At 54.4% G+C, this 57,671-nt stretch carries 50 protein-coding genes and 1 tRNA gene (2 of these 51 cut by a window edge); 33 read left to right on the top strand and 18 right to left on the bottom strand.

Annotation, left to right across the window (positions count from 1 at the left end; translation table 11 throughout):
* The 8 genes from YERSI8AC_RS11170 to YERSI8AC_RS11135 all read right to left on the bottom strand — a co-directional run.
* A protein-coding gene (locus tag YERSI8AC_RS11170; protein ID WP_022523599.1) for a histone-like nucleoid-structuring protein, MvaT/MvaU family crosses the window boundary here: on the bottom strand, positions 1–352 show its 5' portion. Its footprint begins 23 nt before the window's first position; only the first 352 of its 375 coding nucleotides appear in the window; the start codon lies at positions 350–352; its stop codon lies off the left edge, out of view.
* 326 nt (positions 353–678) lie between these two features.
* Positions 679–2,358: a 30S ribosomal protein S1 gene (gene rpsA, locus YERSI8AC_RS11165; RefSeq protein WP_008957327.1), complete on the bottom strand. Its 1,680-nt coding sequence runs from the start codon at positions 2,356–2,358 to the stop codon at positions 679–681.
* 183 nt (positions 2,359–2,541) lie between these two features.
* The gene (gene cmk, locus YERSI8AC_RS11160) at positions 2,542–3,240 is read right to left on the bottom strand and encodes a (d)CMP kinase (protein ID WP_022523601.1); all 699 of its coding nucleotides are present in this window, start codon (positions 3,238–3,240) and stop codon (positions 2,542–2,544) included.
* The gene (locus tag YERSI8AC_RS11155) at positions 3,233–5,512 is read right to left on the bottom strand and encodes a bifunctional prephenate dehydrogenase/3-phosphoshikimate 1-carboxyvinyltransferase (protein ID WP_159177925.1); all 2,280 of its coding nucleotides are present in this window, start codon (positions 5,510–5,512) and stop codon (positions 3,233–3,235) included. The genes cmk and YERSI8AC_RS11155 overlap by 8 nt, the downstream gene beginning before the upstream one ends.
* Positions 5,513–5,517: 5 nt before the next feature.
* On the bottom strand, positions 5,518–6,609 hold the full coding sequence (gene pheA, locus YERSI8AC_RS11150) for a prephenate dehydratase (protein ID WP_022523603.1): 1,092 nt from the start codon (positions 6,607–6,609) through the stop codon (positions 5,518–5,520).
* Between the two features lie 6 nt (positions 6,610–6,615).
* Positions 6,616–7,719: a 3-phosphoserine/phosphohydroxythreonine transaminase gene (gene serC / locus YERSI8AC_RS11145; protein WP_022523604.1), complete on the bottom strand. Its 1,104-nt coding sequence runs from the start codon at positions 7,717–7,719 to the stop codon at positions 6,616–6,618.
* The gene (gene gyrA, locus YERSI8AC_RS11140; protein ID WP_027959296.1) at positions 7,703–10,447 is read right to left on the bottom strand and encodes a DNA gyrase subunit A; all 2,745 of its coding nucleotides are present in this window, start codon (positions 10,445–10,447) and stop codon (positions 7,703–7,705) included. Before gyrA ends, serC begins: the two co-directional genes overlap by 17 nt.
* Before the next feature lie 152 nt (positions 10,448–10,599).
* Positions 10,600–11,049: an acyl-CoA thioesterase gene (locus tag YERSI8AC_RS11135; RefSeq protein ID WP_022523637.1), complete on the bottom strand. Its 450-nt coding sequence runs from the start codon at positions 11,047–11,049 to the stop codon at positions 10,600–10,602.
* A gap of 141 nt (positions 11,050–11,190) precedes the next feature.
* Between YERSI8AC_RS11135 and YERSI8AC_RS11130 the strand changes: the two genes are divergently transcribed.
* From YERSI8AC_RS11130 to nth, 11 genes are all read left to right on the top strand, one after another.
* Positions 11,191–12,120, top strand: a complete 930-nt coding sequence (locus YERSI8AC_RS11130; protein WP_022523638.1) for a recombination-associated protein RdgC — start codon at positions 11,191–11,193, stop codon at positions 12,118–12,120.
* A 93-nt stretch (positions 12,121–12,213) separates the two neighbouring features.
* A complete protein-coding gene (locus YERSI8AC_RS11125) occupies positions 12,214–13,395 on the top strand; it encodes a 1-acyl-sn-glycerol-3-phosphate acyltransferase (RefSeq protein ID WP_009286584.1) in 1,182 nt (393 codons plus the stop codon).
* 127 nt (positions 13,396–13,522) lie between these two features.
* Positions 13,523–13,804, top strand: coding sequence for a hypothetical protein (locus tag YERSI8AC_RS11120; RefSeq protein ID WP_022523639.1), 282 nt, complete (start codon positions 13,523–13,525; stop codon positions 13,802–13,804).
* A gap of 104 nt (positions 13,805–13,908) precedes the next feature.
* Positions 13,909–15,945 (top strand): methionine--tRNA ligase, encoded by a 2,037-nt coding sequence (gene metG / locus YERSI8AC_RS11115; protein WP_022523640.1) that lies wholly within the window; start codon positions 13,909–13,911, stop codon positions 15,943–15,945.
* Between the two features lie 176 nt (positions 15,946–16,121).
* Complete coding sequence (gene rsxA / locus YERSI8AC_RS11110) at positions 16,122–16,703, top strand: electron transport complex subunit RsxA (RefSeq protein WP_022523641.1); 582 nt, start codon at positions 16,122–16,124, stop codon at positions 16,701–16,703.
* A gap of 12 nt (positions 16,704–16,715) precedes the next feature.
* On the top strand, positions 16,716–17,303 hold the full coding sequence (gene rsxB, locus YERSI8AC_RS11105; protein ID WP_022523642.1) for an electron transport complex subunit RsxB: 588 nt from the start codon (positions 16,716–16,718) through the stop codon (positions 17,301–17,303).
* Positions 17,303–18,958 (top strand): electron transport complex subunit RsxC, encoded by a 1,656-nt coding sequence (gene rsxC / locus YERSI8AC_RS11100; protein WP_053857062.1) that lies wholly within the window; start codon positions 17,303–17,305, stop codon positions 18,956–18,958. Before rsxB ends, rsxC begins: the two co-directional genes overlap by 1 nt.
* The gene (locus YERSI8AC_RS11095) at positions 18,955–20,004 is read left to right on the top strand and encodes an RnfABCDGE type electron transport complex subunit D (RefSeq protein ID WP_009286581.1); all 1,050 of its coding nucleotides are present in this window, start codon (positions 18,955–18,957) and stop codon (positions 20,002–20,004) included. Before rsxC ends, YERSI8AC_RS11095 begins: the two co-directional genes overlap by 4 nt.
* A complete protein-coding gene (rsxG, locus tag YERSI8AC_RS11090) occupies positions 20,001–20,660 on the top strand; it encodes an electron transport complex subunit RsxG (RefSeq protein ID WP_009286580.1) in 660 nt (219 codons plus the stop codon). The genes YERSI8AC_RS11095 and rsxG overlap by 4 nt, the downstream gene beginning before the upstream one ends.
* Complete coding sequence (locus YERSI8AC_RS11085; RefSeq protein WP_009286579.1) at positions 20,657–21,358, top strand: electron transport complex subunit E; 702 nt, start codon at positions 20,657–20,659, stop codon at positions 21,356–21,358. The genes rsxG and YERSI8AC_RS11085 overlap by 4 nt, the downstream gene beginning before the upstream one ends.
* A gap of 73 nt (positions 21,359–21,431) precedes the next feature.
* Positions 21,432–22,070, top strand: a complete 639-nt coding sequence (gene nth, locus YERSI8AC_RS11080) for an endonuclease III (protein WP_009286578.1) — start codon at positions 21,432–21,434, stop codon at positions 22,068–22,070.
* 175 nt (positions 22,071–22,245) lie between these two features.
* On the opposite strand, the gene YERSI8AC_RS11075 is transcribed toward nth, so the two are convergent.
* Positions 22,246–23,379, bottom strand: a complete 1,134-nt coding sequence (locus YERSI8AC_RS11075) for a tRNA-queuosine alpha-mannosyltransferase domain-containing protein (protein WP_159176753.1) — start codon at positions 23,377–23,379, stop codon at positions 22,246–22,248.
* Positions 23,380–23,763: 384 nt separating this feature from the next.
* Here YERSI8AC_RS11075 and YERSI8AC_RS11070 point away from each other — a divergent pair, with 384 nt between their 5' ends.
* The 5 genes from YERSI8AC_RS11070 to YERSI8AC_RS11050 all read left to right on the top strand — a co-directional run bounded on the left by YERSI8AC_RS11070 (position 23,764) and on the right by YERSI8AC_RS11050 (position 30,475).
* Positions 23,764–24,138, top strand: a complete 375-nt coding sequence (locus YERSI8AC_RS11070; protein WP_022523646.1) for a response regulator transcription factor — start codon at positions 23,764–23,766, stop codon at positions 24,136–24,138.
* On the top strand, positions 24,135–26,195 hold the full coding sequence (locus YERSI8AC_RS11065; protein ID WP_159176752.1) for a 3'-5' exonuclease: 2,061 nt from the start codon (positions 24,135–24,137) through the stop codon (positions 26,193–26,195). The genes YERSI8AC_RS11070 and YERSI8AC_RS11065 overlap by 4 nt, the downstream gene beginning before the upstream one ends.
* Positions 26,195–26,404, top strand: a complete 210-nt coding sequence (locus YERSI8AC_RS11060) for a hypothetical protein (RefSeq protein ID WP_138800321.1) — start codon at positions 26,195–26,197, stop codon at positions 26,402–26,404. The genes YERSI8AC_RS11065 and YERSI8AC_RS11060 overlap by 1 nt, the downstream gene beginning before the upstream one ends.
* 2 nt (positions 26,405–26,406) lie before the next feature.
* Positions 26,407–29,151, top strand: a complete 2,745-nt coding sequence (locus YERSI8AC_RS11055) for a sensor histidine kinase (RefSeq protein ID WP_041158437.1) — start codon at positions 26,407–26,409, stop codon at positions 29,149–29,151.
* Positions 29,152–29,248: 97 nt separating this feature from the next.
* Positions 29,249–30,475: an EAL and HDOD domain-containing protein gene (locus YERSI8AC_RS11050; protein WP_236557291.1), complete on the top strand. Its 1,227-nt coding sequence runs from the start codon at positions 29,249–29,251 to the stop codon at positions 30,473–30,475.
* A gap of 6 nt (positions 30,476–30,481) precedes the next feature.
* Here the strand turns inward: YERSI8AC_RS11050 and YERSI8AC_RS11045 are convergent, their stop codons facing one another.
* The 3 genes from YERSI8AC_RS11045 to YERSI8AC_RS11035 all read right to left on the bottom strand — a co-directional run bounded on the left by YERSI8AC_RS11045 (position 30,482) and on the right by YERSI8AC_RS11035 (position 33,289).
* Positions 30,482–31,624 carry a DUF294 nucleotidyltransferase-like domain-containing protein gene (locus YERSI8AC_RS11045; RefSeq protein ID WP_159176750.1) on the bottom strand — a complete coding sequence of 381 codons (1,143 nt, stop codon included), beginning with the start codon at positions 31,622–31,624 and terminating at the stop codon, positions 30,482–30,484.
* Between the two features lie 39 nt (positions 31,625–31,663).
* Positions 31,664–31,993: an HlyU family transcriptional regulator gene (locus YERSI8AC_RS11040; RefSeq protein WP_159176749.1), complete on the bottom strand. Its 330-nt coding sequence runs from the start codon at positions 31,991–31,993 to the stop codon at positions 31,664–31,666.
* Positions 31,994–32,068: 75 nt separating this feature from the next.
* Entirely contained in the window at positions 32,069–33,289 is a 1,221-nt protein-coding gene (locus tag YERSI8AC_RS11035; protein ID WP_027959286.1) for an argininosuccinate synthase, read from the bottom strand.
* Between the two features lie 271 nt (positions 33,290–33,560).
* Between YERSI8AC_RS11035 and rnt the strand changes: the two genes are divergently transcribed.
* The gene (gene rnt / locus YERSI8AC_RS11030; protein ID WP_009286574.1) at positions 33,561–34,229 is read left to right on the top strand and encodes a ribonuclease T; all 669 of its coding nucleotides are present in this window, start codon (positions 33,561–33,563) and stop codon (positions 34,227–34,229) included.
* A 200-nt stretch (positions 34,230–34,429) separates the two neighbouring features.
* Positions 34,430–35,689: a 6-phosphofructokinase gene (locus tag YERSI8AC_RS11025; protein WP_009286573.1), complete on the top strand. Its 1,260-nt coding sequence runs from the start codon at positions 34,430–34,432 to the stop codon at positions 35,687–35,689.
* 186 nt (positions 35,690–35,875) lie between these two features.
* Here the strand turns inward: YERSI8AC_RS11025 and YERSI8AC_RS11020 are convergent, their stop codons facing one another.
* Positions 35,876–37,591: a bifunctional protein-serine/threonine kinase/phosphatase gene (locus YERSI8AC_RS11020; RefSeq protein WP_159176748.1), complete on the bottom strand. Its 1,716-nt coding sequence runs from the start codon at positions 37,589–37,591 to the stop codon at positions 35,876–35,878.
* 269 nt (positions 37,592–37,860) lie between these two features.
* Between YERSI8AC_RS11020 and ppa the strand changes: the two genes are divergently transcribed.
* From ppa to purH, 8 genes are all read left to right on the top strand, one after another.
* A complete protein-coding gene (ppa, locus tag YERSI8AC_RS11015; protein WP_022523655.1) occupies positions 37,861–38,391 on the top strand; it encodes an inorganic diphosphatase in 531 nt (176 codons plus the stop codon).
* Positions 38,392–38,580: 189 nt separating this feature from the next.
* Positions 38,581–40,455, top strand: a complete 1,875-nt coding sequence (dsbD, locus tag YERSI8AC_RS11010; protein ID WP_159176747.1) for a protein-disulfide reductase DsbD — start codon at positions 38,581–38,583, stop codon at positions 40,453–40,455.
* Positions 40,456–40,789: 334 nt separating this feature from the next.
* Positions 40,790–41,266 carry an acetyl-CoA carboxylase biotin carboxyl carrier protein gene (gene accB / locus YERSI8AC_RS11005; protein ID WP_159176746.1) on the top strand — a complete coding sequence of 159 codons (477 nt, stop codon included), beginning with the start codon at positions 40,790–40,792 and terminating at the stop codon, positions 41,264–41,266.
* A 31-nt stretch (positions 41,267–41,297) separates the two neighbouring features.
* Positions 41,298–42,638 (top strand): acetyl-CoA carboxylase biotin carboxylase subunit, encoded by a 1,341-nt coding sequence (gene accC / locus YERSI8AC_RS11000; protein WP_027959283.1) that lies wholly within the window; start codon positions 41,298–41,300, stop codon positions 42,636–42,638.
* A 128-nt stretch (positions 42,639–42,766) separates the two neighbouring features.
* The gene (gene prmA / locus YERSI8AC_RS10995; protein ID WP_141441170.1) at positions 42,767–43,681 is read left to right on the top strand and encodes a 50S ribosomal protein L11 methyltransferase; all 915 of its coding nucleotides are present in this window, start codon (positions 42,767–42,769) and stop codon (positions 43,679–43,681) included.
* A 113-nt stretch (positions 43,682–43,794) separates the two neighbouring features.
* The gene (gene dusB / locus YERSI8AC_RS10990; protein ID WP_159176745.1) at positions 43,795–44,832 is read left to right on the top strand and encodes a tRNA dihydrouridine synthase DusB; all 1,038 of its coding nucleotides are present in this window, start codon (positions 43,795–43,797) and stop codon (positions 44,830–44,832) included.
* Positions 44,829–45,197 carry a DNA-binding transcriptional regulator Fis gene (gene fis, locus YERSI8AC_RS10985; RefSeq protein ID WP_022523661.1) on the top strand — a complete coding sequence of 123 codons (369 nt, stop codon included), beginning with the start codon at positions 44,829–44,831 and terminating at the stop codon, positions 45,195–45,197. The genes dusB and fis overlap by 4 nt, the downstream gene beginning before the upstream one ends.
* Before the next feature lie 49 nt (positions 45,198–45,246).
* Positions 45,247–46,863: a bifunctional phosphoribosylaminoimidazolecarboxamide formyltransferase/IMP cyclohydrolase gene (purH, locus tag YERSI8AC_RS10980; protein ID WP_201304212.1), complete on the top strand. Its 1,617-nt coding sequence runs from the start codon at positions 45,247–45,249 to the stop codon at positions 46,861–46,863.
* Between the two features lie 152 nt (positions 46,864–47,015).
* Here the strand turns inward: purH and YERSI8AC_RS10975 are convergent, their stop codons facing one another.
* A complete protein-coding gene (locus YERSI8AC_RS10975; protein WP_022523663.1) occupies positions 47,016–48,473 on the bottom strand; it encodes an NAD-dependent succinate-semialdehyde dehydrogenase in 1,458 nt (485 codons plus the stop codon).
* 120 nt (positions 48,474–48,593) lie between these two features.
* The gene (gene folE / locus YERSI8AC_RS10970) at positions 48,594–49,145 is read right to left on the bottom strand and encodes a GTP cyclohydrolase I FolE (protein WP_022523664.1); all 552 of its coding nucleotides are present in this window, start codon (positions 49,143–49,145) and stop codon (positions 48,594–48,596) included.
* A 392-nt stretch (positions 49,146–49,537) separates the two neighbouring features.
* On the opposite strand from folE, the gene YERSI8AC_RS10965 reads away from it, so the two are divergent.
* The gene (locus YERSI8AC_RS10965; protein ID WP_009286567.1) at positions 49,538–50,098 is read left to right on the top strand and encodes a hypothetical protein; all 561 of its coding nucleotides are present in this window, start codon (positions 49,538–49,540) and stop codon (positions 50,096–50,098) included.
* Between the two features lie 48 nt (positions 50,099–50,146).
* Here YERSI8AC_RS10965 and YERSI8AC_RS10960 read toward each other — a convergent pair whose 3' ends face one another.
* Entirely contained in the window at positions 50,147–51,121 is a 975-nt protein-coding gene (locus YERSI8AC_RS10960) for a serine/threonine protein kinase (protein ID WP_041158432.1), read from the bottom strand.
* A 54-nt stretch (positions 51,122–51,175) separates the two neighbouring features.
* Positions 51,176–51,880, bottom strand: coding sequence for a ComF family protein (locus YERSI8AC_RS10955; protein WP_236557290.1), 705 nt, complete (start codon positions 51,878–51,880; stop codon positions 51,176–51,178).
* Positions 51,881–51,963: 83 nt separating this feature from the next.
* Here YERSI8AC_RS10955 and YERSI8AC_RS10950 point away from each other — a divergent pair.
* From YERSI8AC_RS10950 to YERSI8AC_RS10940, 3 genes are all read left to right on the top strand, one after another.
* Positions 51,964–52,048: transfer RNA gene (locus tag YERSI8AC_RS10950), tRNA-Leu, on the top strand.
* 336 nt (positions 52,049–52,384) lie between these two features.
* Positions 52,385–53,041, top strand: coding sequence for a hypothetical protein (locus YERSI8AC_RS10945; protein ID WP_159176744.1), 657 nt, complete (start codon positions 52,385–52,387; stop codon positions 53,039–53,041).
* 49 nt (positions 53,042–53,090) lie between these two features.
* The gene (locus tag YERSI8AC_RS10940; protein ID WP_027959276.1) at positions 53,091–54,077 is read left to right on the top strand and encodes a hypothetical protein; all 987 of its coding nucleotides are present in this window, start codon (positions 53,091–53,093) and stop codon (positions 54,075–54,077) included.
* Positions 54,078–54,188: 111 nt separating this feature from the next.
* On the opposite strand, the gene YERSI8AC_RS10935 is transcribed toward YERSI8AC_RS10940, so the two are convergent.
* Positions 54,189–54,950 carry an SDR family oxidoreductase gene (locus YERSI8AC_RS10935; RefSeq protein WP_027959275.1) on the bottom strand — a complete coding sequence of 254 codons (762 nt, stop codon included), beginning with the start codon at positions 54,948–54,950 and terminating at the stop codon, positions 54,189–54,191.
* Positions 54,951–55,131: 181 nt separating this feature from the next.
* Here YERSI8AC_RS10935 and YERSI8AC_RS10930 point away from each other — a divergent pair, with 181 nt between their 5' ends.
* The 3 genes from YERSI8AC_RS10930 to groL all read left to right on the top strand — a co-directional run.
* On the top strand, positions 55,132–55,617 hold the full coding sequence (locus YERSI8AC_RS10930; protein WP_027959274.1) for an FxsA family protein: 486 nt from the start codon (positions 55,132–55,134) through the stop codon (positions 55,615–55,617).
* Between the two features lie 235 nt (positions 55,618–55,852).
* The gene (locus tag YERSI8AC_RS10925; RefSeq protein ID WP_027959273.1) at positions 55,853–56,146 is read left to right on the top strand and encodes a co-chaperone GroES; all 294 of its coding nucleotides are present in this window, start codon (positions 55,853–55,855) and stop codon (positions 56,144–56,146) included.
* A gap of 85 nt (positions 56,147–56,231) precedes the next feature.
* Positions 56,232–57,671 carry the 5' portion of a chaperonin GroEL gene (groL, locus tag YERSI8AC_RS10920; protein WP_133730648.1) on the top strand. Its footprint extends 204 nt past the window's final position, so 1,440 of the gene's 1,644 nt are visible here — the first part of the coding sequence; it begins with the start codon at positions 56,232–56,234; its stop codon lies beyond the right edge, outside the window.

Raw genomic sequence — 57,671 nt, 5'->3', positions numbered from 1 at the left:
AAGACTCGACGGTTTCATCGCCATACTGATCTTTCCAGCTACGCAGGCCCTTATGGTTGCCGCCACGAGTCTCAATGACTTCCCCCGTTTTGGGGTTTTTGTAAATTTTAAGACGACGCTTACGACGTGCATTGCCACTGGCTGTGGTTTTAGCCGTACGCTGGTCAGCAGCCGGATCCAATAAGGCAATGACATCGCCTGGGCGCTTGCCAAACTCAGTCATTAGCGCTTCAAGTTTGGCCTTAAATTCCAACTCACTTTTTAGACGCTGGTCGCCTTCTAAGCGCTGCAAATCTTCCTGAAGCTGCTTTAGCTGCTGCTCTTTTTGGATATATTCGTTAAGTAATGACATCGAGGTTCCTTTAATAGCTTATCCAACTGAATGGGGCTCAGCTGAATGGGATCTAACTGAGGTGCAGATTGACAACCTTGACACCCACTAGTTCAGAATGCAGGGACATTATTCCTGTAAAAAGAGTAACTGACAACAGTCTAGTTGATTTTCACTCAATTACTAATCGTTTTTTTAAAACTCAATTGCTGCTTAAAGAGTTTAACCCTAATAGAACATGGCGACTATACACACCTACCGTAGAGCTATTACAAGCACTCAACCACTACAAACAAAAGCGCCGCCCATAAGGGCGGCGCTTTTACAAACCAATAACTAATCGATAATTAGTCTTGGCCCATCTGCTGCTTGATCAAATCACCGATGGTGGTCGGGCCACCTGCAGTTTCCGGCTCTTGCTCACGCATCTTCTTCAGGTTCTGACGCGTATCGTCTTGGTCTTTCGCTTTTACCGACAGATTGATCTGACGACTCTTACGATCAACACTTACGATACGGGCTTCTACGCTGTCGCCTTCATTCAGCACATTGCGCGCGTCTTCTACGCGGTCAGCACTGATTTCAGAGGCTTTCAGCACAGCAATAACGTCAGTCGCCAATTCAACTTGAGCTTCTTTAGCATCAACTTCAATGACGCGACCCGTTACGATGCTGCCCTTATCGTTGACTGACAGGTACTCAGCAACGGGGTCAGAATCCATCTGCTTGATGCCCAGCGAGATGCGCTCACGCTCAGGATCAATAGACAGGATAACGGCTTCAGCTTCATCGCCTTTCTTAAAGCTGCGTACAGCTTCTTCGCCAGTATCAGTCCAAGAAATATCAGACAAGTGAACCAGACCGTCAATACCGCCTTCTAGGCCGATAAAGATACCGAAGTCAGTAATTGACTTGATGGTACCGGAAACACGGTCACCCTTGTTGTAGTCAGTGTTGAAGGTTTCCCACGGGTTAGCAGTGCACTGCTTGATACCCAGAGAAATACGACGACGCTCTTCGTCGATATCCAACACCATAACGTCAACATCATCGCCCACTTGAACGACTTTAGACGGATGGATGTTTTTGTTAGTCCAGTCCATTTCAGAAACGTGAACCAGACCTTCAACACCCTCTTCCAGCTCGGCAAAGCAGCCGTAGTCAGTCAGGTTAGTGACGACCGCGTGTACTTTCATGCCTTCCGGATAACGCTCTTTAATGTTGACCCACGGATCTTCGCCCAACTGCTTCAGACCCAGTGAAACGCGATTACGCTCACGGTCAAACTTCAGAACTTTGACGTTGATCTCATCGCCAACGGCAACGATTTCGGACGGATGCTTAATACGCTTCCACGCCATGTCTGTAATGTGCAGCAGGCCGTCAACACCACCCAGGTCTACGAAAGCGCCGTAGTCTGTCAGGTTCTTAACGATACCCTTGATCTGCTGACCTTCTTGCAGAGTTGCCAGCAGCGCTTCGCGCTCGGCACTGTTCTCTGCTTCCAGAACCGCACGACGTGATACCACAACGTTGTTGCGCTTCGGATCGAGCTTGATGACTTTAAAGTCCAGCTCTTTGTTTTCCAGGTGCGCAGTGTCGCGAACTGGACGAACGTCAACCAACGAGCCCGGCAAGAAGGCACGGATAGAGTCAACTTCAACAGTGAAGCCGCCTTTAACCTTACCGTTAATAACGCCCTTAATGATTTCGTCTTTCTCGAAGGCTGCTTCAAGAATCTTCCAAGCTTCTGCACGCTTGGCTTTTTCACGAGACAGACGCGTTTCACCGAAACCATCTTCTACGGCTTCAAGTGCAACGTGCACGTCGTCACCGATAGCGATGTTCAGATTACCGTGCTCATCGCGGAATTGTGACGCAGGGATCTGACCTTCAGATTTCAGACCAGCGTTGACAGTAACCCAGTCACCGTCAATGTCGACAACCTGAGCCGCGACAATAGCGCCTGGCTCCATGTTGATGTCGTTAAGAGACTGTTCAAACAGCTCAGCAAAGCTTTCGCTCATGGTGTTCCTACGTAATTACGTTGTTGAGGCATAAATGCCTTCTCCGCACCACCAGCAAGTGCGGGCCTAATGTCACTCAGCCTTTGGGGGTGTTAACGCTGGTTAGACCTGACCGGGCTCACCGATGTGAGTTTAGTGCCCTGCCACGTCGTGACACCTATCCAAAAGCGCCGCAAGGGAGAATCAGACGCCGCTTACCAGCCCTTTTTGGGCGAGCAGTTCGGTCAGTCGATCAACCACTTCCGGTATGCTCAGGCGCGTGGTATCAAGCGTAATGGCATCATCTGCCGGCTTGAGAGGAGCCACACTGCGCTGCGTGTCGCGTGCATCGCGTGCCTGAATCTCCTTTAAAAGACTCGAAAGACTAGCATCCACCCCGGCTTCCTGCAACTGCAGATAGCGTCGACGCGCCCGTTCATCGGCGCTGGCGGTTAAAAAAATCTTCAGCGCCGCGTCAGGAAACACCACGGTACCCATGTCACGACCATCCGCCACCAAGCCCGGCGCTTGGCAAAAATCGCGCTGGCGCTGTAGCAGGGCTTGGCGCACCGCGGGCAGTGCCGCCACTTGAGAAGCTCGCTCGCCGGCCTGTTCGGTGCGAATGACCTGGCCAACATCTTCACCCTCAAGCAGTGTACGTGGCTGTCCCTCTTCAACAGGAAACGCCACATCTAACTGCTCTGCCAAGCGTGCCAGGCCCAACTCGTCGTCAACGGCTACGTTGTGCTTAACTGCTGCTTGAGCCGTCAGTCGATAAAGTGCGCCACTATCGAGAAGATGCCAGCCTAGGCGCTCTGCCACCAAGCCACTGATCGTACCTTTACCTGCGCCGCCAGGCCCATCAATGGTGACAACGGGAGCAGCAGCAACACGATCATTCATGCGCGCCCTCCACGCTAACGCCCATGCCAATACGCGTGGCTAATTCGACAAAGTCAGGGAATGAGGTCGCCACATTGGCGCAGTCTTCAATCACAATTTCTGCACTTGCACGTAGTGATGAAATCGCAAACGCCATGGCAATACGGTGATCGCCCAGACTATCAACACGCCCACCGCCGTAGCTCGCTTTTTGCGCATCGCCATTGCCGACAATATCGATGCCGTCGTCTACAACGGTGTGCTGCACACCTAACACAGCCAAGCCATCGGCCATGGCCTGAATGCGATCAGACTCTTTGACCCGTAGCTCTTCAGCACCTCTAAGACGGGTCACACCCTCGGCATTAGCGGCGGCAATAAACAGCGCGGGGAATTCATCAATGGCTAACGGCACTTGCTCTTCGGGAATATCAATGCCTTTCAGCGGCGCATAGCGAATACGAATATCGGCCACCGGCTCCCCCCCCACTTCGCGCTCATTCTCTAACGCCAAATTCGCCCCCATCAGGGTAAGAATATTGATTACGCCAATCCGGGTGGGATTAATGCCGACGTGTTCAAGGGTGATATCTGAGCCTGGGGTAATGGCAGCTGCCACTAAGAAGAAGGTTGCAGATGAAATATCCGAAGGCACATCAATGGGGCCTGCGGTGAGCTTACCGCCCCCTTTGAGCCAGCAGGTATCGCCTTCACGGGAAACCGCATAGCCAAAACCATTGAGCATACGCTCGGTGTGATCGCGGGTCGGTGCAGGTTCGCGTACCCGAGTTTCGCCTTCGGCGTACAGCCCCGCCAGCAACAGGCAAGATTTTACCTGGGCACTGGCCATGGGCATATCGTAATCGATGCCTTTAAGCTTGGCGCCACCATGAATCTTCAACGGCGGACGCCCGCCCTCAGCGGTATCAATGGTTGCGCCCATCAAGCGCAGCGGGTCAGCCACGCGCCCCATAGGCCGTTTGGTTAGTGACTCATCGCCGGTCAGCTCGCTATCAAACGCTTGGCCTGCCAGCAGTCCTGAAAAAAGCCGCATGGCGGTGCCCGAGTTACCTACATAGAGCGGGCCTGCGGGGGCTTTTAAGCCATGCATACCCACACCGTGAATCGTCACGCGGCCCTGGTGCGGCCCTTCGATCGCCACACCCATTTCCCGAAACGCCTGCAGGGTCGCCAGGCTATCCTCACCTTCCAGAAAGCCTTTTACTTCAGTGACACCCTCAGCCAACGCGCCCAACATAATAGAGCGGTGCGACATGGATTTATCGCCAGGTACGCGCAAACGCCCCTGGGCTTGACCGCCCGGCTGCACACGGTAGGTGACCTTACCTTGTGGTTGCATATGATATTCCGCCTGATAACTGGTTTTGTTCAATAAAGAGTCGAAATAGTGCCGGGCGTGGCTAGCCCGATCAAAGGTGGCAATCAGCGCATCGCTGTCACCGGCTTCTACCGCATGACGCAATCGAGAAAGCCCCGCTTCAAAATCATCCAGCGATGCTAAAACCGCCTGCTTGTTGGCAATAAAAATATCTCGCCACATCACCGGGTCGCTTCCCGCGATACGGGTAAAGTCGCGAAAGCCGCCCGCTGCGTAACGAAAAATATCTAGCCGCTCATCCTGACGGGCCAGCGTATCCACCAGCGAAAATGCCAGCAAGTGCGGCAAATGGCTGGTACGCGCCAACACTTGGTCATGGCGCTCTACGTCCATTTCCAGCACATCGGCACCACAGGCTTCCCATAAGCAGCGCACGCGCTGCAAAGCCTCACGGTCGACGTTCAGTTCAGGTGTCAAAATAACCTTGTGGTCTACATACAAACGCGGATTCGCCGCTGCCACACCGCTTTTTTCTGAACCGGCAATAGGGTGCCCCAGCACCATATTAGTGGGTACCTGGCCAAATACACGCTGAGCGCAGGCGCGGATAGTCGCCTTGGTACTACCAACATCGGTAATCACAACGTCAGCCGACGCGTTAGGTAGCGCTTCGGCCAAGCTTGCCATCACGCTCTCCATGGCGAGCACCGGCACTGCCAGCACTACCATGGTGGCGTCATTGACTTGCTCATCAAGGTGGGTACTGCCTGAGTCGATCAGCCCCATCTCAATACCGCGTGCAATCTCAGCTTCGTCAGGGTCACAGGCAACAATTTGACCCTGAAACCCTACCGCGCGCAGCGCTGCCGCTAGCGAACCACCAATCAATCCCAGACCAACAATCAATAGACGCGACTCATGACAGCCTGATGTTTTTACACCGTCTTCGACCATTAACGTCACAGCACGCCTATGGGGTAAGAGCCCAGCACGCGTAGTTCTGCCGCTCGTAGCTGCACCTCTTCAAGCACTGCCGCGACCTCAGGCTCATCACGATGGCCTTTAAAGTCGATAAAAAAGACGTAGTTCCACACACCGGTACGCGAAGGACGCGTTTCAAGGCGCGTTAAATCAATTTGGTGGCGATGAAAAGGCTCCAGCAGCGCATGCAGCGTCCCCGGCTGGTTGCGCATGGCAACCACAATAGAGGTTTTATCCTCTCCTGCCATGGGCACATCCTGGTTGCCAATAATCAAAAACCGCGTGGAGTTATCCGGGCTGTCTTCAATTTTTTCGGCAATGTGCTCAAGCCCATAAAGCTTGGCCGCCATATCACCTGCAATCGCCGCACTATGCCACTCGGTTTTGACTAACTTGGCCGCTTCCGCATTAGAGGAAACCGGCACGCGCTCCGCATGGGGATAGTGAGCATCCAGCCATTTACGGCACTGGGCAAACGACTGCGGGTGCGAGTAAATACGCGAGACCTTATCGCGGCGCGTCGTTTCACTGACCAGCAAATGGTGGTGAATACGCAGTACTACTTCGCCACAAATTTTAATCGAGGAATCCATAAAGGTGTCCAGGGTGTGATTAACCACCCCTTCGGTGGAGTTTTCCACCGGCACGACGCCGTAGTGTGCGGCCCCCGCCTCTACTTCACGAAATACCTCGTCGATGGCTGCCATGGGCAGGCTAACAGCGCTTTCACCAAAGTGCTTGAGCGCCGCCTGTTGCGTAAAGGTACCTTCAGGGCCTAAGTAAGCAACTTTTACCGGCTGCTCAAGTGCCAAACACGCCGACATGATTTCGCGAAACAGCCGCGCCATCTCTTCTGAATCGAGTGGCCCCTTATTCAACGCCATAATGCGCCGAAGCACCTGCGCCTCTCGCTCAGGGCGATAAAACACCGCATCTTTATCTTCAGCTAGCTTGACATGGGCCACCTGCTGGGCACAGCTGGCGCGTTCACTGATCAGGTTCAGAATATCGCTATCGAGCTGATCGATACGCTGGCGCAACTCATCCAGATTGATCGACGTGTCGGACATGGTGATTTAGCCCCTTGTTTTTTCAAAATCGGCCATAAATGCAATTAGGGCATCTACCGCAGACTCAGGCACCGCGTTGTAAAGGCTGGCACGCATACCGCCCACGCTGCGATGACCTTTCAAATTAAGCAGTCCCGCCGCATCGGCCTGCTGTAAAAACGCTTTATCCAGTGCCGAATCGGCCAGTACAAAGGGCACGTTCATGCGCGAACGGTTGGCTTTAGCAATTGGATTGCTATAAAGCTCGCTGGCATCAATCGCTGCGTAAAGTTTATCTGCCTTACGCTGATTGATAGCGTCCATCGCCGCCAATCCGCCAATATCGTCCTTCAGCCACTGAAACACCAGCCCGGCTAAATACCAAGCGTAAGTGGGGGGCGTATTGACCATCGAACCAGCGTCCGCCAGCATTTGATAATCAAATAGCGAAGGTATATTGGCCCTAGCTTTACCTAGCAGGTCGTCACGCACCACCACCAGCGTTAACCCGGCGGGGCCAATATTTTTCTGTGCCCCAGCGTAGATAACGCCAAATTCGCTAACGTCGATGGGTCCAGACAGAATGTTCGACGACATATCGCAGACCAGCGGCACGTGAGCACCATCGGCACGCTGAATATGCGGCGTATAATCAAATTCCAAGCCACCAATTGTCTCGTTAGAGGTGTAGTGCAAATAGGCAGCATCTGCGCTCACCCGCAGTTCGTCTTGTGCGGGTACCGCCGTATGACCGTTGGACTCACTGCTGGCAACCACATGGCAATCAAAACCAAGGTGCTTGGCCTCATTGAGCGCCTTCTTGCCCCAGATGCCGGTCTGAATAAAATTGCCTCTACCGCCTTGACCCAACAGGTTCATCGGCAGCATGGCAAACTGCAAGCTGGCCCCGCCCTGTAGAAACAGCACGCGGTAGTTATCCGGCACGCCCAACAGATGACGAAAGTCGGCTTCGGCACGCTCGGCAATGGCAATAAATTCATCGCTGCGGTGGCTCATTTCCATTACTGAAAGGCCGCGCCCCTGGTAGTCCAGCAACTCTTCCCGGGCGCGCTCCAGCACGGCCACTGGCAGGGCCGCTGGCCCTGCGCAGAAATTATAGTGACGTGTCATCAGTCCCCGTTTCCTGTGCATCATCGGATGTTTTATTCGCCTGTGCGTCTTCAAGGCTGCTTTCTTCAGGGTCACCCGCTCCTTCAAGAGCGCTTAGCTCGTCGCTCTCTTCCGGTTCATCAACGCGCACCGTCTTGACCAGCTTCTCCTCTTTGCCAAGACGAATCAGCATCACGCCCTGGGTATTCCGTGATGTGGTCGAGACCTCTTCCACACGGGTACGCACTAGCGTGCCGCGGTCGGTGATCAGCATCATTTCATCGCTGTCATAGACCTGCATCGCCGCCACGAGCGAACCGTTACGCTCGCTGGTTTGCATGGCGATGACACCCTGGCCACCACGACCACGCAGCGGGAATTCTTCCAGGCGCGTGCGCTTGCCGTAACCATTCTCACTGGCGGTCATAATGTAGATCTGACCAACGGCGGTCTCGGCTACAGTGCTCTCTTGGGCACCGTCTTGCGTTTCCCCTTCGGCATCCGCCTCGGCGTCGATCTGCTGGCTTTTAGGAATAATCAGGCTAATGACTTCCGCGTCGCCGGCTAGGCGCATACCACGCACCCCGCGGGCAGTACGCCCCATGGCGCGGGCTTTGCCCTCTTCAAAGCGAATCGCCTTGCCGTTAGACGACAGCAGCATGGCATGGTCATTACCCGTGGTAATCGCCGCACCAACTAAGCGGTCACCCTCTTCCAGGTCAATGGCAATCAGGCCAACGCTGCGTGGGCGCGAGAACTGCTCAAGGCTAGTCCGCTTAACGGTGCCTTTGGCTGTAGCAAAGAAGATGTAGTTATCAGGGTTGTAGTCGCGCACCGGCAAGATGGCGTTGACCGCTTCACCTTCTTCAAGCGGCAGCATATTCACCAGCGGTTTACCCCGCGATCCACGGCTGGCGTTGGGCATTTCGTACACCTTCAGCCAGTACACTTTGCCGCGATTTGAGAACAGCAGCACGGTGTCATGAGTAGAGGCCACCAGCAGATGTTCAATCACGTCTTCGTCTTTCATGGCCGTTGCGGACTTACCGCGGCCACCACGGCGCTGAGCCTGATAATCCGACAGCGGCTGCGTCTTGGCATAGCCTGAACGCGACACGGTTACCACCATGTCCTCTTCGGCGATTAAGTCCTCCATCGACAAATCGAGGTGACTAGCCTGAATTTCAGTACGACGGTCATCGCCAAACTGATCACGCACCGCCCGCAGCTCTTCGCGAATCACTTCCATCAAGCGGTCAGCAGAGGCCAGGATCTCGGTTAGCTCGGCAATTTTCTCAAGAATGCTGAGGTATTCATCAAGCAGCTTCTCAGTCTCAAGTCCCGTCAAGCGATGCAGGCGTAGCTCAAGAATCGCCTGCGCCTGGGCAGGAGAAAGCCGATAAGAGGTGGCCGCGGTATTTAAACCAAAACCCTCTTCCAGCTCTTCTGGCTTGCAAGAAGTAGCCCCGGCCCGCTCTAACATGGCGGTCACCTGACCGGGCTGCCAAGTCTTGGCGAGCAGCTTTTCACGCGCTTCAGCCGCGTTGGGTGAGGCTTTGATCAGCTCAATCACTTCATCGATATTCGAGATAGCGACGGCCAAGCCTTCCAACAGATGCCCACGCTCACGGGCTTTTTTCAGCTCATACAGTGTGCGCCGGGTAACCACTTCGCGCCGGTGACGAATAAAGGCTTCCAGCATCTCTTTAAGATTGAGCGTGCGTGGCTGGCCATTTTCCAGCGCCACCATGTTAATCCCGAACACGTTTTGCAGCTGCGTTTGAGCAAACAGGTTATTGACCACTACTTCGCCGGACTCACCACGCTTGATTTCAATCACCACGCGCAGACCATCTTTATCCGACTCATCGCGCAGTTCGGCGATGCCTTCAATCTTCTTCTCTTTCACCAGCTCGGCGATCTTCTCGATCAACCGCGCCTTATTCACCTGATAAGGCAGTTCGGTGATGATGATGTGATCGCGACCGGTTTTGTCGTGGTGCTCAATGGTGTGGCAAGCGCGCACATAAATACGTCCACGGCCTGTACGATACGCCGACAAAATGCCCGCGCGGCCATTGATAATGGCACCGGTGGGGAAGTCAGGCCCGGGGATATACTCCATCAAGTCATCTACCGACAGCGTGTAGTCGTCGATGAGGGCCAAACAGCCGTCAATCACTTCACGCATATTGTGCGGTGGAATATTGGTCGCCATACCTACCGCGATACCCGACGAGCCGTTAATGAGCAGGTTGGGTACCTTGGTGGGTAATACGGCGGGGATACGCTCGGTACCGTCGTAGTTATCCACCCAATCGACGGTATCTTTCTCAAGGTCAGCAAGCAGTTCGTGGGCAAGGCGCGACATACGCACCTCGGTATAACGCATGGCGGCCGCGTTATCCCCATCAATAGAACCGAAGTTGCCCTGACCGTCGACCAGGACATGGCGCATCGAGAAGTGCTGCGCCATACGTACGATAGTGTCGTATACCGCGCTATCACCGTGCGGATGGTATTTACCGATGACATCGCCGACGACACGCGCCGACTTCTTGTACGGTTTATTCCAATCATTACCCAGTTCATGCATGGCAAACAGCACACGCCGGTGAACCGGTTTAAGGCCATCCCGCACATCTGGAAGCGCGCGGCCGATAATGACGCTCATCGCATAGTCGAGATACGACTGTTTAAGCTCGTCTTCAATATTGACGGGCAAGATTTCTCTGGCGATGTCACCCATGAAAGTCAGATCCTTTGCACTGCATTGGCACTGCGAGAGTTGAAAGCGCTGGTAAACACCGCTCTGAAATTACCATAGAGCGGCGCGCAAATACTGCGACATCATACCACCGCAAAAGCAGCAAGGGCAGCCAGGGAGCTCACCAAAGCCGTTTAGACGCTAAATGCCTCTTTCCCCAAGGTTAATGCAGCCAACGCTTCACGCACCTCGCCCTCGATTGCAGCGGCCTTATTGGCGCGCATATCGAGTAGCACGAAGGTTAAATCCGCACGGGCGATGACGGTGCCATCCTTACGCCCACCGTTTTTACGAACAATACGATGGTGGCAAAGCCCGCTGCGCTCACCAACGTCGATGATCCCGGTCATCACTTCCAAATCATCCCCTTGGCGGGCAGCGGCCAGATAATCAATGTTCAAATTGACGACGACGAATGCCCGCCCGGCCTGATGGAGCTCTTTGATCATCTCTGGGTGTTGATCAAAGAAGTCCCAGCGCCCTTCTTCCATAAACTCAAGATAGCGAGCGTTATTGACATGCCCATAGCCATCCAGATGATAGCCTCTAACGCGTAAATGAACTCGCGACAGCGATGCACTCATATCGACTCCTCTATAGTGATTGGCAACGATTCAATCAAACACAAGTTTGAAACACGTGCAACAGAGACGATTGGTGACAGCCGCTGGTAGGAATGCCCCGCTTTCGCCATAATGTGCCACCTTTTAAACAGGATTGGCTCCATGTGGTTTAAGCACTTGCATTTATACCGCCTGCACGACGCGCCCGAATTATCCAGCGATGAGCTCGCTAGCGCTTTACAAGAGCATGCCGCCAAACCACTCGGCAACGCCGACGCACGCCGCCTGGGCTGGACTGCACCTGCTGGACGTTTGGGCGCAGGGCAGCTTGTTCACGAAATTCAATCACATCGGCTGCTTTCAGCGCTGCGTCAAGAGCGCCTACTGCCCGCCTCTGTTGTAAAAGAGGAAGTCGATGAGCAGGTGGCGGATATTGAGGCCAGCGAAGGCCGCAAAGTGACCCGCAAAGAGAAGACCGCGTTAAAAGAGCAGGTAACCGAGAATTTATTGCCCCGCGCTTTTGTGCGTAGTCAGAAAATTGATCTTTGGTGGGACATTCGCGGCCAGATGATAGGCATCAATGCCAGTTCACGCACCCGCGCCGAAGATATTCTGGATTTGCTTCGCGAAACCCTGGGCAGCCTAAAAGTCACCCCACTGAGTTCACAGACGCTGCCTATTCGCGCCATGACCACTTGGCTAGGTGACGCGGCCAGTCGCCCGGCCGATCTTCAGCTTGGTGACCAGGTTGAACTCAAAGCTAAAGGTGATGACGGTGTACTGCGCGCTCGTCAGGTCGATTTAGACAGCGATGAAATTCAGCAACTGCTTGAGACCGGCCGCCAAGCCAGTAAACTCGCGATTAGCCTGGAAGGACGGCTAAGTTGTGTGTTACACGATGATTTGGCGCTGAAATCGTTGCGCTTTGGCGATGCCTTGATTGAAGAAGCCGATCACGCTGACGACGGAGACGACGCGCTTGCCCGTCTGGAAACAGACTTTATTCTAATGGCGCAGGCGCTATCTACCGATATTCCACGCTTGATAGAGTGGCTTGGCGGCGAGACACAGCGGGAACCCGCGACGCAGTAAGGGCTCTATAGTCATTCAAGACTGTTATCCGAAGTCGTCTTTTCGCCTCGATGTTATTAATCGATATTTACTATTTATCATCCAACGGTTCGCATGACTCATCACAACAACGCTACCAACGCCTCTACCGAGACAGACCCGTGGGCCGATATTCGGCCCTTTATGGATCATGAAGTGGCCGATGTGCTGGCCAGACTCTCACGGGACAACGAGCTGCTGGATGCACTGACCCGCTTTCGGCTGCCGCGCATGGCGCGCTGGGCACCATCCCTGGCGCGTGTTTTTGCCAGCCGTGCCGTACGTCGTGAAGTCAAAGACGTAACGACGGTTTATGAGTTTCAAATGCGTATTGCCCATTACATGGAGCGCATGATTCGCACCACCACGGATGCCTTTGAAGTTACCGGCCTCGACAAACTCGACGCCAACGGCGCTTACCTGTTCATAGGTAACCACCGCGATATCTCGCTGGATCCCGCGTTCGTCAACTATGCGCTGTATCAAGCAAACCGCGACACCGTGCGTATCGCGATCGGTGACAATCTGCTTAAAAAGCCCTATGTCACAGATCTAATGCGGCTTAATAAAAGCTTTATCGTGCCACGCAGCGCCCGAGGTAAGCGGGCTATGCTGGCAGCATACCAGCAACTTTCCGCTTATATTCGCCATACCATTACCGAAGACCAGCACTCAATCTGGATGGCACAGCGGGAAGGGCGGGCCAAGAACGGCATCGATCACACTGAGCCCGCCATTATCAAAATGTTGATCATGGCCAGGCGAGCCGCAGAACGAGACATGGTATTTGGCGAGGCAATTGCTGAGTTAAAGCTGGTGCCGGTATCGATTAGCTATGAATACGACCCCTGCGATGTCCAAAAAGCCCAGGAGCTGCACGATATCGACACACTGGGTAGCTACGCTAAAAGTGAGTTTGAAGATATTCGCTCCATTGTAGCCGGCATTACCGGCTCCAAAGGGCGTGTACGGCTGCACTTTGGCACACCGGTAGGTTCTGATATGGCCACGCCCGACGAAGTCGCTGCTGAGATTGACCGCCAGGTGATTGGTGGCTATCGACTGTTCCCCAGCCATTATTTGGCTTTAGAGGCGCTGGGCGAAGCACCGGAGCTGGTGGCACGCAAAGCCATCACTCGACAAGACCGTGAACGCTTTAATGCCCGGCTTGCCGAAGTGCCGGAGCCTCTGCGCCCCTACTGGCTTGCCCAGTACGCGAACCCTGTTAAACACAAGGCAGGGCGACTAACGCTCTAAATCAGCGTTTTAAGCTGCCATTTTAATAACGGGCAATTCATGCCCGTTGGCGGAAAAAATGCTATGGTCGACGCATTGATTGGTTTCGCATGGCGCTGTCGTCAATTGCGATCCTAAGGAGACCCCCATGTCCGGTTCAGAAATTCAGAAAACACGTATCATCAACGAGCTACGTGGCTTTATTCGTAAGCTGCTGCAAGATCCAAAGATCCTTGAGCAATCACTGGCGATTGCCAGAGAACAGCTGACCGAAGGCAATAGCCCTGCGGTGATGGCGCGGATTGCCAACGAAATTTCCGATACCACCAGCGTGCATATACCGGAAGACCCGGCTGAACACTCTGAGGCTGATAAGCTCTTTTTAGAACTGCTGCGTGAAGTCGTTCAAGAAGAGCAAGCGCTTTATTAATCGTTGCTAGGACGTAACGGTATCGGCGAAGCGTTTAGCGACTTCGCCGTCTTTTTTACTATCGCCTGACCGGCACCCTTATTCACTCGGAATTAACCTTCACCATGTCTACTACCGCCACGCGCAACATTTTGGTGACTAGCGCGCTCCCTTACGCCAACGGAGCCATTCACCTCGGTCACTTACTTGAGTATATCCAGACTGATATCTGGGTACGTTTCCAGAAAAGCCGTGGCCAGCAGTGCTACTACGTATGTGCCGATGACGCCCATGGCACCGCCATTATGCTGCGTGCCGAGCAGGAAGGTATTACCTCTGAAGCCCTGATTGAGCGGGTTTCCAACGATCACCAAACAGACTTTGCCCGTTTTGGCGTTGGGTTCGACAATTACCACTCGACCCACTCCGCTGAAAACCGCCACTTCAGCGAAATGATTTATAAGCGCTTACGGGATAAAGGCCATATTGCCACCCGTGATATCGAGCAGATGTTTGACCCCCAGAAAGGCCTGTTTCTGGCTGACCGTTTTATTAAAGGCACCTGCCCTAAATGTGGCGCTGAAGACCAGTATGGCGATAACTGCGAAAAGTGCGGCGCTACCTATACTCCCGCCGACTTGATCAACCCCGTTTCAGCCATTTCAGGCGCAACGCCCGAAGTACGTACATCGACCCACTACTTCTTTAAACTGCCTGACTTTGCCGACTTCCTGCAGGGCTGGATTGACGACGGCCATGTGCAGCCGCAAATCCGCAATAAGCTGATGGAGTGGTTTGAGTCTGGCTTTAACGAGTGGGATATTTCCCGGGATGCGCCCTACTTCGGCTTCGAAATTCCCGATGCCCCGGGCAAATACTTTTATGTCTGGCTGGATGCGCCAATTGGCTATTTGGCCAGCTTCAAGAACTTGTGTGACCGCGAAGGTATCGACTTCGACAGCTACTGGAACAAAGGCTCTGATGCCGAGGTATATCACTTTATCGGCAAAGATATCGTCTACTTCCACGCGCTCTTCTGGCCCGCCATGCTACATGGCGCGGATCTGCGCACCCCCACCGCCGTCAACTGCCACGGTTTCCTGACGGTAGACGGCGCCAAGATGTCGAAATCCCGCGGCACCTTTATTAAAGCCGCCACCTACGCCGACCATCTCAACCCGGAATACCTGCGCTACTACTTTGCCGCCAAGCTTACTTCCAAAGTTGATGACCTGGATCTGAATTTGGACGATTTTGCCGCGCGGGTAAATTCAGATTTAGTCGGCAAGGTGGTCAACATTGCCAGCCGCTGCGCCGGTTTTGTTAAAAAGCTCGGCAGTGGCAGCCTCTCAAGCCACTGCGCTGAGCCACAGATGGTCGCCCGCTTTATTGCCGCCGGTGATGATATTGCCGAAGACTTTGAAGCCCGGGAATTTAGCCGGGCAATGCGCAAAATTATGGAACTGGCGGATGAAGCCAACACCTATATTGCTGATAAAGAACCCTGGGCGCTGGCCAAGCAGGATGGCCGTGACACAGAGGTGCTTGAGATATGCTCGGTAGGCATTAATCTGTTCCGCCAGTTGATGGTTTATTTGGCTCCTGTGGTACCCGCCATGGCTGAAGAGGCCCGTGTTTTTCTTAACGTTGAGTCGCTGGACTGGCACACTCGTCAAAGCGTACTCACTGATCACCCAATCAATAAATTCAAACCGCTGATGACACGCGTTGAACGCGATAAAATCGATGCCATGATTGAAGCGTCGAAGGAAGATCTCGTGGAAGAGCAAAAATTGAAAGAAGCGCCCAAAGGCCCGCTGGCGGAAGAGCCTATCGCCGAGGAAATCGACTTTGCCGCCTTTGCTAAAGTCGACCTGCGCATTGCGCGTATTGCCAAAGCCGAATACGTAGAAGGCGCCGACAAACTGCTGCAATTGACCCTCGACCTGGGTGGCGAAACCCGCAACGTCTTCTCCGGCATTCGCTCCGCCTACGCCCCGGAAGCCCTGGAAGGCCGCTTAACGGTCATGGTCGCCAACCTGGCTCCGCGCAAAATGCGCTTCGGCGTATCGGAAGGCATGGTGCTGGCCTCTGCTAACGAAGATGGCATCTACCTGCTCTCTCCCGATGCAGGTGCCGAGCCGGGTCAGCGGGTAACCTAACCCGTCGCATAAGCGGTAAGCAGGTTAAAGGGCAGAGACTCAAAAGCGCTCTGCCCTTTGCATTTTTATTATAGCGGCAATTTTATTCAAACTTCCTCCTGCATAGGTTTTTCACACATCAAACTTCCTTGCCTCCCACTAGCCAGCGCCGCCTTTTCTTCGCACAATACGCTGTCATGAGTGAGTTATTTATCATTTTGATCAGCACTGCCCTGGTCAACAACTTCGTACTGGTTCAGTTCTTGGGCCTATGCCCGTTTATGGGCGTCTCCAATAAACTGGAGTCGGCCATGGGCATGTCCCTGGCCACTACCTTTGTGCTGACTCTGGCATCGGCCGCTAGCTTCGTGGTTTATCACGGCCTGCTTGTGCCGCTGGATGTAACCTACCTGCGTACCATTAGTTTTATCGTGGTGATCGCCGCCGTGGTGCAGTTTACCGAAATCATGGTGCGCCAACTGAGTCCGCTGCTGCACCAGGTGCTGGGCATTTTCCTGCCGCTGATCACCACCAACTGCGCGGTATTGGGTGTAGCCCTGCTGTCGTTAAACCGTGAATTAAGCTTTTTCCACACCATCCTTTATGGATTGGGCGCAGCACTGGGCTTCTCGCTTATTTTGGTGCTGTTTGCCGCGATGCGCGAACGTTTAGCGGGGGCGGATATTCCCAAACCCTTCCAAGGCGCCGCGATTGCTATGGTCACCGCCAGCCTTATGTCGTTAGCATTTTTAGGGTTTTCAGGGTTGGTGCAGGGATGAAGGCAGCGCGCAATGAATAGCATCATTGGAATCCTCAGCGCCGTCGCGGTATTAACCGGCTTGGGTATCGGTTTTGGCGCCCTGCTGGGCTTGGTGAGCGAGCGCTTTAAGCGCGAAGATAACCCGCTAGTTGAGCAAATTGATGCGCTACTGCCGCAAACCCAGTGCGGCCAGTGCGGCTACCCAGGCTGCCGCCCTTACGCTGAAGCCATTAACCAGGGTGATGCGCTGAATAAATGCCCTCCGGGTGGCGAAGCGACGATTCACGCCCTTGCCGATCTTCTCGGGCGCGACCCCGAGCCCCTGGATGGCGAAGCGCAAAGCGAAGCCAAGGTGGCATTTATTCGCGAAGCGGAGTGCATTGGCTGCACCAAGTGCATCCAGGCCTGCCCGGTCGATGCGATTATCGGCGCGGCTAAATTAATGCATACCGTGATTGAAGACGAGTGCACCGGCTGCGATCTCTGCCTTGACCCCTGCCCCGTGGACTGTATCGATATGCTGCCACGCTCAGCCCCGCTCACCCAGTGGCAGCCGGTAGTGGCGCACTCATCAAACATGATTGCCAGCGACCGCCAACCCGCTTCAGGGGTGTCTTGATGTCGAACGCCTTTGACTTCCCGGGAGGGATTTACCCCCCCGAACGCAAACAGCGTTCAAACCAATCCGCGCTGATTGAAGCGCCACTGCCCCGCCGGGTCACTCTCCCCCTTCAGCAGCACAGCGGTCAGCCAGCGAAGCCCTGTGTGGCGCAAGGAAATGCGGTAAAAGTGGGCAGCGTGATTGCCAAACGTGAAGGTATGGTCTCTAGTGCCCTGCACGCCAGTATTAGCGGTACGGTGAGCGAGGTTAGCACTACCCAAATCAGCATTGAGGGTGACGGGCAAGATGAGTGGCTTAGACTGCCACCATTGGTGTGGCAAAATGTCGAACCCCACGCGCTGCTTGAGCGTTTAAACGAGAGCGGCATCGTCGGCTTAGGTGGCGCCGGGTTTCCCACCCATATTAAAGCGCGGGTGGTCGAACAACATACGATTCACACCCTGGTGATTAACGCCGCCGAGTGCGAGCCCTATATCACCGCCGATGATCTTACCCTGCGCCACTACGCTAACGAGGTGCTTGAAGGCGCACAGATAATCGCCAAACTGTGTGGCGCGCAGCATATCGTTATTGGCATCGAGGATAACAAACCCGAGGCCATTGACGCGCTGAAGCAAGCCCTAACCAATAGTCAGCCAGTCCCCGTCGAGCTGGCCGTGATCGCCACCCGCTACCCCAGCGGCGGCGAACGACAACTGATTAAAAAACTGCTAGACCTCAACGTACCCAGTGGCGGGCTGCCTGCTGATGTTGGCGTGCTGTGCCACAACCCAGGCACGCTACTGGCGATACTACACGCAGTGCGCGATGGTCAGCCGCTGGTTTCCAGGGTGGTCACGCTGACTGGAGAGGCCATCACCCAGCCCGGCAATCGCTGGGTGCGTCTGGGCACATCGGTTAGAGAGCTGCTGGAGCAGGCAGGGTTAAATACCCCAGAGTTACACCAAGTGATTCAAGGTGGCCCCATGATGGGCGCGCCACTGCTAACGCTCGATACGCCGGTCACTAAGCTTACCAACTGCTTAATCGCGGCCACGCTTGAAGAGTTACCGCCGCCCCCAGCAGAATCGCCCTGCATTCGCTGCGGTGAGTGTGAAAGCGTTTGCCCGGTAGCACTGCTGCCCCAACAGCTGCACTGGTACGCCCGCGCTCAGGATGATGCCAAGCTTGAGCGCTACCACCTATTTGATTGCATTGAGTGCGGTGCCTGCAGCTACGTCTGCCCCAGCCATATTCCGCTCGTGGTGGATTACCGGGAAGCTAAAAGCCGGTTACGCCTGCAGCGAATTGAGACAGCAAAAGCGGAGCACGCCAAGCACCGTTTTGAGTTTCGCCAAGCGCGGCTTGCTCGGGAGGAGGCTGAGAAACAGGCACGCAAGCAAGCCCGCCAGGCGCAGCAGCGGCGCCCTTCTAACACTGCCGCAACCAACAGCGAAAAGGTCGACTTACGCGGTCTGCGCATCGCCCATGCCGCCGCCAAAGCATCGGTCAAAAAGGCTGAAAAAACCCTGGCGCGCGTCGCTCAGGAAGATCCTAAACAATCCCTGGATGACTTAGAAATGCAGCTTGCCACCGCCCAGGAGAACTTGAAAGCAGCCGAGTTGCAGCTTGCCCAGGCGCGCGAACAGCAGTCTAGCGAGGAGTCGCCATGAGCATGATGCACGCCTCAGGCGTTAAAGATGCCATGACGGCAACCGCGGTGCCACCAACGGCAAGCTTAATGCGCTGGGTAATTGCAGCAACCCTGCCAGGCATCGCCACCATGAGCTACTTCTTTGGCCTTGGAGTTATCAGCAATGTACTGTTAGCCGCCGCTTTTGGTATTGCGCTTGAAGCCGCCGTGCTACGGCTACGCAAGCGCCCCATTCGTGTGACGCTGAATGACTCAAGTGCCCTGCTTACCGGCGTTTTGCTGGGCACGTCACTGCCACCCGCTAGCCCCTGGTGGCTTGTCGGCGTGGGTATGATCGCGGCAATTGTAGTCGCCAAGCAGCTATACGGCGGCTTGGGGCATAACCCGTTTAACCCCGCCATGGTGGGCTATGCGCTGCTATTGGTGTCGTTTCCTACCTACATGACGCTATGGGCACCGCCCCAGGAAATGCTACCTAATGATTTATGGGCGCAAATCACCGGAACTCTACCGACCGCCCAACTAGATAGTTTGAGCGGCGCAACACCGCTAGATGCTTTTAAGCACAAAGGGGACGCCGTGCTTGCCAGCGAGTTTTGGGCGGCTAACCCACTGCCGAATGGAACCCTAACTGCCTGGCGATGGGTAGCACTTGCTTGGCTAGTAGGTGGTGTGGTGTTGTTAGCGAAGCGGATTATTAGTTGGCATATTCCGATCGCGATGCTTGGCAGCCTAGTACTACTGGACACGCTGTTTTATCTCAGCGACCCCAGCCACTTTGCTTCACCGCTGTTTCACCTGCTCACCGGGGCAACGCTATTCGGGGCGTTCTTTATTGCCACCGACCCGGTCTCCGCTGCCACCAGCCAACGCGGCAAACTTATTTATGGCGCGGGGATCGGTGCGCTGGTTATCATTATTCGCACCTTTGGCGGCTACCCCGATGCTGTGGCGTTTGCGGTCTTACTGATGAACCTGTGCGTACCATTACTGGATATATATAGCGTGCCGCGGCCCACTGGCCAGCAAAAAGCTTCACCGGGTAAGCCAGGAGAACAGCCATGACGCTGCTCCAGGCCATGCGGCGTGGCGCCTTCGCGCTGGGCACCTTTGCACTGATTACCGCCGGCAGTGTCGCGCTTACCCGCGCGCTAACCGCCGAACGTATAGAGACACATCAGTTGGCTTACCAACACCGCCAGTTGCAGGAAGTACTGCCCCAAGCGCTGGCGAATACCCCCGTCACCCAGGTACTGGAGAGCACCTTTACCCTTCCCAACCCACAAGCGCTAGGGCTGGCGAGTGATAGCCAAGGCTGGTGGGTAAGTGGCAGCGAGAACAATAACCCGAGCCGAAACGGAAGCAGCGCAGTGATCTTGCCGGTGGTAACCCGCCAGGGATATAACGGCAAAATCCACCTACTGATTGGCATTGATGAGCACCAGCGTATCAGCGGCGTGCGCGTTACCCAGCACCAGGAAACGCCTGGGCTAGGCGATGACATTGAGCGCAGCCGCAGCGACTGGATCACCCGGTTTAATGGTTTAAGGTTAGATAGCTTGCCACCAGAAGGCTGGGCGGTAGCTAAAGATGGCGGTCACTTTGATGCGTTCACCGGTGCAACGATTACGCCCCGAGCCGTGGTCAACGCTGTCCATAAAGCGCTTCAGTACGCCGCCGATACACCGCTACCGATGTCATTTGAGGAGCCCACCTTATGAGCCAGTGGCGCGAACTAGCCCAAAGCGGCCTTTGGTCGAATAACCCCGCGCTGGTGCAACTGCTGGGACTTTGCCCGCTGCTAGCCGTGAGTGGAAATGTCGTCAATGCGCTGGGGCTGGCGCTGGCTACGCTACTGGTAATGGTAGGCGCCAGCACGGCGATTTCGCTGATTCGTCACCAGGTGCCCAGCGCGGTGCGCTTGCCCGCTTTCGTAATGGTAATTGCAGCTTTTGTTACCTGCGCTGAACTGCTCATGGCCGCCTACGCCTACCCGCTCTATCAGGTATTGGGGATTTTTATTCCGCTGATCGTGACCAACTGCGCCATTCTTGGCCGAGCCGATGCATTTGCTTCCCGCCAGCCGGTGCTTCCAGCGGCCATTGATGGCTTTATGATGGGGTTGGGTTTTGCTGCGGTACTGGTGTTACTTGGCGCTCTGCGCGAGTTGCTGGGCCAAGGCACGCTGTTTAGCGATATGGCGCTACTGTTTGGGCCGCAAGCGGCCAGTTGGCAGCTGACGATTGCCGACGACTACCAGTTCCTGTTTTTCGTGCTGCCGCCCGGCGCGTTCTTTGTGGCGGGCCTGTTAATCGCGCTGAAAAACGTTATCGATCAACGCAATGCTGCCCGTGCCAAGCCAGTCGCGGCAGCACCCCGAACTGAGCGCCGCGTACGGGTTACCGGCACGATTAAATAGTTGGCAAGATGCCGAAAGTACACATGTAAGCAACTGCTTGTATTTATAACGCGTATTTATTAAGAGACCCGCCATGAATGCCCAAAAGCGTCATGAAATCTTTGCTCGCCTTCAGGCAGAGAACCCGCACCCCACCACCGAGCTTAATTGGAACACGCCCTTTGAGCTGCTGGCTGCCGTACTGCTTTCTGCTCAAGCCACCGATGTAGGCGTCAACAAAGCCACGGCGCGGCTCTACCCGGTCGCTAACACACCCCAAGCGATCATTGATTTAGGTATCGATGAGCTTAAAGCGCATATCAAAACCATCGGCCTGTACAACACCAAAGCCGAAAACCTGATGAAAACCTGCCATATCCTCGTTAATCAGCACGGTGGCGAAGTGCCCGACACCCGCCAAGCGTTGGAAGCCTTACCCGGCGTAGGCCGTAAAACTGCCAATGTGATTCTCAACACGGCATTTGGTCAGCCCACCATGGCGGTGGATACGCATATTTTCCGGGTATCCAATCGCACCGGCATCGCTAAAGGCAAAGATGTCGTTGAGGTGGAGCAAAAACTGCTGCGCCATGTGCCAAAAGGGTTTCTGCACGATGCTCACCACTGGCTAATTCTGCACGGCCGCTACACCTGTATCGCGCGCAAACCCCGCTGTGGTAGCTGCATTATCGAGGATCTGTGCGACTATAAAGACAAAACCGAACTTGCTTAACGGCTAGCAGCCTGTCGGGCTTGACCGATCGTCGCGAGAAGCACGGATTTTGAGCCAAATTTATCGATCGATTGAGGCGAATAGCGCGCTATTTAACGAAATCGATCGAATAAAGTTGGCCAAAATACCGGGATTCGCAGTAGATCAGTGTTAAGTCCGACAGGCTGCTAGGCCATCAAGTCGAACTCATCAGCAACTGGCGGTAAGCCTCACGCCAAGCGGGCCACTCCCAAGCGGTAGTATCAAGTAGTTCAGGGCGAGTCGCTGGATCGTTAAGCCAAGCACTGAGCCGGTCGTAAAGCCCTTCCCGGGTACCGTCATAGCGATAGGCAGGCGGATAAAGCGCCGGGAAGCAGAGCCGATCAGGCACCAGCGGCAACGCCCCGCGCTGGGCCGCCTCCATGATCGCCAACCCCTGAAATTCATGCCAAGTGGTCGAAACCACAATATCCGCGCTATCCAACAACTCACGGTAGGCCTCCTCCGGCTGTGGCTCCCAAGCCACAATATGCTTGGCTAAGCGCTGCTCGGCCTCGGCAAAAATAGCGGGGACTTGGCGGAAACGCTGACCAAGCACCGCCAGTTCAAACGCTACACCGGCTTCGCTTAACGCAAACAACACGGTGAAGAAGTCGTCGGGATTTTTGTCATACTCCCAGCGGTGATTCCAGATAATTCGCTGTGGCACCATTTTTTGAAAAGCCGTTTGCTGGCAAGGTGCTAAGTTTTTAGATGCTAAGTTTTCAAGCTCTACGTTTTCAGGTGCTAAGTTTTCAGGGGCTGTGCTATCAGGAATGGGCACCGGCAATACCATAGCCCGCTCGCGTATCGCTTCTAATGGCTTAGCTGCCGGAAGGTTTTCCGGCATTTTTTTCAAAAAAGCTCGCGCGCCATCAATAAAGGAGTCACGGTTATAGGCGCTGTTAAACACCACGCTATCCGCCGCCAGCGCCGTATAGAGATTGACCATTTTGGCCTCTACTTGTGGCATTTGATCGCTCGACTCAGGATAGGCGAACTGGTTTTCATGAAAGTAGACAACCTTTTTTGCTCGACCCAGATGCGGGAACAGCCCTACCAGCGTTGCCAGATCAACCATCGAAGTGGCTAGCACTACATCAAACGACTGGCTGAGAGTATCGTGCTCTTTGAGCATCCAGCTCAGCGGATTGCCACGAATACGCCAAGCAAAATGTCGTGGCGGCAGGCTCAACTGCGTCCACGACACCTCCTCAAGCTGCGCCATTAAACTTTGTGCCCAGTAGCGATGGCTCACCGCCTCGTAGGCAGATAACAGGAGAACGCGCATTTACAGCCCTAACAGCCAGATCAGTGGAACGCCATAACATGTTAAGCAATGGCACAGAGGTGTGCAGTGTAACAAAGCGCGCTTACTAGGCTTTGTACGAAAACTGCCTGCGCTCGACAATACTGCGTTAAAAATCGCCTCGTGCGCGAGTCCGATCGAAATGCTCATTTACACCCCGTAAACTCCGCTTTCTCGTTGATTTTTGCCTTGTCTAGTCTTCGCTCGCCGACTTTTCGTGCAAACCCTAGCTCTTTTGCAATAGCACCCTGAACTTGCATGCATTCGGCCAAGGTCGTCTTGGCTGACCTGTTAGATCTATCTAGACTGCATCCATGCAGCTTTAAAACAAATAAACGTTAAAACAAATAAAAGCAGGAGAGCTCCATGGCTAAAGTGCTCGTCGTCGATGACGAACCCAACATTGTTTTATCGCTAGAATTCCTGATGGAGCAAGCAGGGTTTGAGGTCGTCACTGCCGAAGATGGTGAACAGGCCCTGGCAAGAGTGAATGATAGCCAGCCTGATCTACTGCTACTTGATATTAGCTTGCCGGGGATTAGCGGTTTTGACGTTTTAGAGCGACTGCGGAGCGAAGCGGCTACCGCCCAGCTCCCCATTATTATGTTGACCGCTCACGGGCGTGACGTTGAGCGGGAAAAAGGCATGGCGCTGGGCGCCGATGATTACATCACCAAGCCCTTCTCTACTCAGTCGCTGGTCGAAAAAGTCAAAGCGCTACTGATTGAGGAGCAGCCATGACCCGAGGCGGGCTGCCCAAGCGTCAGCGCCTGATTGGCCTCTGGTTGCTACTTAGCGGCATCAGCCTGCTGGGTGGAGCCATTTTCGCCGCTTGGCTGGATGCCAAGCTTGCTCCCACAGGCGTAACGCGCATCGCTCTCTGGCTAGGCAGTTTCTCCGGTGGCGCGACGATTTTTTTAGTCGGTTTGCTGCTTGAGCGCATGCTGTTTACCCCGCTGCGCCATTTACAGGTGCAGCTGGCACGCCTGGTCGCCAACCCGGACGCCCGAGACGAGCACCCACCCGAAGGTTGGTTAAAAGGATTGGGGCCCGACCTACGTCGAGTACGCGAAAGCTGGCGATCAGATCGCAGTCGCCTTGCCACTGCCCACGCTGACGGCGCCCGCAGCGCTGCACGTATTCGTCAGGAGCTGGAAACGCTGCTGCAAGTGCTCGAAACACCGCTGCTACTGTGTGATCACCACCGCCGGCTCATGCTGTTCAATCAGGCAGCCGAGGACTTCTTTGAGGGTAATACCGGGTTAGGGCTGGGTAAACGCCTGGAGGCGCTGCTGCCAGTAGTAAGCTTACAGCAAATGCTCGGTCAACTGCCTAATGACGGCTCCCCGCGGGAGTTACTCGCTCCCTGTGATGACCGCTGGCTCAAAGTCATTTTACGCCGCGTACCGGGTAGCGATGGCGAAACACTGCTGACTTTTAGTGACGCCACCGCCTCTTGGTCGAGCGAAATGGGCGTTAGAGCGGAACTGGCGGCCATGCTGACCCCGCTTCGCCAGCATACCGCCAGCCTGACCAGCGCTGCTGATGCGCTGATACAGCTGCGCGATCAAAATGACGCCAGTACATCCTCTTTACGCCAGCGTTTTGAGCGGGTAATCCACGAGGAAGGCGTTACGCTTGGCGACAACGTGGCTAAAATCGGCCAGCTACTCGACGACATGCAACACCAGGGCGAGCGCTTGACGCCCATGTGGTCAAACGATTTCTGGCAAGCGTTGGATGAGCGTCTTGATCCGGAGCACCGCCTAATCACCCCGGTGGGCATGCCAGCCTGGTTTAAAGGCGACGCTCCGGCACTCATTGCGCTGTTCGACTCTTTAGTCAAACACCTCAATACCCATCTGCCTGACAGTGGCTTTGAGGGTGAGATGTGCCTGGGCAATAAGCGCGTCTATCTCGACCTTATTTGGCGTGGCAAAGCAATCCCTGAACACGAACTGGCGGAGTGGCGCCAGCAGCCGCTAAACTCCCTGCCATTGACGCCAAGCGTCGCGGATGTGCTGCGTCAACACGCCAGCGACATCTGGAGCCTTGCCGACGATGACGGCGTTCATTCACGCCTGCGACTCCCCCTGCCCGCCATGGAGCGCGTCGGCGCCCCACGCGAAACCGCCCCGCCGCGCCCTGAATTCCATGACTTTGGCATTGCCGACCTGCCTCCACCAGATGAAGCGCTGGCCAGCCGAACACTGCGCAGCCTGGAAATAGTCGCCTTTGATACGGAAACCACCGGGCTTGAGCTACGCCGAGGCGACACCGTCATCAGTCTTGGCGCCTGCCGCGTGGTCAACGCCCGTTTATTGGCAAGCGAGGTCTTCGATCAAAAAGTTGATCCGCAGCGGCCGATCCCGCCGGCTAGCACCGCGATTCACGGCCTTACCGATGCCGATGTGATCGGTGCGCCACCGCTGGATATTGTGCTTACCCGCTTTCGTGATTATGTCGGCGAAGCTGTCTTGCTGGCCCATAATGCCGCCTTTGATCTACTTGCCATTAGCCACAAAGGGGTCGCCTTTGATATCCCTGTGATCGACACCCTGCTGATTTCACGGGCACTTGACGAAGCACTCGACGGGCATGATTTGGATAGCCTTGCCCAGCGCTACGATCTGGCTTTTCCACCAGGGACACGCCACACTGCATTAGGCGATGCCCGCGTCACCGCCGAGCTATGGCTAGCCCTACTGCCACGCTTAGAAGCCCGCGGCGTCGATACGCTTGAGCAGTTGTTAGCGCTGCAAGCCAACGCCTTCGACCGACAGGATGCCAGCGCCTGATGAAACCTTTCGGTATGAAATCACGCCAAACAGAGCGCCTAATGGCTCTGGTGGCGATTGCCCTACTACTGTTCTGCCCGCCGCTGATTATCGTGGTGGATCGCCTTCCCGCGTTTAGCGTGGGCTGGCTACCGCTCTATCTATTTATCGCCTGGGCTGGGGTGATCGGCTTAACCGCCTGGCTGATGGAACAGCGTGCAGGCCGCTAACCATGCGTAGTGAGGCGATTATCCTCGGCACCGCTTTTGGCTACTTGGCGCTGCTGTTTGTGGTCGCCGCCTGGGGCGACCGGCGGGCAGAGCAGGGTCGTTCCATCATTGGCTCGCCAACGGTCTATGCCCTTTCTATTGCTGTTTACTGCACGGCCTGGACGTTCTACGGCAGCGTAGGGCGCGCCACTGAGTATGGCCCCAGTTTTATGCTCATCTATCTGGGGCCGACGCTGGCGATGCTGTTGGCCCCTTTTGTTATACGCAAGATGGTGCGCATTGCAGCGCGGCAACGGATCACCTCAATTGCCGACTTTATCAGTGCCCGCTACGGCAAAAGCACCAGTTTAGGCGCACTGGTTGCCCTAATGGCGCTGATTAGCATCACCCCCTATATTGCCCTGCAGTTAAAAGCCATCACTGTTAGCCATGCGGTACTGATCAATTATCCCCGCGCGGCCGACACTACGTTGGTGGATGAACACTTCTGGATGGATAAGTCCCTCTGGGTCGCCCTGGTGTTAGCGGTGTTTATTATTCTGTTTGGCACACGCCACCTGGATGCCAGCGAGCGCCATGAAGGCATGGTGGCAGCGATCGCCGTGGAATCTATCGTTAAGCTGGTAGCCTTTATGGCCGTTGGCGTGTTCGTGGTGTTTGTGATGTTTGAAGGCCCCGCCGCGCTGTTTGCCCAGGTAGCGGCCACGCCGGCCCTTGTCGATAGCATGCGGTTGAATAGTGTTCCTGGTGGGGTCACCGGCTGGGTGGGCATGCTGGTGCTGGCCTTTTTGGCCTTCTTAACTCTGCCTCGCCAATTCCAGGTATTGGTGGTGGAGAATGTCGATGAGCAGCACTTAGCCAGAGCAAGCTGGCTATTCCCCCTCTACATGCTGCTGATTAATCTGTTCGTTATTCCCATTGCGCTGGCTGGCCTGCTGTTAGGCGTAAGCGCAGGTGATCCAGACAGCTTCGTACTCACGCTGCCGCTCTCAGCTGGTTTAGAAGGGCTGCCGCTACTGGTCTTTATTGGTGGTTTGTCTGCGGCGACAGGCATGGTGATTGTGGAGACAATCGCGCTTTCCACTATGGTTAGCAATCAGTTGGTGATGCCACTGCTGCTGCGCTCACGGCGCCTGCACCTGAGTACCAAAGGGGAGCTTGCCGGCTGGCTGTTGGGTATTCGGCGCATCGCTATCGTGCTGATTCTACTGCTTGGCTATCTCTACCACGCGTTGATTGGTGACTCCTATAGTTTAGTGACGATTGGGCTGGTCTCCTTTGCCGGAGCGGCCCAGTTCGCCCCGGCGCTGTTAATTGGCCTGTATTGGCGCGGCGCTACTCGCCAAGGCGCCACTGTTGGCTTAATCGCCGGCTTCTTAATCTGGTGTTATACGCTGCTGCTTCCCGGGTTTGCCCAGTCCGGCTGGCTAGATGCTTCGCTGCTCACTGAAGGCCCCTGGGGAATTGCCTGGCTGATGCCCTATGGTTTATTCGGTCTGGAGAACTGGGATATTTACACCCATTCGTTGCTCTGGAGCATGTTGGCCAACGTGGGGTTATTGGTGGGTGTATCGCTATTTACCCGCCCCACGCCCCTTGAGCAAACCCAGGCGGCACTGTTCACCGAAGCGATGCACCCCAATTTGCAAACCACCTCACTATCTACATCACTATGGCGCGGGCAAACTACCCAGGGTGCACTCAAAGAACTACTCGTTCGCTATCTTGGCACCCCGACCACCCGCCGTGTATTTAGCCATAGCGGAGCCAAAAGCGCTTATGCAGCGGACGAGCCCGCCACCGCGGAGCTGATTACTCGCGCCGAACAGGCACTGGCGGGGGCGTTGGGTAGCTCCTCAGCGCGAGTATTGATCAACTCGGTGGTACGCGGCGAAGCACTGGATATTGAGTCGATTCTGAGCATTCTGGACACGACCTCACAAACTCTGGAGTACAACCGCCGCTTGGAGCAGAAGTCTCAGGAGCTGGTGCAAATTGGCGAAGAACTGCGTAGTGCCAATGAGCGCCTGCGTGAGCTGGATCGCTTGAAAGATGAGTTTGTCGCCATGGTCAGCCACGAGCTACGCACGCCGCTCACCTCGATTCGCGCCTTTGCCGAAATATTGCGCGATAGCAGCCAACTGCCTGATGAAAAACGTCAGCATTTTCTTGGCGTGATCGTCCACGAGAGCCAGCGCCTGTCACGTTTAATTGAAGAAATTCTGGATCTTGCCCGTCTGGAGAGCGGCCGTTTAACGCTTAACCCCGTTCCTCTTGATCTTGCCGCCTTGACTCGGCATAGCATTGATGCTATTGCGCATCTGCATGAGGAGCGCGGCATAGTGCTAGACGTTAGCTTAGAAGCTGATCCTGCGATGGTGGTTGGCGATCATGACCGTTTAGAACAGGTGATTATTAACCTGCTTGATAACGCGGGTAAGTTTGCCGATCGGGAGCAGCCAAAAGTGCGCCTCACGCTTTATCGTCATCGGCGTCATTTCCGTCTGAGTGTAGAGGATAACGGTGCGGGTATTAGCGAAGATGAGCGTGAGCGGGTATTTGAAAAATTCCATCAAATTCAGCAAGGCGATGATATTCCCCGTGGTCGGCCAAGGGGCAGTGGCTTAGGGCTACCGATTAGCCGGGGCATTATCGCCCACCTGGGGGGACGGCTTTGGGTCGAAGATGCTAAAACCTTAGGCGGTGCCTGCTTAACGCTAGAACTCCCCGCTGCGCCTCCAACATAAAGCGTTGATTCCTTATTGGTGACAACGGCTAGCCTTGCTCACTAAAACTAAGTTATTCTTTACTCCAGAGTTCTACTTTCGCCTAAAGAAGCATGTCGTGGATGAGCCGATGAAAAATGAGTGTCACCTTCCTCAAAAAGCGAACACAAATGAGTACACTATTGCGATCCAGCCAATAGTGGATGCTCAGCTACGTCATGTCGCCGATGAACTTCTTTATCGGGCTAATGAAACGAATCAGACTGCTAACGTTTTTGATAATGTCCAAGCCACCGCCAGAGCATGTGCTATTGCTGTCTATGAAATTGGCCTGGATAAACTTTGCGGCACACGCCAGCTGTTTATTAATGCTTCTGCAGACTGGCTCATCAATCCAGACCTGACTGGGCTACCTAGTCAACAAATAGTCATTGAGGTTCTCGAGGATACTTCGCCTACTAAAGAAGTTATTGATGCCTTGCACTACATTAAAAGCCAAGGGTATAAATTAGCGTTAGATGATTTTATCCTAGATGAACATAACCATGCATTTCTGCCCTTCTGCGACATCGTCAAATTTGACATATCCAACGGCTTACCTAAAAACCTAATAAAAAAGCTACACAAAGAAGGGATTACGCTTCTGGCTGAACGAGTTGAGACACAGGAAGAGTTCAAGCAGTGTAAAGCGCTAGGTTTTACTCTTTTCCAGGGCTATTTTTATGAGCGCCCCAAAACCCAACTAACTCAAACAGCTCGTCTCTCAACGTCACGCGCCAATCAAATGCAGCTACTCTCCGCACTGTATAGTGACAATGTGCGTCTCTCTGAAATCAGTACGTTAGTGGCTAGGGATCCTTACTTACTGAGCGCAATATTCAAGCGCGCAAACTCCGCGGAGAAGGGCTCACGTCGTCCCACGACGAAACTGATTGATTGTTTACATATTATAGGGCTGAGGGAGCTACGTACCCTGGTTACCATTGTTATGCTCGCTAACAACAGCCCTGTGAGCAAACTTAACCTTATCAAAGGGTTAACCCGGGCATTTGCATGTGAAATGATGGCCGACCAACGTAGACTCGATGAACAGGAAAGCTTTATCGCGGGTTTATTCTCGCTAATGCCTACCATCCTGGGGATTAGTGCCGAACTCATGAAGAATGAAATCAGGCTTGGGCGCTTTATTGAAGATGCTATCAATCAGCGTATAGGCTCATTAGGTAAGTTACTTAATGATGTGGAGGCCGCAGAGAGTCAATTTTCTCCTCTAGATTTTCCATCCGACGTCATGCTCCAAGCGGCTTCTAAAGCGCGCTCGCTTGTTTATACCGACGCTAGCTGATTTATTTTATACGCTGCTTTGAGCGCTAGCACTCAAACGTTTAATCTGCTGTAGATCAAACTTCAGCAGTAATCGCTCGTCTTCGCGCAGGCGCCGCAGGTCAACCCAGCCATCTGCAGCCTGACCGCGAGCTTTGTTATACCGCTGCTGATCCAATAGGCGCTGCTGCAGTCGCTCAAAAGCGGCTACAAGCAACGCCGATTCAGCCGACGTTAGCGCATCCGTTGCATGGCTTAGCGCGATCAATCGCTCGCGTGTGGGTATATCGCGCAGTCCGTACCGCAAGCAGAGTAAGCGTGCAGCGCTAATCAACGGCAACAAGCCTTGATGCTTAAGATTAAGGGCTTGTTCGTGAGGGGCATCCAGGCCCGGGCTTGAGGCAAGCCGCCCAAAGCGATCCAGCGCCACCGGCAACTCATCCAGTAGCGCCGCCATTTCATCCATAAACAGTGGCGCTTTGGGAAGTGTCGAAGCGATGCTCTCACCCAACTGCTTAGCAAGCGCCGGATTACCAGCGATCGGGGCAAAATCGAGTAAGATATTAGTCTGTTGTACGCGCTTTACCCGGCGGTCAGCGCTCCAAATGTCTAGCTGCGCGTGCCACTCACTCAGCCGTTTGCGCCACATCGGCCATCGCGCCATGACATGGCCATTGCAGAGCGGAATACCGGCCTCATCCAGGCGCTGGGTAAACCGCTCACCCAGCGCTTGAAAGTAGCCGTCGATCTCTACGTGGCGATGGTCAGGATAATCGTCAATAATCAGCGCATTATCCTGGTCGGGGCCTAGCAGGCTCTCAAAACGCGCCGCGGAACCTAGTAGCAGTATGCAGTAGTCAACTGGCGGAGCGCCCCACCCCTGCGCCTGCATTTCGTCAAGGGATTGCGCTATCGCTTGGCGATACAGAGAAGCATTGTGGTCACTGATGATTTGGCTAATACGCCAAGCGGGCAGGTCGTAATGCACCAACGTTTCGACCAGCGGCAGTTGCCACGCATAGACGTCAGCTAATGAGGTTTGCGGCGAGGGGAATGTCGAAGAGAGTTTCGAGAAGAGATGGTCTAACGGCGCATTAAGCGCCGAGGTATTAAGCGTTCCATCCTCATGGAACAGAGAGCGCCAGGGTGAGGCCTGGTGTACTAAGCGCATACGCCTCTCCTTACACTAACTATTATGACGGCGTTGTTGCTACTCGCTCTCACCTGCCCTGCGCGGGTCTGGCTCGAACATCGCTTCACCTACTTCATCAATATAGCGTTGCGCTTTGGTGATCATCATGGCATCACAGGCCTCTCGCCCTGGGAGCATATCGGAACGCTCAAAGCGGTGCTCAAGAGTTTCACCACTGGCGTCGGCCTTGCGAATCCAGCCACTGACGCGGTACTGACCGCTCTGATTGTCTGGCTGAGAGACAATCTCGTAACCTTTGTATTCCACCGGCTCAGCAGCTTTGGTGGTAGCACCTGGCTCAGCCTGACGATCACTACCGAAGAGACCGGAAAATAATTTCTTAAGCATAATGGCTCCTTTGCTTGCAGGGCGGCAAGGAGATAGCCACCCTGCAAGATATAAGCTGCTTTTATCAGCGCTTAATTAGCTCTGCTTACGACCCTTGCCTGCGGCAATGCGCAAACGCAGCGCGTTTAGCTTAATAAAGCCTTCGGCATCTTTCTGATTGTAAGCGCCAGCATCATCTTCAAAGGTAGCGATTGATTCATCAAACAGCGACTCATCGGACTTGCGGCCCACTACGGTAGCGCTGCCTTTGTAGAGCTTCATACGCACGACACCCGCTACATTTTTTTGGGTCTCGTCAATGGCCGCCTGCAGCATGCGACGCTCAGGGCTCCACCAGTAACCGTTGTAGATCACTTCAGCGTATTTCGGCATCAGCTGATCTTTCAGGTGAGCTTCTTCACGGTCTAGGGTTAGTGACTCAATGGCACGGTGAGCACGCAACATAATGGTGCCCCCTGGCGTTTCATAGCAGCCACGAGATTTCATGCCCACGTAGCGGTTTTCAACAATATCCAAACGACCGATACCGTTGTCGCCACCCAGCTTGTTGAGTTTTTCGAGCACTTCATGGGCTTTCAACGGTTCGCCGTCGATCGCCACGATATCGCCCTTCTCAAACGTCAGCTCAACATAGGTGGGCTGGTCGGGCGCGGCTTCAGGAGAGACACTCCAGCGCCACATATCGTCTTCAGCTTCGGCCCAGGGATCTTCCAAAATGCCGCCCTCATAGGAGATGTGCAGCAGGTTGGCATCCATTGAGTAGGGCGATTTTTTCTTTTTATTAGAAAAATCGACCGGAATTTTATGCTCTTCGCAATACGCCATTAGCTTTTCGCGGGAAGTTAAATCCCACTCCCGCCAAGGGGCGATCACTTTTACGCCAGGCTTCAGGGCATAGCCGCCAAGTTCGAAACGCACCTGGTCGTTGCCTTTACCCGTAGCACCATGGGAAATAGCGTCGGCACCCGTTTCATTGGCAATTTCGATCAACCGCTTGGCAATCAGCGGACGAGCGATAGAGGTACCCAGCAGGTACTCGCCTTCATAGATAGTATTGGCGCGGAACATCGGGTAGACGTAGTCACGCACGAACTCTTCACGCAAGTCTTCGATGTAAATCTCTTTCACGCCAAGCGCTTGCGCTTTAGTTCGCGCCGGTTCGACTTCTTCGCCCTGACCGATGTCGGCAGTAAAGGTCACTACCTCGCAGTTGTAGGTTTCTTGCAACCACTTAACGATAACGGATGTGTCCAGGCCGCCTGAATATGCCAGCACAACCTTTTTGACATCGGACATTCTTTGCTCCTCGTTGACCATAAGATATTCATTAGTAAAAACTACCCTTGCCACTAGCGCCTGGCGAATGTGATAGCTCGTATTTGATAGCTCGTTGGAGTAAACCGTTGAGACTGACGTTGAGTATAGCGTTCTCAATGCCCAGCGAATACCGTCAACGACGCCTGGGGGCTAAAGCTGCTAGAATCTCTCCATTCAAAGCGGTGGTTTGCCGCTGATGTTGACTGATGACTCGCTTTACTATTACTCGCTTTAAACCAAGGAGAGCTGCATGAGCGAGGCTATTGCCCGCGAATTAATGGCCCAACGTTTTCGCAGTTACCTGCCTGTGGTCGTTGATTTAGAAACCGGGGGATTTAATGCCCAAGGCGACGCTGTACTCGAGATAGCCGCCGTCACGCTGACCATGGATCCGGAGGGCAACCTGCTTCCTGATGCCACCTATGCCTACCACATTCAGCCCTTTGAGGGCGCGAATGTAGAGCAGTCTGCGCTCGATTTTACCGGTATCAACCTGGACGACCCTCTGCGTCGCCAGGTGGCGCTGAGCGAGTCTGAAGCGCTGGGCGAAATTTTCCGCCCGATTCGTAAATCGATCAAAGCCCACGACTGCACGCGCGCTATTTTAGTCGGCCATAATGCGGCGTTCGACCAGGGCTTCTTGAATGCGGCGGTCAATCGCTGCGGCATTAAGCGCAATCCTTTTCACCCGTTCTCAAGCTTTGATACCGCCACCCTTGCAGGCCTAGTCTATGGTCAAACGGTGCTTGCCCGGGCCTGTCGTGCCGCAGGCATCGAGTTTGACAACAAAGCCGCTCACTCCGCTCGTTATGACACCGAGCGCACTGCCGAACTGTTTTGCGCAATGGTTAATCGCTATAAAGACCTGGGTGGCTGGCAGCTTGCCCAGCGCGAGCAAGAGATGGACGGTGCGGATTAACACCTCGCCGTCAACAGCGTAGCCGCTGATACAGAGAGCCGCTAATGCAGAGAGCCATTGATGCAGAGAACCAGGCTTTACGCTAAACTTCGCCCCATTACAGCAATCTGGTTTAGCACCGACAATGCCGGGTAGCGGGTATTTGGCGGTGATAAATATATCGATTAAAACTATCCGTTTTTAGGAGATGAGACGTTTCCATGGCCCAGCATAATGCCTTTTACGCCCAATCAGGTGGCGTCACCGCCGTGATCAACGCCAGCGCCTGCGGCGTTATCGAAGCCTGCCGTCAAGCCCCCGATCAAATTGGCAAGGTTTACGCCGGTCATAACGGCATTATCGGTGCCTTAACGGAAGACCTTATCGACGTTACCCAGGAGAGCGATGAGGCAATTGCAGCGCTGCGCCATACGCCGGGCGGCGCTTTTGGCTCCTGCCGCTATAAGCTCAAAGATATTGACACCCACCGTGCCCAGTACGAGCGCTTGATCGAAGTCTTCAAAGCCCACGATATTCGCTATTTTTTCTATAACGGCGGCGGCGATAGCGCCGACACCTGCTTAAAGGTCTCTCAACTTTCCGAGAAGCTGGGCTATCCGCTGACCGCTATCCACGTGCCTAAAACCGTCGATAACGACCTGCCGATTACCGATAACAGCCCGGGCTTTGGCAGCGTGGCCAAGTATATTGCCACCTCAACGCTGGAAGCATCGCTGGATATCGCCTCCATGTGCGCTACCTCCACCAAGGTATTTGTGCTCGAAGTGATGGGCCGCCACGCGGGCTGGATTGCCGCTGCAGGTGGTTTAGCCGGCGAAGCCGAAGGCGAGCCGCCGCATATGATTATCTTCCCGGAAATCCCCTTTAACCGTAAAGCGGCCATGGCACGGGTTGAAGAAAGCGTTAAACAGTATGGCTACTGCGTTATTGTGGTTTCTGAAGGCGCTCGCTACGAAGATGGCACTTTCCTGGCCGATGCAGGTAACACCGATGCGTTCGGCCACCGCCAGCTTGGCGGCGTGGCACCAACACTTGCCGGTATGATCAAGCAGGATTTGGGCTACAAGTATCACTGGGCAGTGGCCGACTATCTGCAGCGCGCGGCGCGTCATCTGGCATCTAAAACCGACGTTGAACAAGCCTATGCGGTGGGTCGCGAAGCAGTAACCTTGGCGCTGGCGGGTAAAAACGCCATGATGCCCGCCATTCGTCGCATCTCTCAGGCGCCCTACCAGTGGGATGTGATCTCTGCCCCGCTCTCCCAGGTGGCCAACCAAGAGAAGTTTATGCCCCGTGACTTTATTAGCGAAAACGGTTTTGCCATTACCCAGACCTGCCGGGACTACCTCTCACCGCTGATTCAGGGCGAAGACTTCCCACCGTTCGAGAATGGCCTACCCAAAGTCGCCAAACTGAAACTGGCCAAAGCAGAACGCAAGTTGCCCATTTTTACGCTGTAAACGGATCACCGGTCATTGCGAACTGAGATTGCTTCGTCGCTTCACTCCTCGCAATGACCTACCCTTATGTCATTGCGAACGCAGTGAAGCAATCTCGGGGTTGGCTGCCACAATACACTTAGATTCCCGCGTCGCTTCGCTCCTCGCAATGACATAATCTTATTTATCTACCTTTACTACTTGGAGTTAGCGTAGCAACCAGGAAAGCACTAACAGCAATAACAGAATTCCCGCCACACCCTGCCAGAAACGCCGCGGCTCCTGGCGGCTCTCTTCCCGATTGGGCAGCCGCCCGAGCGGCACCCTAAGCGCATGCAAAAACTCGGACATACGCCTAAACCGCAACGCCCTTTGTGGATCCAAGGCGCGGCGTAGTGCATCGTCTAATTCCTGAGAGATTTCAGGATTGGTGGTTCGCGCGCTGCGATAGGTCAACTCTTCGAGGTCGGTATGGCTGCGCAGCCTGTTGGGAGTCAGTGTATAAGGTAACGCACCGGTCAATAGCCAGTAAGTAGTGGAGGCTAGCGAGTACTGATCACTACGCCGACCGATGCTGTCGCCCAAGGCATACTCAGGTGCGCTGTGTTCGTTAAAGCCAATCTGCCTGAGCAACTCACCTGAGTGGCGATGCCCTTCCCCATCACGCATATGGCAGGCACTAAAATCGGTGAGCACGAGCTTGCCGTGAGGGTCGATCAAAATATTATCGGGATTGATCTGCTGATGAATAATGTCCCGATGATGCAGCGCTTGCACCGCTTTACCCAACTGATTGGCAATGTCCAGGCGCTGGGTCAGGCTGGCTTGAGGATGGCGCTCTGCCCACTGCCGCAGCGTCTCGCCTTCAATATGCTGCATCAGATAATAGAGGAAGCGTCGTGGCCGAGATGGCTCCATCACCTTAACCACAAAGGGGGAGTTAACCCGCTCCACTACCCACTGCTGGAGCAGAAAGTGCTCAAGATAGGCATTGCGCAACGAGAGCTCGGGGCTGGGCGCTTTCATGACCATTTCCCGTTTGCTATGCACATCACGGACACGGTACACCCGCGACTGCGCCGTTCGCGATAGCACGGCGAGAACCTCCAGGCCATCTAAACGCTCACCCGGCGCCAGCTCAGGGGGAATGGGTAGATCACCGTAGAGCTGCCCCGGGTGCTCGGCGACCTCATCGGGTAATTCATCGATACGTACCAGCTGAAAGCAGAACTGATCACCGCCATAGCCACGCTCCTGGGCGCGCTGCTTCGCCTCATCAGCTAGCCGCTCGCAGGCGGCATCCAGATCACTGGCATCCTGGCGAATCAAGCGCACATAGTCGGAAGGTAGCAGCGTGCCGCGCACGCCCTGGGTAGTAAACAGGAACAGATCGCCCTGCTTAAGCGCAATGTGGGTGTAATCGATATCGACACTGCCATCCAGACCCAGTGCCCGTGAAGGATAACGATAGCCGCCTAAATCAGTCACATGGTCGCGGCTTAGCTGTTCAAACTCGGCACCCCGTAAGCGAAAGACCAGCGTATCCCCCATATGGAACAGGTGGGCTTCACGGCCACGAAACACCATCGCCGACATGGATGAAACAAAACTCCCCTCTTTCACATGCTGGCTTTGGCTGTAGCACCAGCTATTAAGCGCGCGCAGTACGCGGGTGGCAGAGGTTTTTACGTCCCAGTGATCGGGGGTGGAGAAGTAATCGGCCAGGAAGCCGCGCACGCTGATATCACCGGCCTGTTTGGCCATGGTATTGCGTGAAATGGAGTCGCTGATCACCGCACAGCCACCTTTGGCGCGAAGCAGCGGCGCTTCAGGAAAGCGAACTGACATTGAACTGCGATGCAGGCGCCGATCGGGCGCGACAAACGCTTGACCATAACTAATGAGCAACTGGGCGTGCGACAAGTCATCCTCCTAGGCTGCCGACTCGATCGAGGGACATCACTGTCAACCAATAGCGCTATGATACACGCAGCGGAACAGAAACGATGCCCACCAAACGTCTCTATCGTATTCGTCCAAATGGCAGGACATATGAATGATCACCCACGAGCAACCTATGTCGCATTGGTAATCGTGCAGTCATGTTCGTATAATTCTCCGCCATAAACGACTCTGACACGTTTGCCTAACCACGGCACGACTCTAGCCACAGCACTACCAAGGAATCAACGATGAACTTCGATAATATCCCTGCTGGAAAGGATCTCCCCAACGACGTTTACGTGGTGATCGAAATTCCAGCCAACCACGACCCGATCAAATATGAAATTGATAAGGACATGGGCGCGCTACTCGTTGACCGCTTTATGGCCACTCCCATGTTCTACCCCGCCAATTACGGCTTTATCCCGCATACCCTCGCCGACGATGGCGATGCGCTGGACGCCTTGGTGGTTACCCCGCACCCGGTTCAACCTGGCAGCATTATTCGCGCCCGCCCGGTAGGCATTCTGAACATGACCGACGAAGCCGGTGAAGATGCGAAGTTGATCTGCGTACCCCATGCCAAGCTAAGCTCGCTCTACGACGATGTCCACGAAGTTACCGACCTGCCTGAGCTACTGCGCCAGCAAATTGCTCACTTCTTTGAGAACTACAAAGATCTCGAGAAAGGCAAATGGGTAAAGGTTGAGTCATGGGAAGGTGCTGACGCTGCGCGTAAGGCGATTGAAAAGTCCGTAACCGCCTATCAAAAAGCGTAACAATCTCCTTGCGGTGTATTTTTCTGCCGCCAATGGGATAAAAGGCCGCCTTCAGGCGGTCTTTTTATATGCGTAGGATTAAGGCACTGTTAGGGGCCGCGTCACGTCACCGCAGCGTATACGCCAGGGACTTAAGGTTGCGGTATGCTGTTCGCCTTTCATTGCGATGCCATTGATTAAGGACGCACCGTGTTATCTCTTAAACGCCTGAGCCTGTTTACATTATTGATTTTCTTTCTTGGCTTGCTACCGCTAAGTGCAAACGCCCAATGGTTTTCATCGTCTAGCAACCAAGACGAATTTTTACCGGTTATGGAAGCCTTTCAGCCGACTGCTTGGCATGATGGCGATACGCTCTATATCGGCATGGATATCGCAGATGAGTACTACCTATATCGCCACCAGTTCGCGGTAGTCAGCCAAACGGGGGATGTCAGTCTCGGCGACCCCATTATCCCCCAAGGCATCTTTACCAACGATGAGTTTATGGGCGATGTGTATGTGTTCCGCGATCAGGTAGTGTTTGAAGTACCGCTGAAAGCACCCTACTCAGGCCCGCTCAATATTGCCCTGACCTTTCAAGGCTGCGCAGATGCCGGGCTCTGCTACCCTCCAGAGCAAACAACCCTAGAGGCCAGCGAAACCCAACCCCCCAGCCAGTTTTCCGATTGGCAAGCCGATAGTACGGCATCCAGTCCAACAGCCAACACTCCAGCCGCTAACACCTCTGAACAGATTGGTTTCGCCGCTCCCAAAAGCGAAGATAGCCGCTTTAGCGCTTTGATTAGCGATGCTAGCCTACCACTGGCGCTGGGGCTGTTTTTTATTGCTGGCCTGGGGCTTACCTTTACCCCCTGCGTGTTGCCGATGATTCCAATTTTGTCATCGATCGTGGTTGGCCAGAACCCCACCCGCCCCCGCGCCTTTGCCCTTTCGTTAAGCTATGTGCTTGGCATGGCGCTGACCTACGCCCTGGTCGGGGTGTTAATGGGATTGTTTGGCGCCGGGCTTAATCTTCAGGCGCGACTGCAGTCAGCACCGGTATTGATCATCTTTGCAGTGCTGTTCACGCTATTTGCCCTGGCCATGTTTGGGGCATTTAACCTCAATCTGTCGCCTCGTTTAGCCAACCGTGTTGACGCTTGGCAGGCACGCGCTCAGCGCAGTGGCCCGGCCGGCCTAGCGCTGGCTGGCGCCCTCTCGGTATTGGTGGTATCGCCCTGTGTAACGGCGCCTTTGGCCGGCGCGCTGGTGTTTATCTCTTCAACAGGGGATGCCGCGATGGGCGGCGCGGTGCTGTTTGCGCTGGGCATGGGCATGGGCGTGCCACTGCTTTTGGTCGGTACCTTTGGCGCCACGCTGCTGCCCCGTTCCGGCGCCTGGATGAACGGCGTAAAAATTGCCTTTGGCCTTTTACTGTTGGGCGTAGCGATTTGGATGGTCGAGCGTTTAGTGTCCGCGCCTATTGCGCTGCTGCTATGGGCAGCCCTTGCGATCGGCACGGCACTGGCACTTGGGGCGCTGAATTTCAATCAGCCGCAGGGGTGGCCGCGGGCACGCCAAACGCTGGGGCTTATGCTGCTAGCTTGGGGGATAGTGTTGGTGATTGGCGCCGCTCAGGGGGGTAGTAACCCCTTGCGCCCCCTTGCGGCAACCTCCAGCATTTCCGGCGAACCTCAGGCAGAAGCACTCGACTTCATCGAGGTCAACAGCTTAACTGAGCTTGAAGCGGCTATTGCACAAGCTGAAGACGCCAACCAGCCCGTCTTTGTCCACTTTACCGCCGACTGGTGTATTTCGTGCAAGCTGCTGGAGCGGGATGTTTACCCCGACCCGCAGGTCGTCGCAGCGCTTAATGATTACACCTTGATCGCCGCCGACGTCACCCGCACGGACTCTCAAAGTCGTGAGTTGCTCAACCAATATAATCTTTTCGGCCCACCCAGCCTGCTCTTTTTCAGCCAGGGTGAGGAGATTCGCGATGCACGCATTCAAGGCGAAGTGACCGCCGATCAGTTGCGCGAACATCTGGAGTCAGTTAGCCAGTGGCTAGCAAATAGCTAAGCTCAAACCCTATGCTGGCTACTCATTGAGGCACTAAAGCCGCTTTCTGACGCGAACATCGTCAAACAGTTGTTTAATTCTTAACTACATGATGGCTTGGACGTTGGCGTAGGCAGTTGCTGGACATCCTGGCACTTTTTCGGCAAACTCCGCTCCCATATTAGCTAAAAACTTGCTTTTTTAACGGTGAGAACGGGGTAACGTTCGCTAACATGCAGCGTTCTCTTCATTTTTAAATTTGGTTTACTGCGCAACGTACGCGCCATAAAGAGCTTCCTGCACTTATGCTCGCGCGCTTTGTGACTACCTTTTATGACATTGATGGGGCTATGCCATGGATATCCGCAAAGTTAAGAAACTGATTGAGCTACTCGAAGAGTCCAATATTAGCGAGATTGAAATTCAGGAAGGCGAAGAGTCAGTCCGCATCAGTCGTCACCCTAATGGCGCTTCGTGGCAGCCACAGCCGATGCCGCAGTATGCGCAGCAACCTGGCTATGCGCCTGCTCCCCCCGCAGCGGGTACTCCAGCATCAGCACCGGCTGCTGAAGCAGAGCCTCAGGGCGCAAGCTACCGTGGCGAGGCAGTCAACTCTCCCATGGTAGGCACCTTCTACCGCAGCCCAGCGCCGGGCGCCAAATCGTTTGTGGAAGTCGGCGATAGCGTCAAACAAGGTGACACTGTATGCATCATTGAAGCCATGAAAATGATGAACCAGATTGAAGCTGACCGTGACGGTGTAGTGGAAGCCATCCTGGTGGAAGATGGCGAGCCTGTAGAATTCGATCAACCCATGATCGTTATCGCTTAATCTTTCATTTTCAACACGGGTGGACTCTCCCATGCTGGACAAGGTACTTATCGCCAACCGCGGCGAGATTGCCCTCCGTATCCTACGGGCCTGTAAAGAACTCGGCATCAAAACCGTAGCGGTACACTCCAAAGCTGATCGTGAACTGATGCACGTTCGCCTGGCGGATGAAGCCGTGTGTATTGGCCCGGCATCGTCAGCGCAGTCTTACTTAAACATTCCGGCCCTGATCAGTGCAGCCGAAGTCACCGACTCGACCGCCATTCACCCCGGCTATGGCTTTTTGTCTGAAAACGCCAACTTTGCTGAACAGGTTGAGCGCTCAGGCTTTACCTTTATTGGCCCCCGCGCCGAGACGATTCGTCTGATGGGCGACAAAGTCAGCGCCATCCAGTCGATGAAGGAAGCGGGCGTTCCCACGGTGCCAGGCTCAGACGGCCCCTTGGGTGATGATGACGCAACGAATCTCGCCACGGCACGTCGCATTGGCTACCCGGTGATCATTAAGGCGGCCTCTGGCGGCGGTGGTCGTGGTATGCGCGTAGTGCACACGGAAGGCCATCTCCTTTCGGCGATTACCGTTACCCGCACTGAAGCCCACGCCGCCTTCGGTGACGGCACGGTCTACATGGAAAAATTCCTTGAGAAGCCGCGCCACGTGGAAGTACAAGTATTAGCCGACGGCCAGGGTAACGCGATCCATCTTTATGACCGCGACTGCTCGCTGCAACGTCGTCACCAGAAAGTGCTTGAAGAAGCCCCGGCGCCAGGCCTTGACCCAGATGCCCGCGCCCAGGTGCTTGAAGCGTGCCGTCAGGCATGTATCAAGATCAACTACCGTGGTGCGGGCACCTTTGAATTCTTGTATGAAGATGGCGAATACTTCTTCATCGAGATGAATACCCGCGTTCAGGTCGAGCACCCGGTCACCGAAATGGTCACTGGCGTGGATATCGTCAAAGAGCAGTTGCGTATTGCCTCAGGCCTGCCGCTGTCGATTCGCCAGGAAGACGTGCAACTCAACGGCCACTCCTTCGAGTGCCGTATTAACGCCGAAGACTCGCGTACCTTTATGCCGTCTCCCGGCAAGGTAACGCTGTTTCACGCACCGGGTGGCCTCGGCGTGCGGATGGATTCCCATCTCTATACCGGCTACACCGTGCCGCCGCACTATGACTCTCTGATCGGCAAGCTGATCAGTTGGGGCGCGGATCGTGAAATAGCCCTGACACGGATGCGTAACGCCCTCGACGAGCTGCTGGTGGAAGGCATTAAAACCAATATCGACTTACAAAAGGATTTGGTTCGCGACAGCTACTTCCGTCAAGGCGGTGTCAACATTCACTACCTGGAAAAGAAACTCGGCAGCTAATGCAGCAGCCAAGCGCTTTCCAGCGCACTGTGTGATACCCAGCGGGGTGGCCATGTCCACCCCGTCCTTGTCTTTACTCCATGTGTCTGTACTGTATTTGTCTTTAATTCGCCTTGCGGAGAACCTCCATGCCCTGGCTTCAACTCAAAGCCCACGTCGCCCCCGAACAGGCAGAGTTCCTAGAAGAACTACTGCTTGACGAAGGCGCAACGGCTATTGGTCTTCAGGATGCCCACGATGATCCGGTATTTGAGCCAGAGCGTGGCACCACACCACTGTGGGAAGATACCATCCTTACCGGCTTATACGATGACCTGGAGGGGGTCGAGAGCATGCTGGAGCGTATCGAGGCCGCCTGGTCAGAGCAGATGCCTGGAGAGCCCTGCCCGACCATCGAGTATGAGCTGCTCGCTGATCGAGATTGGGAGCGCGAGTGGATGGATGACTTCACGCCGCTGCGCATGGGTCAACGCCTGTGGATTGTACCCAGCTGGCACGAACCACCCGAGGCCGACGCCGTTAACCTGATACTCGACCCGGGCCTCGCCTTTGGTACCGGTACGCACCCCACCACAGCGCTGTGTCTTGAGTGGCTGGATGAGCTGGCCGTAACCGGTCACCTAGCTCAGCAAACCGTACTGGATGTGGGCTGCGGTTCTGGCATTCTCGCTATCGCCGCGCTCAAACTGGGCGCTAGCCACGCCGACGCCACCGACATTGATCCCCAGGCGCTGCAGGCCAGCCGAGACAACGCCGAACGGAATGGTATTGCCGAGTCGGACCTAAACCTCTACTACCCTGAGCAGTTAAGCGACGGCGGTGACTATCCTATCGTAACCGCCAATATTTTAGCGGGGCCGCTGGTCGAACTAGCGCCAATGATTGCCGGGCACGTGGCGCCAGGTGGGCGCATTGCGCTATCGGGGGTGTTGGCAAACCAGGCCAATGAGGTTTACGAGGCCTATGCAGCGCAAGGCATTGCTATGGATGAACCGGTGATTCGCGAAGGCTGGGTGCGGCTTAGTGGCTTGCGTCCACGTTAAAGCGGCAATTGGCCTTCACCCCACCACCGAGTAGGCGTATCATACGCCTCCTTGAAACACCTACTCGCCGTTAGCACTGCACCCATAGCTTAAAACCAACAAAGTCTGACGCCATGACGTTAACCACACTACCTGCCAGCATTGGCCCGTTTGCATTACCTAATCGAGTAATGCTTGCGCCCATGGCTGGCGTCACTGACCGACCTTTTCGCCAGCTATGCCGGCGGCTTGGGGCTGGCTGGGTAGTGGGCGAAATGGTCACTTCAGACCCTAGTTTGTGGCATACTCGTAAATCGCAGCTGCGCATGGATCACCGCGGTGAACCTGACCCGCGAGTGGTGCAAATTGCCGGAGGCGACGCTGAAATGCTCGCCCAGGCGGCGCGTTTGAATGCCGAGCTGGGCGCCCAGATTATCGATATCAATATGGGCTGCCCAGCTAAAAAAGTATGTAACAAGGCGGCAGGGTCGGCGCTCCTTCGAGATGAAGCCTTGGTGGCCGAAATTCTCGATGCAGTAGTGGCAGCAGTTGATATACCCGTGACGCTAAAAATACGCACGGGCTGGTGTGCCGAATCCAACAACGCCCTGCGCATTGCCCGGCTCGCCGAGTCAGCCGGCATTCAATCGTTAGCGATACATGGCCGTCATCGCCAGCAGCGCTATACTGGAAAAGCAGAGTACGACACAATTGCCGAGATTAAATCTCACCTATCGATCCCGGTGATTGCCAACGGCGACATAACAAGTCCGGAAAAAGCCGCCGAGGTACTCGCTTATACCGGCGCTGATGCCGTGATGGTAGGCCGCGCTGCGCAGGGCAACCCATGGATATTTCAACAGATCAGCCACTACCTCCAGCATGGAGAGCGGATGGCACTGCCAAATCTTTCGGAGCGTCACCAAGTGCTCCACGGGCACGTTGAGGCGCTGCATGAGTTCTATGGCACCACCATGGGTGTACGTATCGCGCGCAAGCATGTCGGCTGGTACCTCAGCGATGACCAACGCTTTACGCCGCCCCAACAGCGCGCGCTTAAGCAGCAGTTCAATGCGTTAGCGTCACCTGAAACGCAATTTGATTGGATCAACAACGCGATGGCCCCCGGCGCCGCCTCGCGTTTGCTAGCCAAAGGAAACCTTGCTGCATGACCGAACGCGATCTTCTCTCTAGCGACACCTATTCAAGCGATAGCTATTCCAATGATGTCGGCTCCAGCGATAGTTACTCCCATTTAGCAGGCACGCTAGCGGATCCTGCAGCCAACTCACCGCCGCAGCCGCTTCGGGAGGCAGTGGAAACGGCCATGCGACGCTACTTTGAACATTTAGATGGCAGCCAGGCGACCGATCTATACGCCATGGTGATGGCCGAAGTTGAGGCGCCTTTACTTGCCTGCGTCTTGGAGCACACCGACGGCAATCAGACCCGTGCCGCCGATGCGCTAGGGCTAAACCGTGGCACCCTGCGCAAAAAACTCAAGCTATACGGACTTATCGAAGGTGACGCCCCATAACCAGGGGCGTTGTTGTTTTTAATTCTCGACTCTGCACACGAGCACTCTAATGGCTGATACCCCTCTCATGGCTGATAATCCTTCCCTGACTGACAGCAACGCCACTCCCGTCCGCCGCGCCCTGCTGAGCGTTTCTGATAAAACCGGCATTGTGGAATTTGCTCGGGGCCTCACTGAGCACGGTGTTGAACTCCTCTCCACTGGTGGCACCTTCCGTCTACTGCAAGAAAATGCTATTGCCGTGAAAGAAGTGTCTGAGCACACAGGCTTCCCCGAAATCATGGATGGCCGCGTTAAAACGCTGCACCCGAAAATTCACGGCGGCATCTTGGCTCGTCGCGGCCAGGATGATGCGGTCATGGCTGAGAACGATATTACGCCAATCGACATGGTGGTGGTCAATCTCTACCCCTTTGCCGCCACGGTAGCCAAGCCCGACTGCACACTTGAAGATGCTATCGAGAATATCGATATCGGCGGCCCCACCATGGTTCGCGCCTGCGCCAAAAATCACGCCTACACCACTATCGTCGTCAATAGCAGTGACTACGCGCGAGTGCTGGGCGAGCTGGCCGCCCAAGATGGTCAGGTCAGTAGCGCTACGCGCTTTGACTTAGCGGTTAAAGCCTTTGAGCACACCGCCGGTTATGACGGCGCGATTGCTGACTACCTAGGCCGTAAGGTCAATGCCGCTGATGAAGCGTTCCCACGCACCTTTAACCTGCAGCTCGAGAAAAAGCAGGATATGCGGTACGGCGAAAACCCGCACCAAAAGGCAGCTTTCTACGTTGCCCCCCAGGCAAGCGAACCCAGCGTTGCCACGGCAAAAATGCTTCAGGGCAAACCCCTCTCGTATAACAACGTCGCCGATACCGACGCTGCATTTGAATGCGTAAAAGCGTTTAGCGAGACGGCCTGCGTGATTGTTAAGCATGCCAACCCTTGCGGCGTCGCCATTGGTGCAACCGCCTTAACAGCTTACGACAAAGCCTTTGCCACCGACCCTACCAGCGCGTTTGGCGGCATTATCGCCTTCAATACGCCGCTGGAAGCCGAAACCGCCCAGGCGATTATTGACCGCCAGTTTGTCGAGGTGATTATTGCCCCGGGCGTCAGCGATGAAGCTGCCGCAATCGTGGCTAATAAGCAAAACGTACGCTTACTGGACGTCAGCGCTCACTGGCCCGGCGAGCAACAGCCTGCACTAGACTTTAAGCGCGTCAACGGCGGCTTGCTGGTGCAAGAACGTGACGACGGAATGGTCACCCGCGACGAATTGACCGTGGTCAGTCAGCGCGCTCCCAGCGAGCAGGAACTGCGTGACCTTGCTTTTGCTTGGCGGGTAGCTAAATTCGTTAAGTCCAACGCCATTGTGTATGCCAAAGAGGGCCAAACGGTGGGCGTTGGCGCGGGTCAAATGAGCCGTGTTTATTCGGCTAAAATTGCAGGCATCAAGGCCGCAGACGAAGGCCTTTCGGTTCCCGGCTCGGTGATGGCGTCTGATGCTTTCTTCCCTTTCCGTGACGGCATCGATGCTGCCGCAGCAGCAGGTATTACCGCGGTTATTCAGCCCGGTGGTTCCATGCGTGATCAGGAAGTGATCGACGCCGCCAACGAAGCAGGCATTGCCATGGTATTTACCGGTATGCGCCACTTCCGCCACTAAGTCCGCTAAATAACCCAGATTAGAAACACAAAGCCCCTTAGGCGCTCTTTTGATAGGAGCATGCCTAAGGGGCTTTCTTACTATCATCAATAAACGCTAATCAATCACTGCCTATCGACTCAATATCGAGTTTCTAGCCAATATTGAGCCTTTCAGCCCAGATCAATACACAGATACTTGGTTTCCAGATACTCTTCCAAGCCCTGATGACCACCTTCGCGGCCTAGGCCCGAGGCTTTTACCCCCCCAAAGGGCGCAGCAGCGTTAGAAATGGCGCCAGTATTAATACCCACCATACCGTACTCCAGCGCCTCGGCGACACGCCATACGCGCGCAAGATCACGGGAGTAGAAATAAGACGCCAGGCCATACTGGGTATCGTTGGCCATCTCAATAGCGGTCTCTTCATCATCAAACGGGAAGACAGCAGCTAGCGGGCCAAAGGTCTCTTCGTGGGCCACCTTCATCTTGTCAGTGGCAAAACTGATCAGCGTAGGCGTGAAGAAATTACCCCCCAGCGGGTGCGGATGCCCACCTAACAGCAGCTCAGCGCCATTATCAATGGCGTCCTGCACATGTTCACTGACTTTCTTAACAGCATTTTCATCGATAAGCGGCCCAATATTAATATTGGGCTTGGTGCCATCACCCACATGCAGCTCGCTGTTCATGGCAACGGCCAGCTTTTCACAAAAGGCGTTAATTACACTGGACTGAACCAGGAAGCGATTAGTGCAGACACAGGTTTGCCCGGCGTTACGGAATTTAGCGGCCATGGCGCCTTCCACAGCGGCGTCTAAATCGGCATCCTCAAACACGATAAAGGGCGCATTACCGCCTAGCTCTAGCGATATTTTTTGGATATGTTCCGCCGCTTGGGCCATCAGCTTGCGCCCTACTTCAGTCGAACCCGTAAAGGTGATCTTGCGCACTTTGGGAGATTGGGTCATCGCTTGGGCAATATCGCTAGCGCTACCTGGCACCACATTAAAGACGCCGCGTGGGATGCCTGCCCGCTCAGCCAACAGCGCCAAGGCTGTTGCGGAAAACGGCGTTTGGCTAGCGGGCTTCACCACTATCGTGCAGCCAGCAGCCAATGCAGCCCCGGCTTTACGGGTAATCATCGCCGCAGGGAAATTCCAGGGCGTGATCGCACCAACAACACCGACTGGCTGCTTGGCAACCACAATGCGTTGATTGGCGTTAGCCGCGGGAATCGTTTCACCATAAACGCGCCGCGCCTCTTCGGCAAACCAGCGTAAGAAGCTGGCTGCATAGGCAATTTCGCCTGCGGCTTCTTTAAGTGGCTTGCCCTGCTCAAATGTCATCAGCATGGCTAAATCCTGCTGATGCTCCAACATCAGGTCGTGCCACTTCATCAGCAAGTCAGCGCGTTCTTGAGCAGTCAACGCCCGCCAAGCCGGTAGCGCAGCGTCCGCCGCATCAATGGCCCGCTCGGTTTCGGCTTTACCCAAGCGAGGTATATCGCCAATCGCTTCACCGGTGGCCGGATTCAATACCGTGATCTGCTCACCGCTATCTGCCGCGACCCAACTGCCGTCAATATAGGCAAAGGGGCAATATAGCTGTGTTTCTTTAAGCGCTTCCATGACAGGCTCCTGACCAAAAATGATGGCCTTGTAGGCTCATTAACGTCTTCATGCTAAGACGAAACACCCCTTTAAACCAAATTTACGGCGTGCATAATCGGTCAATGACAACCGTACACGTTAGCTAATGAGCATTAAAAATTCTTGCCGGGTTGCTTGGTTTTGACGAAATCCACCCAGCATGACAGACGATGTCATGCTGGAGTTTTGCTTCTCCACGCCACGCATCATCATGCAGAGGTGCCGCGCTTCAATAACCACAGCAACGCCCTTTGCCTCGGTCACTTCCTGCACCGCCTCTGCAATCTCGCGGGTTAGGTTCTCCTGAATCTGCATACGGCGAGCATACATATCGACGATTCTGGCAAATTTAGATAGCCCCAACACTTTGCCGTTAGGCAAATAGGCGATATGGCATTTGCCTATGAACGGTAACAGGTGGTGCTCGCACATTGAGTAGAGCTCAATGTCTTTTACCAACACCATCTCATCCGTTTGCGACTCAAACACCGCCCCATTGATAATGTCGTCCAATGACTGAGTGTAGCCCGCATTGAGAAACTGCATGGCCTTGGCCGCACGTTTAGGCGTATCTCGCAGACCTTCCCGGGCGGGGTCTTCGCCAAGTGCTGAGATTATCTGGCGGTAGTGCTCGGCGATATCATCGGACATATTTAGCCTCATCAATAGGTATCTCAAAAACGATGCGCAATCGCTTCCAGGTGGTCACCAAGGTCATCCCCTTTTGCGCATGAAAAAGTAACATCATTATTAGGAGGACATTAATCAGCGTCATCCACCACCTTCATTGTACAAAAGGTATACTTTAAAAAAGCACTGCACAACGAGTATTAAGCAAAGAGTGTATTTTACCGCATCTAGGCTGCCTGTGGCTCCCCAGGCTTTGTACGAAAACTGCTGGCCCTCACTCAGGGGCTTTTTTGCGCAGCCTTGAACTGCGTCAGAGCGCCGCGCCACTCAATTTGTCCCCCCAATGCCTGTGATATAATAAAGCGTTTTTATTTAACTGCCTTTATTGCAGGCGCCAACATTGAGAGCTCGCCATGTCATTCAAGCCAACGCCTTTGTGGTTAACCGCCCTTGCAGCCCCCTTTCTTGCTACACCGCTCTTGGCTACCGCTGCAGACGCTACGCTTTCGCTGCCCAATGAAGCAACCGTCGGCGTAGAGGTTGTGGAAGAGCTTGCGTTTGAATCAAACCAAACGCGCCTTAACGATATTTTGCTACACCCTACTCAGGCTGCTAGCGCCTCACACTCTTTACCGGAATACTGCGTTATCGTAGGCAGGGCGCAACGGGTTGATGAGCGCATTCGCGTTACCACCCAAGAGGCGACCTGTATTGAAACACACGACGCTGACAGCGATATTTTCACTGGCGAATTTAGCGCCAGCGCTTATGGCGAAGATGGCCAATATGGTATCGCCTGCGAAGGTTCACAGTGCGCACTCTCCCCTGGTCAGACATTCCTTCTCACACTGGATCAACCCGTAGAGATTGAAGAACTGGACAATCCGTCTGCAGAGCTTAACGAACAGCGTCGCCAAGCAGACGGAGAAGGTATCGCCAACCCTGTGCCGCGCGACGAAGCCGTGCCTGATTGACCTTGTTCTAATATCGCCATAAAAAGTCAGTGGTGAGCTGAAAGCTCATTACGCCAGCCAGCGTGGGTTCTCTAACTGCAGGCACTGCTGCTCTAATTGGCGGATATGCTGATCCCAGTAGCCACTATCCGCCAGCCAGGGGAACGCCCGAGGAAAAGCGGGATCCTCCCAACGTGATACCAGCCACGCTGAGTGCCTGATCAGCCGATAACTCCTAAGCGGCTCGATAAGCGCCATCTGCTCGCTAGGAAACGGGCACGTCTCTTCATACCCTTCGGTAATTTCACTTAACTGCGATCGCCATCCCTGCGGGTCATCGGTGGGCAGTAGCATCCAAATATCCTGCATGGCGGGCGCCATGGTGCAGTCGTCAAAATCGACCAGGGTAAACTGCTCGTCACGCCCCAGCACATTCCCCAAATGGCAGTCGCCATGGCAGCGAATCATGCTGCTGGCGGGCACATTATGTTTTAGGAGCTGCTGGTGAACCTTTTCGATCACACGGTCATAGGCCCGGCGCTGATGACGGCTCATCCAATTGCTGGCCAGCACGCGCTGCTGAGCATCAAGAATACCGCTCGCCATTTCTAAACGCGGGCGATGCTGAAAGGTTTTTTTAGCTGACACTTGGTGCAACCGCCCCAGCAACTCCCCCATGGCAAATAGGTGCGATGGATTATCAAGCTCTGGCGCCTGGCCGGGGCAATGGGGGAACAGCGTAAACCGAAAGCCCTTAAAATAGTGCAAAGACGTCCCCGCCTTATCACGCCAAGGGGCAACGACCGACACCTGTTGATCTACCAGCTCCTGCAGAAAATCATGCTCTTCCTGAATCGCACTGTCTGACCAACGATCAGGCCGATAAAACTTAACAATCCAGTTCTTGCCATCGTCATCGCGAAATAGCAGTACACGGTTTTCATAGCTATTTAGCGCAAAAGGCTCGCCTGCAGGCCAAATATCCAGCGACTCCACTGCAGACATCACTAAATCAGGCGAAAGAGAGCTAAACGGGTGTGACATAGGCCACTCCTGGGTTGGCGAAAGAGCTAATGAATAAGCGAAAAGACTATTCTATCAATCCTTACCTAACGGTGTCCGTGCGGCCGCCCAAATATCAACACGTTTGGCACCTGCCTCCAGCGCAGCGCGCCCTAATGCGTTGCCTGTGGATCCGGTGGTGACCACATCATCGATTATTAACAAATGCGCCGGGGGCGGTGATTCAAAGACAAAGGCACCCGCCAGGTTGGCAGCCCGTTGGCGGCGGTTCAGCGTGCGCTGAGAGGGGGAATCCTTTACTCGCTTGGCAGTCACCATTGGCACCCCAAGCTGGCGGCTGAGATGTTCGGCCAACCAGTGCGACTGGTTAAATCCTCGGGTGCACGCATGCGTGGTAGTCATAGGCACTGATAGAAGTGCGTTTCCCAGGTCTATCGGCGGGGTTAAGAGCATCAATTCAGCCAATAGCGTGCCCGCCCGCGGAGAAGCATGAAATTTAAAATCATGTACCAACTGTTTGATCGACCCTTGATACAACAGCCCCGCTTGGGTGGTCGAAAATGCCGGTGGGTCAACTAAGCAGTGCCCACAAAAGCTCGTACCATGAGCAACTGGGTCACCGCATTGGCGACAGGCATGTAGGTTCCACGGCAGCTCGTAAAAACAGGTTGCGCACCACCCTTGCCCTGCGGATGCCGGCGCCAAACAAAATGCGCAGTAGCCGGGCATGGCCTGCTTTACCCAATTACTACCCCACTGTAGCCACCCCTTTAATGCCATGCCCTCTCCTGACTGCCATATGCATTAATATCAAATCATTGATTGACTTCTATCACAAATTTGATAATATACGCCTCGTCTTAGCGGATGTGGTGGAATTGGTAGACACGCTAGATTTAGGTTCTAGTGCCGTAAGGTGTGGGAGTTCGAGTCTCCCCATCCGCACCAATTACTTGTTAGTTTTCAAGAAGTTAGCACAACCCTTCTTGTATTTTGAATAGCTTCCAAACAGCTTGATGTTAGCGCTACCTGGATAGCTTTTGGTCAGTATTCTTCGCAAAATACCTTCTCTTCGTTTGAAAAATACCAATGGCTTAATGCCATTTTTTTGTGTGTCTGTTATTTGCTTAATACTACCTCTATCAAAGGCCGATTTGGCTGACTTACCCCCACTTTTCCGCTAGTCTCTATTCCTAAATAATGCTACCCAACCTCCCTCAATGGCTATCCTCAAAAGCCCGCGTCAGGGATTAACACCAATAACAATGAGAAGGATCTCATATAATGGAATGGCTCAACGATAATGCTCAGGCAATCTCGGCTGTAGCGAGCATTTGCACACTCTTTGTATGGGTATTTTACGCCCAGCTACTTTATAACGGCTATGTGCGACAGCGTCGCCCCCGCGTGATCATTAATCGCGGCAAAGGTATCGGCGTGGACTCCATCTGCTTAATCAGCAATATGAGCAGCGAAGCGATCTATGTTCAACACCTGGTAGCGGTACTGCATACCCAAAAGGGCAGTTACTCCCTTGACGTAGTGGAGTACCAGCAGCACGGTGGTGAACAGCAAACGGGTAGCCAACAAGGTGAGCAACAAGAACCCAGCTACCGCACTCATCAAGGCCCGCTAGCTTCCGGGGATTATCTGAACATTCAATCGTTTGGTGATATTGTGAATCAGGTTAAAGATTATTGGGAAATCGATGATAATCTACTGCAAGAACAGAATATTCAGCTTGAAATTCGCGTTATCGCTATTTATGGCTCCGAGGATATGCCGACAGGCGCGTCACGAACCTTTAACCTCGACCTTAACGCGCCACCCAATCACCAGCTTATCCCGGCGAGCGTCGATACGGATCGACTCAATAGCCGTGGCCAACGCAAGCGTGTGCTGGAGTGGGCAAAAGAGATCGAGACCCATAAAGCACGCTAAATAAACGCTATTGTTAAGCAGCGACGCCCCATTACCGAGACTATCGACGATGCATAAACTGTTAACCCTCTGCTGGCTTGGCCTACTCACTACGGTTTCGACAAATGTGTATGCCGAAGAGGAAGATAGTGACTTACCCGAGTGGGCGGAAGAGCGCATTGAGCCGTTTCGTGAAAGTGTAGGCAACTGGGTTGATAACACATCGCGCCGCATCGATGGATTCTTTGGCACTGACGACCATATGCAGGTCAACAACGAGTCCTATCTACGTTTCGGCCAAGAGATTGATTGGATGGAGGGGGATGGCACCCGCGGCGACACCACCCTTCGTTACCGTATTGACCTACCTACCTCAGAGGATCGCCTGCGACTGGTCATCGAGAGTGACCCGGAAGAGTCGCAAGGCACCCTAGAAGAGCAGGGCTCTGGGCGCCTTGCCAATGACCAGCGTGACCGTCGCAGCTCTACGCTCGGCCTGGATTGGTTAGAAAGCCGAGATAAACGCGAAAACTGGAGCAATCGAGTAGGTGCCGGTGTTCGCCTGCGCCTCCCTCTTGACCCCTACGTGCGTTTTACCAGCGAGCGCCTGTGGCAACTGGGTGAAGGGCCGTGGCAGCTTGAGTCAAATAACCGCGTCTCATGGTTCAACAATGAAGGCTACTCAGCGCGCACACGCTGGGATGTCGGCCGACCGTTGAGCAAACGCCGCCATTTACGCTTTATCTCGACAGTTCAGTGGCGCGAGGAAGAAGACAAACTGGAGTACAGTGAAGTTGCCGAAATCAATCACCGCATCAACCGCCGCAGTGCACTGCGCTACTCGGCTATCGCCATCGGCGAAAGTGTGTCCAATCCTCGCATGACTAATTACTACCTTCAGACGCGCTACCGCCGTGATCTTCATAAAGGTATTTTATTCGCCGATGTGATTCCGGAGCTACACTTCCAGCGCGATGTCAGCTACGACCCACGCTGGGCGATGACCCTGCGCCTTGAGATGTATTTTCAGCGCAAAATTAGCCACGACTACTTTTAAGCGTTATGTACAGATGAGTGAGTTCACACGTTCATCTACACACGCAACGCGGGCGGCCTTTTAGAGCCGCCCACCTATGCAACACGCCTTTGTCTTACCACGGCCAAGAAACTACAGCCGTAAACCGCCGTCACACTCGATGATGCGCCCAGAGAAGTAGTCGTTCTCCATAATAAAGGCAACGCTTTGGGCAATATTATCGGGCTCACCCAAACGCTTTAACGGCACGCTTGACGAGATACGCTCCAACATATCAGGACGCATCGCAGCGGTCATTTCGGTAGCCACAAACCCAGGCGCTACGGTGCCGGTACGAATACCATAGCGTGCCAACTCCTGGCTCCAAGTGACTGTCAACGCATGTACGCCCGCTTTTGCGGCAGCGTAATTGCTTTGCCCCATATTGCCTGCCCGGGAAATACTGGAGATATTGACGATCACGCCTTCATGTCCGGTTTCAATCATCTGAGTGGCGGCTTCGCGACCACACAGGAAAACGCCAGTTAAATTGACATTAATAACGTTTTGCCAAGCCTCTAAGGACATGCGCTTTTCCACTTGCCCCTCTTTGGCTTTTACCAGCAGCGCATCCTGGGTAATGCCCGCATTATTGACACAACCGCTGATAGGCCCCATGCGTTGCGCGATATCGGCAAACGTCTGAGTCACGGAGGCTTCTTCGGCGACATTCACCACAAACGCCTGGGCATCGATACCTTCAGCGGCAAGTTGCGATACTGCCTGATCAAGCGCTTCAGCGCTCATATCCAATAGCGCCATGCGTGCACCCTGCCTGCCCAAGCGCAGCGCCATGGCATAACCCAACCCTCGCGCCCCACCCGTGACTGCAATGACTTTATCGGTAAGTACCATTCGTGACTCCTTACAAAAGATTAAACCAGCTTCATTGTGCATCGCAGCATAGAAGAATTATGGACATAAATCGAGCTACATCATCGCTGGAATACGCCATGTCAGCTGCTTGCTATTTATATTTATGTCACCATATTACGCATTTACGACTGTTATCGAGTCGCTTTTTCGGGAGTTAGCCATGCCTATTCTTATTTTTATATCACTTTTCACTCTACTGGATTTTGTGGTTCTGTTTTCGATTGGCAGCCAGATCGGCCTATTCACCACCCTACTTTTAGTGCTCGGCACAGGTTTTGCCGGGCTACACCTGATTCGTAAAGAGGGTGTATCCACCTTTGCGCGGGCACGCCAGCGCATGGAGGCTGGTGAACTCCCCTCCAGTGAGCTATTAACTGGCGCTGCACTTATCTTCGGCGGTGCCTTATTAATGGCCCCAGGCTTTTTGTCTGATGCAGTAGGCTTGGCATGCTTGATCCCCAGCGCGCGGCAATTGATGTTCAAAGCACTTACCTGGCTGGGGCTTAAAAAAGTTGCCGGACAACAGCAAGGCCCCAGCGCTTCATCAGCTCGGCCCAATGAATATCAAAACAGCCAGTCTTCACAACAGGATGGCCCGATTGAAGGTGATTTTATTAGTCGAGATGAGCCCCCACGCCGTCGCTGAGGTTTTCTTCGGAAGAAATTCAGCGGAAAAGCAATTTTTTTATTACTCGCCCCCTTGAAAGGCCATTCGCAGCCCCCATTTTTCATTCAGCACACAAATTCGGCAGCGATCGAGACGGTAGCTGCCATTAACAAAGAAGACCGTGAGGTCTTCACTTCTCGCGGGTTACTCCCTCGAGAACACTTTTAGGCTAACCGCCCTCACCAGGGCTTCAACCATACTCAGGAGAACGTGAATGAATATCCGTCCTTTGCACGATCGTGTCATCGTCCGTCGCGTTGAAGAAGAGCAAAAAACCGCAGGCGGCATCGTGCTTCCGGGCAATGCAGCAGAAAAACCGACACGCGGTGAAATACTCGCCGTCGGTAATGGTCGCATTCTGGAAAATGGCGATGTCCGTCCGCTAGACGTTAAGGTTGGCGATAACGTGATCTTTAAAGATGGCTATGGCGTCGAGAAGCAAAAAATCGACGGCGAAGAAGTCTTGATCATGAGCGAAGCCGATATTCTTGCCGTTGTTGAAGGCTAAGCATCGTTGCAGCTGGTACTTATTTAACCAGTGCTTCGACTATTTACTTTCACGTTTTTGCATTCAATATTAGGAAGTAGCAGATATGTCAGCTAAACAAGTTAAGTTCTCCGATGATGCTCGTAAACGCATGGCCCGCGGTGTCGACGTTCTCGCCAACGCGGTAAAAGTTACCCTCGGCCCGAAAGGCCGTAACGTAGTACTGGAAAAATCTTTCGGCTCCCCCACCGTTACTAAAGACGGTGTTTCTGTTGCCAAAGAGATCGAACTGAAAGACAAGTTCGAAAACATGGGCGCGCAAATGGTGAAAGAAGTCGCTTCACAGACTTCTGACGCTGCAGGCGATGGCACGACTACCGCTACTGTTCTGGCCCAGGCCATTATCGCTGAAGGCCTGAAAGGCGTGACGGCGGGCATGAACCCGATGGATCTTAAGCGCGGCATCGACCAAGCGGTCAACGCTGCGGTTAAAGAAATCAAAGCCATGTCGGTACCTTGCACCGATACCAAGTCGATTGCTCAGGTAGGCACTATCTCTGCAAACGGCGACAAACGCATCGGTGAAATCATCGCCGAAGCGATGGAAAAAGTCGGCAAAGAAGGCGTCATCACCGTTGATGAAGGCCGTGGCTTTGAAGACGAGCTGGAAGTCGTTGAAGGTATGCAGTTTGACCGCGGCTACCTCTCGCCCTACTTCGTTACCAACCAGGACACCATGACGGTTGAACTGGAAGATCCCTACATCCTGCTAGTGGATAAAAAGATCTCCAACATCCGTGAGCTGCTGCCGGTTCTCGAAGCTGTTGCTAAACAAGGCAAGCCACTGGCCATCATCGCTGAAGATATCGAAGGCGAAGCCCTGGCAACGTTGGTTGTAAACAACATGCGCGGTATCGTTAAAGTAGCCGCTGCTAAAGCACCGGGCTTCGGCGACCGTCGTAAGTCCATGCTGCAGGATATCGCTATTCTGACTAACGGCACGGTCATTTCTGAAGAAGTCGGCCTGACGCTTGAGCAAGCCAACCTGGATCACCTGGGTACTGCTAAGCGCATGACGATGTCTAAAGAAAACACCACTATCATCGATGGTGCTGGTGCAGAAGGCGATATCGAAGCACGCGTTAACCAGATCCGCGCGCAAATCGAAGACACCTCTTCTGACTACGACAAAGAGAAACTGCAAGAGCGCGTTGCCAAACTGGCAGGCGGTGTTGCCGTTATCCGCGTCGGTGCTGCCACCGAAGTAGAAATGAAAGAGAAGAAAGCCCGTGTTGAAGACGCTCTGCACTCTACTCGTGCAGCCGTTGAAGAAGGCGTGGTGCCAGGTGGCGGTACAGCACTGGTTCGCGTAATGGCCAAAGTACAGGGCCTTACTGGCGATAACGAAGACCAGAATCACGGTATCAACATGGCGCTACGCGCTATGCAGTCACCACTGCGTCAAATCGTTTCCAACGCTGGTGAAGAGCCTGCCGTTGTGATTAACCGTGTGAAAGATGGCGAAGGCAACTTCGGCTACAACGCA

It is taken from the genome of Halomonas sp. 113, assembly GCF_904067645.1.
Lineage (GTDB): Bacteria > Pseudomonadota > Gammaproteobacteria > Pseudomonadales > Halomonadaceae > Vreelandella > Vreelandella titanicae.
Note: the sequence above shows the minus strand (reverse complement) of the source record. Positions and strands in the feature narration are given on the sequence as shown.

What these genes read in the sequence shown, in the direction of transcription:
- rpsA (WP_008957327.1), bottom strand. Translation starts at nt 2,358, where the DNA reads ATGAGCGAAAGCTTTGCTGAGCTGTTTGAACAGTCTCTTAACGACATC.
- cmk (WP_022523601.1), bottom strand. Translation starts at nt 3,240, where the DNA reads ATGAATGATCGTGTTGCTGCTGCTCCCGTTGTCACCATTGATGGGCCT.
- YERSI8AC_RS11155 (WP_159177925.1), bottom strand. Translation starts at nt 5,512, where the DNA reads ATGGTCGAAGACGGTGTAAAAACATCAGGCTGTCATGAGTCGCGTCTA.
- pheA (WP_022523603.1), bottom strand. Translation starts at nt 6,609, where the DNA reads ATGTCCGACACGTCGATCAATCTGGATGAGTTGCGCCAGCGTATCGAT.
- serC (WP_022523604.1), bottom strand. Translation starts at nt 7,719, where the DNA reads ATGACACGTCACTATAATTTCTGCGCAGGGCCAGCGGCCCTGCCAGTG.
- gyrA (WP_027959296.1), bottom strand. Translation starts at nt 10,447, where the DNA reads ATGGGTGACATCGCCAGAGAAATCTTGCCCGTCAATATTGAAGACGAG.
- YERSI8AC_RS11135 (WP_022523637.1), bottom strand. Translation starts at nt 11,049, where the DNA reads ATGAGTGCATCGCTGTCGCGAGTTCATTTACGCGTTAGAGGCTATCAT.
- YERSI8AC_RS11130 (WP_022523638.1), top strand. Translation starts at nt 11,191, where the DNA reads ATGTGGTTTAAGCACTTGCATTTATACCGCCTGCACGACGCGCCCGAA.
- YERSI8AC_RS11125 (WP_009286584.1), top strand. Translation starts at nt 12,214, where the DNA reads ATGACTCATCACAACAACGCTACCAACGCCTCTACCGAGACAGACCCG.
- YERSI8AC_RS11120 (WP_022523639.1), top strand. Translation starts at nt 13,523, where the DNA reads ATGTCCGGTTCAGAAATTCAGAAAACACGTATCATCAACGAGCTACGT.
- metG (WP_022523640.1), top strand. Translation starts at nt 13,909, where the DNA reads ATGTCTACTACCGCCACGCGCAACATTTTGGTGACTAGCGCGCTCCCT.
- rsxA (WP_022523641.1), top strand. Translation starts at nt 16,122, where the DNA reads ATGAGTGAGTTATTTATCATTTTGATCAGCACTGCCCTGGTCAACAAC.
- rsxB (WP_022523642.1), top strand. Translation starts at nt 16,716, where the DNA reads ATGAATAGCATCATTGGAATCCTCAGCGCCGTCGCGGTATTAACCGGC.
- rsxC (WP_053857062.1), top strand. Translation starts at nt 17,303, where the DNA reads ATGTCGAACGCCTTTGACTTCCCGGGAGGGATTTACCCCCCCGAACGC.
- YERSI8AC_RS11095 (WP_009286581.1), top strand. Translation starts at nt 18,955, where the DNA reads ATGAGCATGATGCACGCCTCAGGCGTTAAAGATGCCATGACGGCAACC.
- rsxG (WP_009286580.1), top strand. Translation starts at nt 20,001, where the DNA reads ATGACGCTGCTCCAGGCCATGCGGCGTGGCGCCTTCGCGCTGGGCACC.
- YERSI8AC_RS11085 (WP_009286579.1), top strand. Translation starts at nt 20,657, where the DNA reads ATGAGCCAGTGGCGCGAACTAGCCCAAAGCGGCCTTTGGTCGAATAAC.
- nth (WP_009286578.1), top strand. Translation starts at nt 21,432, where the DNA reads ATGAATGCCCAAAAGCGTCATGAAATCTTTGCTCGCCTTCAGGCAGAG.
- YERSI8AC_RS11075 (WP_159176753.1), bottom strand. Translation starts at nt 23,379, where the DNA reads ATGCGCGTTCTCCTGTTATCTGCCTACGAGGCGGTGAGCCATCGCTAC.
- YERSI8AC_RS11070 (WP_022523646.1), top strand. Translation starts at nt 23,764, where the DNA reads ATGGCTAAAGTGCTCGTCGTCGATGACGAACCCAACATTGTTTTATCG.
- YERSI8AC_RS11065 (WP_159176752.1), top strand. Translation starts at nt 24,135, where the DNA reads ATGACCCGAGGCGGGCTGCCCAAGCGTCAGCGCCTGATTGGCCTCTGG.
- YERSI8AC_RS11060 (WP_138800321.1), top strand. Translation starts at nt 26,195, where the DNA reads ATGAAACCTTTCGGTATGAAATCACGCCAAACAGAGCGCCTAATGGCT.
- YERSI8AC_RS11055 (WP_041158437.1), top strand. Translation starts at nt 26,407, where the DNA reads ATGCGTAGTGAGGCGATTATCCTCGGCACCGCTTTTGGCTACTTGGCG.
- YERSI8AC_RS11045 (WP_159176750.1), bottom strand. Translation starts at nt 31,624, where the DNA reads ATGCGCTTAGTACACCAGGCCTCACCCTGGCGCTCTCTGTTCCATGAG.
- YERSI8AC_RS11040 (WP_159176749.1), bottom strand. Translation starts at nt 31,993, where the DNA reads ATGCTTAAGAAATTATTTTCCGGTCTCTTCGGTAGTGATCGTCAGGCT.
- YERSI8AC_RS11035 (WP_027959286.1), bottom strand. Translation starts at nt 33,289, where the DNA reads ATGTCCGATGTCAAAAAGGTTGTGCTGGCATATTCAGGCGGCCTGGAC.
- rnt (WP_009286574.1), top strand. Translation starts at nt 33,561, where the DNA reads ATGAGCGAGGCTATTGCCCGCGAATTAATGGCCCAACGTTTTCGCAGT.
- YERSI8AC_RS11025 (WP_009286573.1), top strand. Translation starts at nt 34,430, where the DNA reads ATGGCCCAGCATAATGCCTTTTACGCCCAATCAGGTGGCGTCACCGCC.
- ppa (WP_022523655.1), top strand. Translation starts at nt 37,861, where the DNA reads ATGAACTTCGATAATATCCCTGCTGGAAAGGATCTCCCCAACGACGTT.
- accB (WP_159176746.1), top strand. Translation starts at nt 40,790, where the DNA reads ATGGATATCCGCAAAGTTAAGAAACTGATTGAGCTACTCGAAGAGTCC.
- accC (WP_027959283.1), top strand. Translation starts at nt 41,298, where the DNA reads ATGCTGGACAAGGTACTTATCGCCAACCGCGGCGAGATTGCCCTCCGT.
- prmA (WP_141441170.1), top strand. Translation starts at nt 42,767, where the DNA reads ATGCCCTGGCTTCAACTCAAAGCCCACGTCGCCCCCGAACAGGCAGAG.
- dusB (WP_159176745.1), top strand. Translation starts at nt 43,795, where the DNA reads ATGACGTTAACCACACTACCTGCCAGCATTGGCCCGTTTGCATTACCT.
- fis (WP_022523661.1), top strand. Translation starts at nt 44,829, where the DNA reads ATGACCGAACGCGATCTTCTCTCTAGCGACACCTATTCAAGCGATAGC.
- purH (WP_201304212.1), top strand. Translation starts at nt 45,247, where the DNA reads ATGGCTGATACCCCTCTCATGGCTGATAATCCTTCCCTGACTGACAGC.
- YERSI8AC_RS10975 (WP_022523663.1), bottom strand. Translation starts at nt 48,473, where the DNA reads ATGGAAGCGCTTAAAGAAACACAGCTATATTGCCCCTTTGCCTATATT.
- folE (WP_022523664.1), bottom strand. Translation starts at nt 49,145, where the DNA reads ATGTCCGATGATATCGCCGAGCACTACCGCCAGATAATCTCAGCACTT.
- YERSI8AC_RS10965 (WP_009286567.1), top strand. Translation starts at nt 49,538, where the DNA reads ATGTCATTCAAGCCAACGCCTTTGTGGTTAACCGCCCTTGCAGCCCCC.
- YERSI8AC_RS10960 (WP_041158432.1), bottom strand. Translation starts at nt 51,121, where the DNA reads ATGTCACACCCGTTTAGCTCTCTTTCGCCTGATTTAGTGATGTCTGCA.
- YERSI8AC_RS10955 (WP_236557290.1), bottom strand. Translation starts at nt 51,880, where the DNA reads ATGGCATTAAAGGGGTGGCTACAGTGGGGTAGTAATTGGGTAAAGCAG.
- YERSI8AC_RS10945 (WP_159176744.1), top strand. Translation starts at nt 52,385, where the DNA reads ATGGAATGGCTCAACGATAATGCTCAGGCAATCTCGGCTGTAGCGAGC.
- YERSI8AC_RS10940 (WP_027959276.1), top strand. Translation starts at nt 53,091, where the DNA reads ATGCATAAACTGTTAACCCTCTGCTGGCTTGGCCTACTCACTACGGTT.
- YERSI8AC_RS10935 (WP_027959275.1), bottom strand. Translation starts at nt 54,950, where the DNA reads ATGGTACTTACCGATAAAGTCATTGCAGTCACGGGTGGGGCGCGAGGG.
- YERSI8AC_RS10930 (WP_027959274.1), top strand. Translation starts at nt 55,132, where the DNA reads ATGCCTATTCTTATTTTTATATCACTTTTCACTCTACTGGATTTTGTG.
- YERSI8AC_RS10925 (WP_027959273.1), top strand. Translation starts at nt 55,853, where the DNA reads ATGAATATCCGTCCTTTGCACGATCGTGTCATCGTCCGTCGCGTTGAA.